Raw genomic sequence first — 57671 nt, 5'->3', positions numbered from 1 at the left:
GGCTAACCATCACATACCTGTTGAAATAAACCTGATTAGTAATTTAAAAATTCTGAATATATCCGGCCACAATCATCCCCTTAATTATTATCTTACTCATAATGTACCAGTCGTTTTATCCACTGATGACGAAGGGGTGCTAAGAACGGACTTAACTCAACAATATGTAGAGGCAGCCAAAGAACATGGTCTTAATTATCAGCAATTAAAACAAATTAATAGAAACACATTAACTTATTCCTTCTTACCTGGAAAAAGTATATGGGCTAATGCCGATAAAGCCGAATTGGTTCCTGATTGTCATGATCTTGGAAGCAAAAGCTGTCAAAAATTTATTGCGCACAACGAAAAAGCAAAGTTGCAATGGAATCTGGAACAACAATTAATCGCCTTTGAGAAGAATTACTAAATTAATTTGCAAAAAAAATGAGTCCATATTAGGAGAAATGCGCAATAACATTTCATTATGAACTAATATGGGCCTCACAATCCAAGGTTCTATTGATCTAAAAATAACATCAACGCCTTTTGTACATGCATCCTGTTCTCACTCTGTGTAAAAATGATAGAGGATGCGCTATCGGGTAAAGTGGTAGAAACTTCTTTTCCCCTTTCCATAGGCATGCAATGCATAAATACCGAACCAGGTTTTGCGTAAGACATTAATGTTTCATTAACCTGAAACCCTTTAAAAGCCTTGCCCGCTTCAGGATTGTCAAATCCCATACTAGTCCAGACATCAGTATAAACGGCATCTGCTTGCTTCACTGCCTCCTCCGGTTTATCAAAACAATAAATCATTTGATTCCCTATTCTGCTTTGGGCTTGCTTTACAATAGCCTCATCAGGTTGATTTGATTTAGGGCAACAATAATGAATAGTGACACCTAACTGAGGCGCCAAAAGCATCAAACTATGTAAAACATTATTGCCATCCCCTATGTAAGCCAGGGTTAATCCTTTCAAAGCACCAAATTGTTCCTCAAGACTTAATAAGTCAGCAAGAATTTGACAAGGGTGATGTAATGCGGAGAGGCCATTAATAAGAGGAATTTTTGAGTATTCCGCCATTTCTTGTAAAATCTTATCGTCATGTGTTCTAACCATTACAAAATCAGCGTAGCCATTTAAAACTCGAACCATATCAGCTGGAGTCTCCTGTTTTCTTGAGTTACTGAGGCTTTCGACAACGATCCCTCCCATACTCTGAATTGCTAAAGCAAAACTCAAACGGGTTCTAAAGGAAGGTTTTTCAAAAATCATCACCAAACTTTTATTGGCAAGTGCCTGGTTATATAATTTTGGTGTTTGTTTTATTGCTCTGGCCTGGCTTAAAATCAATTGAATTTCTTCCCTTGACAATTCTGTGCCAGTAAGAAAATGCCTTGCCTTGTATTCAGCGGCAGGAAATGGAGTGTCTATATCCTTATGAGCAACAAAATCAACAGCCTCACTGCCCGTCTCCAGGCCAAAAATAGCTTGTTGCAAATTAATGACAAAAGTATTAGTCTTCACTTCATTAATTGGATAGGAATTGCTTTGAGATTGAATTTTGTCAAGGTTGTCCTCTTCAATTTCAATAGAACTTGCATTAGTCGAGGTGGAAATAGACATTCTTAGCCTCCTTTTAATAATTCGGTCAGTGAACATTGTTTTTCTATTGCTTCTGCAATCCATAACCCAACTTGATGGTGTGCATCACGAAAAGGAATACCCTTCATCACTAATGACTCCAGAATGGCAGTCGCATCAAGATAACCACTTTGAGCTTTGGCCCTCATTAACGGGGTATTAAAAGTCAAACTTTGCAAAAAAGGAGTTATGATTTGGAGGCAACCAATTATCGTATTAATCGTATCAAACAATCCCTCTTTATCCTCCTGCATGTCTTTGTTGTAAGCCAGAGGCAACCCTTTCATTACCGTTAAAATCGCCATTAAATGACCATAAACTCGTCCTGATTTACCACGAATCAATTCAGGAACATCAGGATTTTTCTTGTTAGGCATCAGTGAAGAGCCAGTAGCAAACGCATCATCCAATGTAATAAAATCAAACTCCTGGGTAGACCATAGAATCAAATCTTCACATAATCTGGAGAGATGCATCATGATCATTGCGGCAACACTGCATAACTCAATGACAAAATCTCTGTCACTGACCGCATCAAGAGTGTTAGAAATGATCCCAGTAAATCCCAAGGATTCAGCCACCCATTCTCTATCAAGAGGTAAGGTACTCCCAGCCAATGCCCCGGCACCCAAGGGAGAATAATTCATGCGTTTAAACCAATCTTCCAGTCTGCTCTTATCCCGGCTAAACATGGATTGATACGCGTTAAAATAAGTCCCTAATGTGACAGGTTGGGCTTGCTGTAAATGAGTATATCCTGGCATTAAATCTTGTTGATGTTTACTGGTGAGATCATCAAGACAATCGATAAGCCCCGTTAAAAGTGCATTAATTAGATAGCCTTTATCTCTGGTATATAAACGAAGATCCAAAGCCACTTGATCATTGCGACTGCGGCCAGTATGTAATTTTTTACCCAACTCTCCTAATTTTTGAGTCAGCAGTTGTTCAATAAACATATGTATGTCTTCTTCATCACGTTCATTAAATGAATATTGACCTTGCTTTATCTCACTTCTGATTTCTTCAAGTGCAGAAAAAATCGCCTGGCTTTCGGCTTCTGTTAAAATCTGTTGTTTAGCTAATTGCTTCACATGAACCTGACTGCCATTAATGTCTTGGTCAAAAAGCACATGATCAAAAGCCAATGAAGCGTTAAACTGATTCACGCGGCTATCCAAAGATTTTTTAAATCGTCCTCCCCATGTTTTATTAGTCATAATTCCCTCCCTGATGCACCTGGCTATAGATTTTAGCGGATAAAGAAAAGAGGTTAATGAATCCTTCAGCGTCCTTTTGGTTGTATACATTATCCTCTTCAAAAGTAGCCAATTCTGGATGATGCAAGCTATAAGGAGAATGCATACCTGCAGGGATAATATTCCCTTTGAATAACTTTAACTTAACACGACCCGTCACATGCTGTTGCGTCACATCAATGAATGCATCCAAAGCCTGCTTGGTTTGTGAAAACCATCTTCCTTCATAAACCAAATTGGCATAAGTTTGCTGTAAAGATTGCTTCAAATGTAACGTTGAACGAGTGAGACATAAACTCTCCAGCAGTTTATGCGCCTTATAAAGCACTGCAGCAGCAGGTGCTTCATAAATCCCTCGAATTTTCATCCCAACTAATCGATTTTCAACAATGTCTGCCACTCCAATACCATGCTGGCCTGCTTTTTGATTTAATGTATTTAAGAGATCCACTGGAGAAAGTTCTTGTCCGTTTAGGGCGACAGGAACTCCTTTTTTGAAATCAAGAATAATCATTTCCTCTTCATCAGGGGCCTGCGATACAGGACTGGTCATTAATAACACATCATCAGGCATCTCCTGCGACGGATCTTCAAGCACGCCCCCCTCATGAGAAATATACCAAATATTGTGATCTCGCGAATAAGGCGATTTGGGAGTCACAGGTACCTCAATACCATGTGCTTTAGCGTACATAATCGCTTCCTGTCTTGATTTAATATCCCAAGTTCTCCAGGGAGCAATAATCTCAAGCTGAGGTGCAAGAGCTTTAATCGAATATTCAAAACGCACTTGATCATTTCCTTTGCCGGTGGCTCCATGGGCAACGGCATTCACTTGCTCTGTCAAAGCAATTTCAACAAGCTTTTGAGCAATTAGTGGTCTTGAAATGGTGCCCAAAATGTATTGATCTTCATATAAAGCGCCCGATTTTACCAAAGGCCAAAGATATTGAATGGCAAACTCATTCTTCACATCGACTACATACGCTTTGGAAGCGCCGCTTTTGAGCGCTTTATTTTTTATGGCAGTGAGATCTTCCTGTTGCCCTAAATCACAAATCACAGCGATTACTTCAGCATGCTCATAGTGCTCTTTAAGCCAAGGAATCATGATGGAAGTATCCAAACCACCTGAATAAGCCAATGCGATTTTTTTAATAATTTTTTTCATAGTATTTCCCCCTGGTAAAACTGCTGTAGATATAAAATAGGGTCAGACACCTCTTGGGTTTTAAAGTCTGCAATTAATTTCCCTTGCTTTACGACCAGCAAGCGCTCTGCAATATTGGATAAAAAAAACAAATCATGAGAGGCGATAAGCATAGTGATTTTTAGAGTCTTCACTGTATTTAACAAAGCAATGACATCATTGGTAGTCGCCATATCAAGGCCAGAAGTCGGTTCATCACAAAGCAATAAATCCGGTTTCATCATTAAGCTTCTGGCCAAGGCCACGCGTTGTTTTTGTCCACCAGACAATCCTTGTGGGTAAGAATGAGCTTTATCTGACAAACCTAACATAGCAAGTAAAGCCCATGCGCTTACCATATGATCTGCGGTTTTATCATGGAGACTCGGGGCATAAATTAAGTTATTGAGTACTGTCATGTGCGGAAATAGTTGAAAATCCTGAAACATAAATCCACTTTTTCCTTCGCAGTGGATAGAGCCTGAATCGATTGACTCCAATTGTTGTATGCATCTCAATAAAGTTGTTTTTCCACTGCCAGAAGGCCCTACCAAACCGACAATACTGTTTGCTTGAATATTTAAATTAATTTCATTAAGTACTTGGGTATTGCCGATTTTTTTAGATGCGTTAATGACTTGCAACATAATGCCCCCTTTTTTCAATTTTTTTACCTAGTGACTCAAGGAGTAAGACCAAACTGTAATAATAGAAACCCGTGATACATAAAGGCATAAAGTAAGTAAATTGTTGTGCTGCCAATGTTTGAGCCTGACGCATTAAATCCATGCCTCCTATAGTGGAAATCAATGCCGTTTCTTTTAACAAAGCGATCATTTCATTGATCATTGCGGGAAAAATATTTCTTATTACTTGAGGTAAAATAATATCCTTCCATAAATAAAAGGTAGGAATTTGCAGAGTAAGGGCTGCTTCAAATTGCCCTTTGGGTAAACTCTCAATACCGGATCTTAAAATTTCAGCGAAATAAGCGGAACTATTCAAACCAAAAGCAACAATTCCAGCCACTAAAATACTTGGTCGCATACCTAATAAAACAGGGACCGCGAAATAAATAAAACTTAATTGCAAAATGAGTGGTGTGCCCCTCAATATTGATATGAATCGGTTTATAAAAAAGCAAGCTACTCCTTGATGTCTGCAAATCGACAAGAGAGTTCCAAGTAATACGCCAATCAACAGACCTCCTGTTAATAATTGCATAGTTAGAATTATTCCCTTGCCAATGAAAAACAGATTTTGCACCATCTCTGTCATATTGACCCCTTTATCCAAATGGATTCTAGTTTTTGAATTTCGCCCTTCGCTTTAAGATTTTCCAATGCGGAATTGATTTCATTTGTTAGAGGAGAACCTTTTTTTAAAACCAATCCATAACCTTCATTAGCTTTCGCTAGGATGGAATAAGACAGTCCTGGATATTTCTTGCTATAAACCCCTCCTTGTGCTCCATCCATAAGGACAACATCAACATGACCAGCGATTAAGGCTTCTATCGCCTGATTGTTATTATCCAAAGCCGTAATTTCAGCTTGGGGAAAATGTTGATGAAGCCAAATTTCCATAACACTTCCCAGTTGGACGGCTATTTTTTTTCCTGTTAATTGCGAGATCTCTTTCACTGGCTGTGAAGTATCAAAAACTGCTGCCATCCCTTCAAAATAATAAGGTTTGGTAAAATCAAAGTTTTTCTTACGTTCCTCTGTAATAGTAATTGTGGCAATAGCAAGGTCATCCTGGCCTGAATTCACTGCAGGCAAAACTGCGCTAAACTGCATGTTGTCAAAAACGGCTTCTTTACCCAACTCTTTGGCGATCAATTTAGCCAAATCAATATCAAATCCTTTTATTTCTCCATTTTCAATATATTCAAAAGGTGGATATTCTGCTGAAGTGGAAAAACGCAATACATTTTGTTTTTTTTGCTCACCACAACTAGATATAAGTATAAAAGAACTAATTAACAACAGAAGACAAATCTTTTTCATGAATATGTATCCGATATTTATTCGTTTTTTGAATATACATGATCGGGGTTTGTACTGTCAAGAAAAAATGGATATAATTTCAATTTCAGTAATATATATTCAACCAAATTAATAGCAGGGAGAAAGCAATTGACTCATGATGCCTTATTGGATGATTTGATTTTATCGATAGTACAAACCGAAAGTATTGCGGAACAAAGTGATTTACAACACAGTTTAAAAAAAAGAGGATATGACATTCCTCAAGCAACGCTTTCTCGTCGCCTAAAAAAAATGAAAATAGCAAAAGTATCCGGTTATTACAAAATCATTGATTACAATCAGCCTGGCTTACCTCTGGTTCTAAATATCCAGATTTCTGATTTTGGGCTAATCATTCTACAAACTCATCCCGGTAACGCAAACAGTCTTGCTTATTATATAGACCGTAAATACGTTTCCTTCAGCATAAAAGAGTCTTCTCACTCAGGAATTTTAGGAACTATTGCTGGAGACGACACCGTCCTGCTTATTATTAAAAGTAAGTCTGATCAACAAAAAGTCCATGATATTTTAATGAAAGAATTCCCGTATTTATTTGCTTCGTAGCTACAATTTTAATTTTGACAAAACTTATGAAAGACCCAGGGTTGAGGCAAAAAATATGTTTTAACAAAGAGTTTCATTTCCATATACAAGTCTTGTGTGAAGAAACAGCAATTTGCTAGGCTTGCTAGTGTAGTAACAGTGATAAATATCAACCTAACTATAATTTACTATAAATGGTTGCATCAAATTGTTAACGGGATCGTACTGATGGCGACCTGTATAATTCAAATTTTTTCCATAAACATGCAGTGAAATTGCTACATCACCTGATTCATTAATTACACTGTGAATATCATTGGGCAAAAAACCAATTACTCCGCCAGCAGGACGTATAATAGCTGTTTTGTCTCTTATGATCTTGGCATACCCTGGCCTTGAACCATCATCCACTCTTTTCCAAAAATAATTCTTTTCAACACCTGTTATACTACCCACAACCCCCCAAGTCTGATGATCATGCGGAATAATTTCTCGTCCAGACTGCCAGGCAACTATATTAACTGCCAAAGTATGGTCTTTTTCTTCATGAATTAACCAGGAGCTAAACCCAACATCTGGATTAACACAATAAAATTTTTCATCCAGCCATTCTTTATCAACAATCCAACGGGCTAAAATTTCTGATACGCGAGCAATATTAGTGTCATCATCTTGCTGTTGAATATTAAGCGCTTTGAGTTCGATTATAAAAGGAATTAATCCTGAGGGAGTTATAAATTCCATAATTCACCATTTTATTGAGTACACATTCAGATGATTTATCTTTTATGTACATTAACTTTAGCATGAAATGCAATTTAGCGATGAAAGAATTGCCCGCTACCTCAAGGAAATACCTGACTAAAACACAGAACAACAACACTCAAAAGGTGAAAAGTGTCATATCAAGAAATCCAGCATGACACTCACAATGATTAGAAAATTCTATCTTTACATCAAAGAAAAGGATCTCGCAAAGTAATTGTTGAATCCCTTTCAGGACCTGTTGACAGCATATCAATAGGAATCCCTAATATCTCTTCTATTCGCTTTAGATAAGCCCTGGCATTGGCTGGCAAGTCACTCATCACAGTCACATCAGCGGTAGATTCCTGCCAACCAGGAAGCTCTTCATAGACTGGTAGCAAATCATTGAAATCATCAGCTGCCAAAGGAGGTCGAGATAATAAATTGCCATCCCTGTCTTTATAAGCCACAGCAATCCTTAATACCTCTAAACCATCGAGCACATCTAATTTGGTAACGCAGAGTCCAGAAATGCTATTTAGCTCAATCGAGCGTTTTAATAAAACGGCGTCAAACCACCCACAACGTCTGGGTCTACCAGTTACTGCACCGAATTCCTGACCTCGTTCCGCAATGCGTTTTCCAACGTCATCAAGTAACTCAGTGGGGAATGGGCCACCGCCAACTCGAGTGGTATAAGCTTTGGTGATGCCTAACACATAATCAATATACCGAGGACCAAATCCCGCACCATTAATTACTGATCCCACACAGGTATTTGAAGAAGTCACATAGGGGTAAGTTCCGTGATCAATATCTAAATAAACACCCTGCGCCCCTTCAAATAAAATGTTTTCACCTTGTTTTCTATGTTCATGCAAACAGGCAGAAACATCGCAAACCATTGGTCTTAATTCTTCAACCCATTGCAATGATTCATCCAATAGGGATTCCAAATCAACAGCTGGTTGTTTGAAATATTGTGTTAATACAAAGTTATGATAATCCAATAATTCTGTTAATTTATTAGCAAATCGCTCTCTATGAAATAAATCACCAACTCTTAGAGCACGCCGAGCCACTTTATCCTCATAAGCAGGACCTATACCACGACCTGTTGTTCCAATTGCAGACTTGCCCATATGTGTCTCACGAGCCTTATCCAAAGCAATGTGGTAAGGAAGAATCAGGGGGCAAGCCAGGCTAATGCGTAAGCGCTCTCTCACATTGACGCCATTACCCTCGAGCTCCTTAATTTCATTAAGTAATGCCTGAGGTGATAAGACGACGCCATTTGCAATATAACAGGTTACGTTAGGGCGAAGCATCCCGGATGGAATTAAACGAAGGACTGTTTTTACTCCATTGATTTTTAATGTATGGCCTGCGTTATGGCCCCCTTGATAACGGACAACCACTTGAGCATCTTGTGTCAGCAAATCAACAATTTTGCCTTTGCCTTCATCTCCCCATTGTGTACCCAAAACAACAACATTCTTACCCATGATTTACTCTTTGTTTGCATACCTATAAAAATTAAAAATGCAGTTGCATTTTACGAGAAACCCAACTGCATTTATATTAGATGGATGATGCCAATAAATATCGAATCTGATTACAGCAAAATTTCACATTATAATTACTTTTTAGCCGCTGTACCATCATTTTTTGGCATAGCTTGTTTGAAATAATCAAAAAATGAACTGCTTTGATCCAATACTAAAATATCTTTTTTGCTATGAAAACTGGCTTCATAGGCTAACAAGCTTTTGTATAATGCAAAAAAATCAGGATTTTGACTGTAAGCTTTGGAATAAATAGCCGCTGCTTCCGCTTCACCAACTGCTCTGATTCGCTGAGCATTACTTTTAGTTTTAGCTAATAAAACCGTGACATCAGCATCTGCTTTCGCCTGGATCTGTTCTGCGGCAGCTTGTCCATCAGCTCTATGCCTGTTTGCAATTTTTTGCATATCCGCTCTCATGCGTTGATAGATGGCATTACTGGTATTTGAAGGCAGTTCGATACCTTTAATACGAACATCAACCACTTTAATGCCTAATTCGCCAGCTTGTTTCTCAGCAGCATTACGCAGTATTTCCATAACATCATCACGCCCGCCTGAAACAGCATCAGATATAGTACGCTTACCAAACTGGGCTCTGAGTAAGGTATTTAACTGCTGTTCCAACAACGTTTCAGCTTTAAATTCATTTCCACCTGTTGATTTAAAATATTGAGCCAAATCCGAAATTCGCCATTTTACATAATAGTCAACCATGACATCCTTTTTCTCTTTGGTCACAATGCGGGTCGATTTGATATCCATGGTTTGGATACGTGTATCGAAAATTCGCACACTTTCGATAAAAGGGGTTTTAAAGTGGAGGCCTGGATTTAACACTTTCACTGCGTCAGTTTGAGGGTCTTTTACCAAACGCCCTAATCGCAAAATAATACCCTGCTGTCCTTGTGTCACAGTAAAAACACTGGTAAACAAAAGCACTAGTACTAAAAAGATTAAGACACCCAATGTCGTTTTAAATGCATTCATTCTCAATCTCTCCCTTGACTATAAGTTGGTCTTGTGAGATCTCTTCCAGAAAGAATCAAGTTGTCCTCCTCATTACTGACATTCGTACCGTTTTTTATGGTCTTTAGATTTTCAGATTGCGGAACGTATTGATTTCCAAGTAATTTATCTAAAGGTAGATACAATAAGTTTCCTGCTTTACTGTCAACAATAATAGTACTGCTCTTATTCATGACTTTTTGCATAGTTTCAAGATACATCCGTTTAGCCGTAACTTGAGGAGCTGCATTGTATTGGGGAAGTAAGGCTAAAAATTCTGCTACTTCTCCCTGCGCCCTTAAAACGACTTGCTTCGAATAAGCTTCAGCTTCCTGTTGAATACGACTCGCTTTACCTTCTGCAATAGGCACTACTTTGGCTGCATAAGCATAAGCCTGCTCCTTGAAACGTTTTTCATCTTCTTGAGCCTTAATGGCGTCATCAAAAGCATCCTGAACACTTTCTGGAGCTCTGGCAGGTTGGGGTGACACATTAACAATTAAAATTCCGGTCTTATAGCTTTCCAAAGTTTTCGTCAGAGTTTCCTGTACTCTGCCTCCCCAAACTTCTCGACCTTCAGTTATTATCTGATCCAGGGTTGTAGTGCCTACAACCTGCCTTAAAGCACTGGAAGTTGCCTGTTGTAAGCTTTCCTCTGGATTTGCGACATTAAATAAATATTCGCTTAAATCATTAATACGATACTGGACAGCCAAAGAGACCGATACTAAATTTTCATCACTGGTAAGCATTTGAGCAGAGTAAGAGTAATCCAACACCCTATCCACATTCATAACGATCTTTGATGAGATAAAACGAGGAATCCAATGAGGGCCAGGACCAACTGTTTCTGCGTATTTACCAAAACGGAGTATCACAGCTTGCTCTGCAGGATCCACAATAAAAATACCAGAAAGAGCCCAAAGAATAAAAGCTATTAATAAAACGGTCACAGCAAGCAAACCGCCACTGGAACCGCCTGACGAATTATTGTTTGATTTGCCTGTGCCTCCAAAAAATGTCTTCTTCAATTTTTCCTGAATACGTTTAAGAGCTTCATCCAAATCCGGAGGTTGATTTTTACCCGACCATGGATCTTTGCCCTTCTCTGGCTCATTCCACCCCATGTACTACTCCTAGCAATTTCAAATGAATTTAGGATTTTATGGGGTATATGAAGTTTAAGCAAGTAGATACTTCAGGACTTCTATATTGAAATTAAGCAACAAACCATCTGGTCTTGGCAATTATCTGGAAATACTCATGATGTTTTTTAAACCCTCGCAGGTCACCAGGATGCCTGTCGAAGGTTCAAGATAAAATATTGACATGAATTATTTTAGGACAACTCTAGGAGAACTCTGTTGAGACTCAATATCCTCATGTACTCTCGGTATCGGGTTAAACATTTCATTCAACACAATCCTGGTACGGCTGGTTGGATGATTTTTCGAATATCGAAGCACTGTATCCCAATCACAATTTCCTTCAGCGATCATCCAGCGCATAGTACTCCAACGATTAGTAATCATTTGACTATCATAAGCTTGGGTGTATCGTCTGACAAATTCGGCATAGAGTTTCAGTGGGTTCCTCTCTGAACGTAGATTTTCCGTAGCAGTAGTGGATAATGATGAAACATTTTCGCTGGCAAAAGAAGGATCACTGTATTTTCTCGTTACCAATTCTTCAACAATAAGAGCCGCTTCACTGGGAACACCAAATAAATGACGAATAGAACTCCCCCATGAATGATCAGCATAAACTATATTATGCAAAGCACTTTCTCTTAGATGGCAACGCTCTACAAAAGCATCGACCAACTGGGGCTTATCTGCCAAATAGGTACTGACCGCTTTTAAGAAAGCAACCCTGTTGCTGCTTAACAAAGTTCGCATTTTTTCATTACGAGGCGGTTCAGCACCACGGCATATTAGCATGGCAATCCCACGCAGAGCGTCTGCTTTATCATTCTCATTGCTCATGCGTTCACACAACTCCTCTACTGCTGTATGGCCAGTTTGCTTGTCTTCGAATAAATGATTGTTTTCGGATTCAAGAGACAAACTTTGAGTTGGTAACTCCAGTAAAGCTGCCAGTGCATTTATTTTCCCCAAACGAGCAGCTAAAATGACTGGAGTGTCTCTCATGCTACCCAGGGGATTTGTCAATTGCGCCCCCATGCTGGCTAATAGGGTGATGCCCTCCGCATAATCTAAAACAACAGCCTGGTGAATAGGCTGGAAAGGAACATAAGCAGAGGATCTTAAGGTTGTCGCGTGTACAATGGGATTCCTGGCTAAAATGGCAATTAATAGTTCCTTGCGTTTAGCATCTAATGCTAAAGACAACAAAGTGCGGCCATAACCATCCCGCTTATCCACATCAAAAAAATATCGTTTTACGTGATTAAAAGACTCTTCGATTTTTTTCCTTACTTTAGACAAAATACTCAAAACATCCGTTTTTTCACTCTCATTGGGTGTGAAATTATTTTCATCCACTCCCAACAGATGGAGTGCCAAAGAAATTTTCCCAGCAATAATTGCCTGGTGCAAGGGCTCACCAACATTTACATCTTTAGCCTTGTGAAGGATAAAATCTATTTTGGCAAGCAAATCCTTATTTGTATCGTCTACACCGACCTTAGGCTCAGAATATTGTTCGACCAAATAATTTAAAACAGTCATTTGAGAACCATTCGGCAACCAAAATAATTTTTCTAAATAATTTTTATCTTCTTCCAACTTCTTTTGAATAAATTCTTTAAATTGCTCTAATTCCATCTGTAGAATCTTATTCATTTCACTTACAAAATCCATAATAATACTTCCTTATTTATAAACCATTTATAGGACACCAATATTACACAATGGACAATGGAAGATCAAAATATTGTTAACTCTTTTTAATCTTGTCAACCACTTCCTGATTCAAATTCTCAGCAATCAATTTCAACAATTTCACCGTGTTATCGTAATCTCTTTTATCAAATATCCCAGCATGTTGATGTGCATATCGAATAGGGATACCTATGTTGACAACAGGAACGCCCATGCCTGATGCTTGAACCTTGGAACCGTCTTCGCCATATCCTGGCTCCACCTCAAGTTGTAGAGGGATATTATTTTTATTAGCGAGTTCCATTATCCAGTTAATCAATTCCTGATGGGGAATCATTGATCTGTCATAAACAAACAAGGATGGTCCTTTCCCCAAACCAATTCGACCTTTTCTATCCGCCAACAGCATTGGATAATCGTCAGCGATTCCCACTTCAACATTAATTGCAATATCTGGATGAGTCGCTTTGTATACTGTACTGGCACCCCGCATGCCAACTTCCTCTTGCACTGTGGCAGCAACATATAATTGATTGGGTTGTTGTTTCACTGCCCCCAGAACGTCACTAATGACAGCTAACCCTAAGCGATCATCCAAAGCCTTGCCTAAAAATCTGTTCTTGCTTAATTGGCTAAACTCACTTACTGGTGTGACTTCAAGGCCAGGTTGGATTGCAAATTCTTTCTGAGCTTGTTCTTTATTTTCTGCGCCAACATCTAAAAACAGGGCATTGATATCAGGGGACCCTAACATTTTTTTATCACCTAATAAATGCGGGGAATCCATACCTGAATAAGCTAATACAGGTCCTTTAGGTGTTGAAACTGCCCAGCGTTGAGCGTAGATAACCGAGTTTGCAATCCCACCCAAAGGGATAACTTTCAAAAAACCATCTGGTGTTATGGATTCCACCATAAACCCTGTTTCATCAAGATGTGCCATGAATAGTAATTTCGGTCCTTTCTGATTATATTTACGCTGACCGATCAAATTACCCATGCCATCGACTTTTAGCTCCGTCATGTAGGGCTGCCACTGTTTTTGCAGCAAATGGCGAACATTTTTTTCGTACCCGGAGGCACCAGGTACTTCAGTCAATTGGGCTAAAAACGACATTTCTGCTGCTGAGGCTAAAAAGGAAAAAATCAATCCGCTAATAAGAATTGCATGCTTAATCATAGGTAACTTCCTTATTTTTTTATAAAAACCAGATCCCATACCCCATGGCCTAGACGCTCACCACGCTGCTCAAATTTTGTTAACGGCCTTGAGTCCGGGCGAGGTGAGTATCCGCCCTCTTTCTGTTGGTTAAACAAGGCCGATTCTGAAGATAAAACATTTAAAATATGTTCTGCATAATCTTCCCAGTCAGTAGCACAGTGAATAAATCCTGATGGCCTGATTTTTTTTGCTAACATTTGAATAAATTCGGATTGAATCAGTCGTCGCTTATGATGACGTTTTTTATGCCACGGATCGGGGAAAAAAATTTGAACCCCGGCAAGAGAATTTTCTTGTATTTTGGTTTGTAAAACTTCCACTGCATCATGCATTACCACCCGCACATTAGTCACCTGGTGCTCATGCAAATCCGCTACCAGACTACCAACGCCTGCTTTATGTACTTCTATGCCCAGGTAATTACATTGGGGGTTATTTATTGCCATGGTAAACAATGAGGTACCCATACCAAAACCAATCTCTACAATAGTATCCGCATCATGTCGACCAAATGCCTTCGCAAAATTCCACGGAGAGGGACTGTCAAATTTTAATTCATAGTCTTCAAGCCAAAGATCTAATCCTTGTTGCTGTCTGTTACTGATTCGCCCAGCGCGCAACACGTAACTTTTAATCTTACGTTGCATTACAATAACTCAATATAAAATTTCAGGATTATACTGATTTTGATTAAATATTCTACTTTTACCAGATACCTCTTTGGACAACAGCCCTGAAAAATCAGTTTTTAATGAAAACAAAGTAAAAATATTGCAATATTTGGGTTTTTTTGTTATAAAACCGCTCTTGTATTTCATATCTGGTTATTTTTTACAACGAAAGCCCGCCAAAATAAGCACTATTGTAGTGCATTGGTAAGGGCTGTTAAAATTTTTTTTATCTTGGAGTAACACAATGTCTAGAGTATGTCAGGTAACTGGCAAGCGACCCATGGTTGGTCATAAAGTGTCGCACGCTAATAACAAAACCAAAAGACGCTTCCTGCCTAACATTCAGAATCATAAATTCTGGGTTGAAGAAGAAAATCGGTTTGTCAACTTGAGATTAAGTACCAAGGGTATGAGAATTATTGACAAGTTAGGTATAAAAGCAGTTCTGGATAAAATCAGAGCTAAAGGCGAAAAGATATAACAAGGGGATAAGCCATGGCAGCTGTTACAATAAAAGTGAAAATGGAATCCACAGCAGGAACTGGATACTATAAAACCACTACCAAAAATCCACGTAACCATCCTGAAAAGATGGAATTAATGATGTACGACCCTAAAGTACGTAAGCACGTACTTTTCAAAGAGAAAAAAGTAAAATAAATTGAGAGGCCCCTGTCTTTGGGGCTTACCCCCTCTCATTATCCACTTTAAAAACCAATTTGTTATATTTCAAAACAAGCTCCTCATTTTATTAAAAAACCGGGTAATTCCGCTACTTTTAAATTCAAATTAACGCCCGTAAACACTGGATAATCCTTGTGGATCGTTTAAACTGATAGATAAAGACAGTAAAACAAAGAGGATTTGAATGAAACCGACATTGCAGATTGGTATTGGTCAACATCTCACGTTAACCCCACAACTGCAACAAGCCATAAGACTGCTGCAATTATCTACCTTTGATTTACAACAAGAAATTCAACTTGTTGTTGAATCAAATCCTTTGCTTGAAGCTACTCCTGTTGAAGAAAAGGAAGACCTCCAGATAAATACCAATCAGAACCAAGATGAATATTCAGATTTTCAATGGTCACAACTGTATAACAACTTAAACAAGCGCAATAATTTTGATGATAATGATTATAATTTTGACAACCTGCACTGCACTACCACCAATTTACAAGACCATCTTAACTGGCAACTTGACCTGACGCCTATGAGCGATATTGATCGAGTCATTGCTACAACAATCATTGATGCGATTAACGATGATGGCTTTTTGACTATACCTGTTGCTGAAATTCACGCCAGCTTAAATAGCGAGGATTTTCCTCTGGATATAGAAGAAATAGAAGCAGTGAGACACCGGCTGCAGTTATTTGACCCTGTAGGATGTGCGTCTGTTAATTTAGCAGAAACACTGGTTATTCAGCTGGAACAATTACCACTGGAACCCAAGCTTTTGGCTACTGCCAAGAAAATCATTCTTGAAGACATTGAGTTGCTAGGGCAACATAACTATAGACAACTCATGAAAAATCATCAAATAAGCGAAAAAATAATCCATGAAATATTACAAGTCATTCATAAATTAAATCCAAAACCAGGAAGTTTGATCCATCAAGAGAATACTGAATATGTGATTCCCGACTTAACTGTTAAAAAGATAGATAATCAATGGAAAGTTTTTTTGAATCAAAATATTCTTCCCAAGTTGAGTATCAATAGCCAATATGCCGCCTTAATCCAACGCGCAAACAATAGTCTGGATAATCAATTCTTAAAGCATAATTTACAAGAAGCACGTTGGTTTTTAAAAAGTATTCAAAGCCGTCAGGAAACCCTTCTAAAAGTGGCAACCTGTATCATGGAATACCAACATGGATTTCTGGAATTTGGTGAAGAAGCCATGAAACCATTAATATTGAATGATATAGCTTCTGCCTTGGATATGCATGAATCAACGGTATCAAGAGTGACAACTCAAAAGTTTATTAACACTCCTCGCGGTGTTTTTGAGTTAAAGTACTTCTTCTCCAGCCATGTCAATACTGATAGCGGAGGAGAATGCTCCTCCACCGCAATCCGAGCGGTAATTAAAAAATTAATTTCAGCAGAGAATAGAAAAAAACCATTGAGTGATAGTAAAATTGCCCAACTAATAGGAGAGCAAGGCATTAAAGTAGCAAGACGTACTGTCGCCAAATATCGCGAAGCAATGGGGATTCCCCCATCCAATGAAAGAAAGGTTATTAGTAGTTAATTAATCGGTCAACGAAAGGAGGTTTTATGCAAATCAACATTACTGGACATGGTATGGATGTCACTCCTGCACTAAGAGCATTCACTGAAGAAAAATTTGATAAACTTGAGCGTCATTTTGATCACATCAGAGCAATTAATGTAGTATTTGATGTCGAAAAGGTAAGGCAAATAGCAGAAGCTACTGTATTAGTTACTAAAGGTGAGTTACATGCCAGTTCAGAATCAGAAGACATGTATGCTGCTATTGATACTTTAGTAGACAAACTAAATCGACAATTGATTAAGCATAAAGAAAAACTTTTAGCACAAAGAGACAGGGATTAAATCTAATTTTAAATCCAGACTTTTTTTACTTTAATTTAGTATCTGCGCTTTCTCAGCGGCTTATGCAAACTGACATAAAACAAATAAAAGTTTTTTGGATAATACCATAGCACTGAGAAAGCAGGAGTGATTACTAAAATCACTTATTTAATCACTGTACCTGATACCGGAGTCATGATACATTGTACGTGCTATGATCAAAACCAAAATTAAGATAATCAACAGACTCGGTTTACATGCTCGTGCCTCAGCGAAATTTGTCTCAACAGCAGCAAAATTTCAAAGCCATATTGATGTAACCAAAGACACTCAGACCGTTAATGGCAAAAGCATTATGGGTGTGATGATGCTTGCCGCTAACAAAGGTAGTGAGTTGACACTGGAAATTGACGGTCCAGATGAAGAGCGTATGAATGAAGCCTTGGTCGAATTAATTAATAATCGATTTGGAGAAAGTGAATAAGAATACTAATCAATGCAGTTTACCTCCGCTCCATATCTTTTTGCGACACACAGAGGTTCTTGTTCTCCATGAATGTTCCTCGCAGTTCTTGTAACATCTTTTATTATGATCAACCTGTGATTCAATAAACTAACTTAAGATCTCAAAACCTTACTTGATACCAAGTCTAAAGAAATCCCATATTGACAGGTTTTGATAACAAATTTCCATAATAATTCATTGAGAAATACACAATCCATGTTATTTGTTCATATTTCTTCTTTGTTTCCTCATTTTATGCAATGAAATCACTGTAAGCATAGGGCCTGATAAAGCATAAATACCTGAACTTGCAAAAAGCACTATTGCAGGATTTGCAGCAATTGCAACAAACAAAAGAATCATCACTAAAACATATAAAAATGGAACCTTACCCTTATAATCTACTTCCTTAAAACTGTAATAGCGTAAATTACTCACCATCAATACGGAAACAATCAAAGCCAGGACAGCTGTAAATAAAGATACAATCAAATTTGCCCATTCATTTTGAAAACAGATCCAGGCAAAAGAAGCCATTACTGCCGCGCCTGGTGGGCATGGGAGTCCCTGAAAATAACGCTTATCCGATTTTCCAATCTGAGTATTAAATCGAGCTAAACGCAAAGCAACAGCCGCTGTATAAATGAATGCGACTAACCAGCCAAACTTTCCTAATTGATTCAGGGTTAAATTATATAACAGTAAGGATGGTGCTACACCAAAGGTAACCATATCAGATAAACTATCGTATTGAGCACCAAATTCAGTTTGTGTATTGGTTAGCCTGGCGATCCGTCCATCAAGACTATCAGCAATCATTCCTATAAACATAGCGACAATAGCAGCCTCATATTGCCCCTTTGTGGAAGCAACTATTGAATAAAATGCTGCAAATAAACTGACAGTCGTTAATAAATTTGGTAACAAATAAATCCCAGAATGATGTTCTTTATTCATTCGCAATCATACCTCATTCATTTTTAAATCAAGAACATGCTATCATAAGTGGAGCTAAATCTACTATGGAAACTTGTCCTTAGTCACAAAGACAGCATGCAATTGTGACTAATAATTAGCAATGACTGCAGCGGAACACAGATTTATTGCAATAAAATAGTTAATTTTCCCTGCACGCCCAGCATGATGATGATATAATTATCATACTGTATTTAATATGCATAGAGTTATGTCTAATCGAAAAAATAAAACCATCGTTATTGAAGGTGTTACTCCGCAAGGCAAAACGTTTCGTCCAAGCGACTGGGCTGAGCGTATGAGTGGTTCTTTGGCTGTTTTCAAAAATAGTAGAATTTATTACTCCCCCCTTTTGCAACCCAGCGTTAACAGCGAAGGTTATAAATGCGTTTTACTTGATCCCAAACTCAAGGAATCTAGTCCACAAGTCTATCAAGCAATTATTGATTTTGCTAAAGCAAACAACTTGAAAATCTGTGGTGAAGAAGACTTATAACAACCCAATCAGAAAAACTAGAATCCTGCTGCGGCTTTTACTGATAAAGTTGCCTTAACAAAATAATCTAAAGCGGAATTAATCATAGCAATCGTATTATCAAAATTCATTGCAAGAACGCCTGCAATAAGAAATATCAATCCTTTTAGACCGTGCTGGGTGCCCGGTTGACTGGAATGAGCGACAAGTACACATCCACGTATAAACCACAGAACACCCGCCGTGCGAATTAAAAATCCCATTGAACTGTAGATATTCGCGGGATTATAGTTGGAATAAGTTAAGACATTGCCTACACCAAACGCGGTGTTCGCCATAAGATCCATCCCTGAAGGCAAGTAGATTAAAAGAGCTCCAACTAATAAATACATCATTGGAGTAAACATTTTTTCTTGTGAAGAGGATTGGGCCCGATGATCTCCGATTTTTTTTAACTTGCCAATTGCTGTTATAAAAAATAAAACACCCAATATATAAGCACCTCCTGTGATAAGTTTTTGCACAGGATAAAGAGATTGGCTAATATTACCTAATATAGTGATTAAATCTATCGTATTCATATGTTAATTATATGCGCTTAGCTCTTGCAATGCATAATTTTTCCCCTATATTAATCATTTTAGAATAAAAGTTGATATTCCTTATGCAAATAAATACGTTTCCCATCACTCTGGAGGAATCCTTCATGATTTCTCCCAAGGTAAAACACTTTATATTCAACTGTGAATTATCCCCCCCTTTTGAATATTTACCTGGACAATTTATCACCATTCATTTTGAACATGATGGAAAAAACTTAAAGCGTAGTTATAGTATTGCCAATGAACCCCAACAGGACAATCGAATTGAATTTGCTGCCGGGTATTTTGAAGGAGGACCAGGTACAGAACTACTCTACAATTTAAAAGCTGGCGATGTGATCAATATTAATGGACCTTTCGGGCGTTTGATTTTTAGAGATGAAATTCCAGGAAGATACATATTGGTAGCGACCAGTACTGGTATCACTCCTTATAGAGCCATGCTTAATGAGCTTGGTCAAAGAATAGAGAAACATCCTGATTTGCAGGTAGTCATCCTTCAAGGAGTGCAACGCAGTGAAGAGATTCTCTATCCTGATGATTTTCGATCCTTTGCAAAAAAATATCCACAAGCAAGTTTTCGTCCCTATTTAAGCCGTGTGCAAACACAAGACTTGAAAGACAATGAATACAGTGGTTATGTACAACATGCGTTTCCAGAGCTTGATTTAAATCCCGCTCACGATATGGTTTATTTATGTGGAAATCCAGGTATGATCGACGAAGCATTTAACTACTTAAAAGAGCATGGTTTTTCTATGCAACAGATTGTTCGTGAAAAATACATTTCACGCTGAAATGCTGCATCAAAAAAATTATTAATTTGGTGTTATTATTTCGGCAAACAACTCGGATTTGCCAAAGTGTGACTGACCATTATTTAAATTAAACAGGTGCCAAACCGCTTCGCAAGGTCAACACCCAATCAATGAGGAGATAAATACGTTATGAGTTATGAAGAATTATCAAATACCATGGAGCAAATGCTGCATGAAGGAAAAGGTATTTTAGCTGCAGATGAGAGCAACAGTACAATTGGCAAGCGCTTTGCGTCAATCAATACAGAAAATACAGAACAAAATCGTAGAGATTATCGTCTATTACTAGCGACCACTCCCGATTTAGAACAGTATATCAACGGCGTCATTTTATTTGAGGAAACATTTACTCAAACTGATGATCATGGAACACCAATTCCTGAACTTTTTGCGAATAAAGGCATTATTCCTGGAATTAAAGTAGACAAAGGACTTGTTGATTTAGCCAATACAGAACATGAAAAAGTTACGCAGGGGTTAGACGGTTTAACCGAGCGCCTGCTTCATTTTAAGAAATTAGGTGCAAAATTTGCAAAATGGAGAAATGTTTATTCCATTTCCGAATACACTCCTAGCCTAACTGCAATCAAAACAGGGGCTGAGAATTTGGGTCGTTACGCCGCAGCATGTCAATCAGTCGGCATCGTGCCGATTGTTGAGCCTGAAGTATTAATGGATGGCAACCATAGCATAGAACATTGTGCTGAAGTCTGTGAAATGGTTCTCCATGAACTGTTTCATACCTTGTTTATCCATCAAGTGGAGTTAGAGCACATTATACTTAAACCCAGTATGGTGACCTGTGGTAAAGAGGTTACCCAGTTTAGCGATCCCGAAGAAGTGGCTGACTACACCATCAGTGTATTTCGTAATAATGTTCCAGCGTCAGTGCCTACCATTAACTTTCTCTCTGGTGGTCAAACGCCCCAACAGGCTACTGCTAATCTGAATGCAATCAATCAAATTGGCCACCAACCCTGGTTATTAAGTTTTTCATTTGGAAGAGCATTACAAGAGGATTGCTTAAAGGAATGGTCTGGAAATAAAGCCAATATCGCCAAAGCGCAAGAGGCTTTAATTAAGAGAGCCCGCTTAAACAGTATGGCTTGTTTGGGTGAATACCAAAACAGCATGGAGTAAAATTGCAATAGCGACAGAATCTTCTCTCGACCAGGAAGACTGTCGCTTTAATTTTAATCATAAGTAATAGGTCAGTGCCCTCATGTTAGAATATTCTCTAATGGCTTTATTTTAGCTTACGTTGTATAAATACAATTCTAAAAAAGCACAGCATAGATGACTATATGAGGATTTTGAAGGATTATTTTCTTCAAGATGAACCAAATACGAACGTTCCAGGCAGGGGGCTGCTCTCTTACAATCATAATAATTCAAAGCGTGCGTACAAAGGTAAATGATCAGATAACATCCGCCAAGGTTTGCCCTGTAAACAAGCAACCTCCTGAACTTTCATTCCGCGAAAATACACCCTGTCGACACACAAAGCAGGTCTTATTGCAGGAAATGAACGGGCATGTTGTCCTTCAAGCGCGACAAAAGCTTCTTCAATCCCTAAATTTTCAGCAAGAATTTTAGAAATAACATGTCGCCAATCATTAAAATCTCCTGCCATGATCAAAGGCTCATTTTGAGGAACAACATCTCTGATACGCTGTATCAATGCCTTACATTGTTCAGTACGCTCCGCCTTAAATAGACCTAAATGAACACATAAAAGATGGATGATATTATTATCCAATTTTAATTGGGTATGCAGTATGCCTCTTGATGCTCTGTTCATGTTTGAAAGATTGATACTTTCGAAACTCTCGAATGGGTATTTGCTTAAAATAGCATTTCCGTGATGGCCAGATTGATATACTGCATTCTTTGCATAAACGTAATGTGGCCATATATTCTCAGCAATGTACTCACATTGAGGGGAATCAGGCCAACTGACAATTCTTTTTTCGCGTTTTCTATGTTTACCTTGTACTTCTTGTAAAAAAACAAAGTCCGGATTTAATCCAGTGATAGCATCACGCATTTCTGGAAGCAAAAACCTTACTGCACCTACTCCAAAACCTTTATGAATATTATATGTTATCAGCGATACGCTGCGCACCTCAGGTTGCATAGATACTCTATCTCTCATTTAGGTTTCTATAATCAGTATAATGGTAATAGGATTAATGTATTGCATTGCAATATAATTATAACCCACATTTTGAAAAGAATTAGTCTTTAAACTGATGAGCTCGGACTCAGGATTATTTTTATTTATCATAATATTGGCCCTTCTCCACAAAACCCGTAAAGCCATCTTATTTTGTAATCTTTTATGGATTGTTACAAGTCAACGCAATAATCGACTTACTTTATTGATCTTTGATTTTTTCAATTACTATCAGGACTTGCGAAGAAACCCCAAGATCAAGGAAAAAATGTTTTTAATGGAGGAGTTCATACAAACTAAATGACCGAGTTAAAAATATTTTTTAACGAAGATATTGTTTTTTTGCAAATCCTGACTATTTTAAAAACTGAATTTACATACCGGCATATAAAGTAATAAGCTATAACCATTACCTACAAACCAAAGAAAATGGATGAAAACGAAGATTTTAAATATCCCAGGACTCTCTATAGCATGCAAAGTATGGGGGAATTCTGATAACCCACCCATTGTTGCCTTGCACGGTTGGTTAGATAATGCTAATAGTTTTGATGATATCGCCAAACAGTTACAGGATGATTACTATTTTATAGCAGTAGATCTGCCTGGACACGGCCATTCTTCACACTTACCCCCAGGATGCATTTATCATTTTACTGATGGAATATTCACGGTTGTTGAAATCATTAATGCCTTGGGATTAAATAAGCTCCACTTGCTTGGACACTCTATGGGAGCCTGCCTAGGCAGTCTTGTAGCAGGGGTTGCACCGGATCGGTTTCTTTCATTAAGCTTAATCGAAGGGTTAGGCCCTTTTTCTCACCCGGCAGAAACGGCATGTCAACAACTGACAAAATACTTGGATTATCTATCACAAAAACAATCAAAAAAAGCAAAAGGCTATAATAAGTTTGAACATGCTGCTCTTGCCCGTTCTGTTAAAGGATATGTCTCTCTGGATATTGCCAAGTCACTTTGCGAACGCGGAATTCAACAAGAAAATGGTCTATATTATTGGAGACACGATCGCAGGCTATTAGCCCCATCTCCATTACAAATGACTGAAACGCAAGTTCTTTCGTGTCTGACAGAAATAAAAGCGCAAACTTACCTTATTTGGGCGAGTAAAGGATTTTCGTTTGATTCAGACAAGATGAAAGCAAGGATTCAAGCTGTAAAAAATATTAAAGTTGAGAGGTTAGATGGTGGGCACCATATTCATATGGAAAAGCCAGAAGTCATAAGTCAACTTCTGGCTAAATTTTATCAGTCAATACAATGAATTAATCAACATAACAAGATTGATAATTTATAGTTACTTCACTCAATGATTTCTTAACATCATCCAGATTATAGCCTAAATCTTTGGCAGCACTCAGCATACCACAGCCACCCTCATCAAATGTTGAATAAGGTGTCCAGTAATCCATATTGGCTTTCACCATGACATCAAAAGCCATACGCAGGTTCCAGTTAGGTTGATTGGCTAATATGTAGAATAAATGGTTATACACTCCACTGGAGTAGTGAACATCTAAGCCACCATAATAATCATCAGCTACATCAATAGACATACCATCACGGCTTGGTTTGTCCATATAACGCAATGCCTCATAACCGCTGTCTTCTTTCATTATTTCCGGGCCAATTTGCCAGCTGTTTTTTCCAACTGAATAATATTCAGCAGCCTGGGCAGCCATATCTGAAAACGATTCATTCATACCACCAGACTGACCGAAATACTCAAGTCCAGAATGTTGTTCAGTGAACCCATGACTGACTTCATGACCACCTACACCTAGAGAAACCAAAGGATACATCATGGTGTCACCATCACCAAAGGTCATTTGTTTGCCGTCCCAGTAGGCATTTTCATAGCCTTGACCATAATGCACTCGCATAACTAATTGCATTGGCGATCCATCTGATTTGGTTAAGGCTTCCACACCATACCAATCATGGTACATGTGTTTAATGACATAACCAGCATACAATGCATCATTGGTAGGAGAAGCGGCTCCATTATCTCTATCATAACCATCAGCCGAATATCCGGTATAATAAGTTTTAGTAGATTGAGTATCGGGAGTCTCTTTACAAGTAAATTGCATAGGTTTGTTATTTGAATAGTACTTATGTCCCATGTCTACTACTTTAACATCGGTATTTTCCATAAAGCACATTTCAACACTGGAATCACGTGTGATTTCTAATAAGGGCAAGTCCTTGCCAAATTGATATTCACCAATTTTACGATTTCCACCGAATCCCATCCCTTTTGCTTGAACTTTCTCTGTTTTTACATCATCCCATTGGACAAAAGGCTTATTGGTTTCTGCATCAATAATTGCTGTTAGCCGCTCAGGAATTCTATCATCATGGATAACTAAAACGCTGACTTTGTAAGCCCAATGAGCTTGATGTTTTTCATCAATATAAATCATTGGGGTTACTTGATCTTCACTAACTTGTTTATTCGCGTATTTATCTTTAAATTGTTGTAATGCCAAAGAGGCATTTTTCACAAATGAAGGTTTAGGCTGACCTAATTCTGCTTGCAACCCATCATAAATCACGCCGTTCATTTTCACATCAGATTTCGCTGTCACTAGACTAGGAGTGGCATTCTTACTGTGCAGGATGGCATAACCACCAAAAACTGGAAACCCAGCGTACTGTTGCTGCATACGAACATGTGTCACTTTATTCCCATCAGTATGCTGTCTTATAAACTGCAAACTATTCGTTGAAACTACAGCACCTTTCATAACACCAGGCAAAGCCAACTGAAATTTTTGTGTGACTTCAGAAAAAGACGACTTTTTTAAAGGGATTGGATCGGCTGCCTTTACAGGTGAGGCAATCCCTAATGCTATAGCTACAGCTAAAGGTGACAAATAATAATTTGGGTGCATTGATTCTAACTCCTTAAACTAAATTCTCATACAGCAACTCTTCCTGGAGTGCCCAGGTTTGTTATATTCCCCTATAATTTTTCAGTTAATTTTTTAGCGTTAACTAATACTCAACTGCAAAATTAAGGATGATCCAAATTAGGATAATACTTAAGATAATAAAAAAGTATTTTCCTTTTTTAATTCAACCATTTGGATAGTATCCTAATATTTCTAGGCATATAACCAACTACCATTTTCAAAATGCAAGAACTCTTTTCCAAACTTTTCCAAACTAGCACAAATTTATTATTTTTGAAAATACTAATTTTGCTCCAATGCAAAACTTGAGTTTATCCGACATTTTGAAAAAGCCACAGACTGATGGACTTGGGCTTTACTATAATAATTTCCAAAAAAAATTGACCTAAGTGGCGTAATTTTAATCTAATTAAATAATAAAGCAATTGTTTTTAAACCCAAAAAGTCATTAATTGCTCTTGTTGTTTAAAAACAAGACTATTAAATGACGTTTGAACTAGGTAAAAGTGAACAGTGAAAAATAATGCGCTGGACTACCTTTTAACTCACTGCCATTCTGATTAATACTTGTTCTGGAGTCACCTTATCCCCTTTTTGACACAATACCTCTGTAACCACTCCATTCACAGGTGCTTTTATTTCTGTCTCCATTTTCATCGCTTCAATAACCAGCACAACCTGCCCGGCCTTTACTTCATCCCCGGCAGAAACATGAACTGCAATAATAGAACCGGGGATGGCTACAGTAATATCCCCTGGTCCTATTTTGTTATTAACTGAGTAATGCTCTACTTTGTCATGGAGTTCGGAGCGTTGCACAACGACTTCTTCAGGAACACCATCAACCCACAAGAAACAGGATTGATGACCATGCTCAGCCATTCCATAACCTGCTACTTTTACATGATAACTTTCACCATGAAGAATAATGTCAAACTCAGACATGGCAGAATTATCTGGTTCACTTGATTGAGCCAATAAAGGCTCCGGGATTAATTGATTATTTTTACGCTGTTCTAAAAATTGACGTCCAATCTCAGGAAACATCGCATAAAGAAGAACGTCTTCGTCACTTAGAGCCAAATCACTTATTTCATTTTGCAATTGCTCTAATTCATTAGGTAATAAATCAGCAGGCCTTACTTCAATCACTTCTGTTCGCCCAATCGCTTTTTTCCTTAAAGTAGGACTAATTTTGCCAGGGGGAGTACCATATTTCCCCTGACAGTAGAGTTTCACTTCATTGGTTATTGTTTTATACCGTTCTCCCGTTAGAACATTAATAACAGCTTGGGTTCCAACAACTTGAGATGTTGGCGTAACCAAAGGTGGATAACCTAAGTCCTTACGGACACGAGGGATTTCCTTGTGAACCGCATCCATCTTGTCTAGCGCACTCTGTTCCTTTAACTGATTATATAGATTTGAGATCATGCCACCTGGCACCTGGTACAATTGAACACGAGGGTCAATATTCTGTGCCTCGCTCTCAAATTGAGAATACTTCTTACGAACCGATTTAAAATAATCATCTATTTCTAATAAAATATTTAAATCCAATTCCGTGTCAAACTTTGTGTTTGTCAATGCAGCGACCAAAGCTTCTGTAGGCGGATGAGATGCCCCGCCTGAAAAGGATGAAATCGCTGTATCAATGTGATTACAACCGGCTAGAACAGCTTCATAATGGCATATACTTGCCAAGCCAGAAGTAGAATGACTATGTAAATGAACAGGTAATCCAGTGGCTTGTTTCAAACCGGTATATAATTTGACAGTCACCGCAGGGGTTAGCAAGCCCGCCATATCTTTGATAGCGATACTATCACATCCCATTGCGGCCAATTTTTTCCCTAGTTCCAAAAAGTTGTCCAATGTGTGAACCGGGCTGGTCGTGTAACAAATCGCTCCCTGAGCGTGCTTTTTATGTGATTTAATAACGTCTATGGCGACTTTAAGGTTTCGCGCATCGTTTAAGGCATCAAACACACGAAATACATCCACTCCATTATTTACGGCCAGTTTAACAAATGCTTGGACTACATCATCTGCATAATTCCTATAACCCAACAAGTTTTGACCTCTTAATAACATGGAGAGTTGGGTGTTAGGTAACGCCTGGCGAAGTTGACGTAATCTGGACCAGGGATCTTCCTTTAAAAATCGCAAACAGGCATCGAAAGTGGCTCCTCCCCAGACTTCCATAGCCCAAAATCCAACCTCATCCATTTTATTACAGATTGGCAACATATCTTCAGTACGCATTCTTGTCGCGATTAAACATTGATGAGCATCACGCAAGGTGACATCGGTTATAAACGTTTTAGACACAAGCTCTTCCTGGCTCAAGAAATAAATAACAATAGCATAATCCTAAAATCAGGACACCCTTGAAGCAGAGCCTATTGCTTTTCACTAAATATAAAATTTCTTGCTAAACTTGCCGAGATCTTGCCGATATCCTCGCAGATATATGGACATGTTCATAAAGTTCAGGCAAAATCTGCAAATCTCAAACTATACTGATATGTAATGAAAAAAATTCTAGTATTACATGGCCCGAATTTAAACCTTTTAGGTTCCCGAGAACCATCCTTTTACGGCCATACTTCGTTAACTCAAATCAATGGTGATTTAATCCAGGAAGCTGGCAATGCAGGAATTCAACTTAGCTGCTTTCAAAGCAATGCTGAAGCAGAGTTAATTCAAGCCGTCCATCAGGCTGGAATTGATAAAATCAATTACATTATCATAAATCCTGCAGCATTTACTCATACAAGCATTGCACTTAGAGATGCTTTAAGTGCTGTTGCTATCCCATTTATTGAGGTTCATTTAAGTAACATTTTTTCCCGTGAAACTTTTCGCCACCATTCCTATTTCTCAGATATTGCCGTTGGTGTCATTAGCGGCTTGGGGGCGCAAGGGTATTCACTGGCCTTACAAGCAATTATCAAAGAATTAAAGTAGAGAGAAAGAACAAATGGATATCAGAAAAATCAGAAAACTCATCGAGCTCTTGGAAGAAACTGGGATTTCAGAGATTGAAATCAAAGAAGGAGAAGAGTCATTAAGACTAAGTCGGCATAGTAATATAGTAGCAGAAGCAGCTCCGCAAATTCATTATGTGGCTCCTCCCACTGCAAAGCAAACCGCCCCCATTCCTTCCTCCAATAATTCTGCCGCAGAACCTCATGTGGTTGAAAATAAACAAGTTACCTCAACCTCTTCGGGCCATAAAATTCGCTCACCAATGGTTGGTACGATGTACACAGCACCATCGCCAGACAGCCCACCTTTTGTAACAGTGGGACAATCTGTTAAAGCGGGAGATACTCTATGCATTATTGAAGCAATGAAAATGTTCAATGAAATTGAAGCCGATCGTGCTGGGAAAATTGTTGAAATCTTGGTAAAAAACGGGGATCCCGTTGAATATGACCAGGCCTTGTTTATTATAGAATAGAGAGGTCTGTTTATGCTCAGTAAAATAGTTATTGCTAATAGAGGCGAAATTGCGCTTCGTATATTGCGTGCTTGTAAAGAACTTGGCATTCAGACTGTTGCTGTTCACTCTGATGTAGACAAAGATTTATTGCACGTTCGCCTTGCTGATGAAACAGTATGCATAGGGCCTGCGCCTGCCCAAAAAAGCTATCTTAATATCCCCGCAATTATATCTGCGGCAGAAATTACGGATGCCGTAGCAATACATCCAGGTTATGGATTTTTATCAGAAAATGCCGATTTTGCAGATATTGTTGAGCAAAGTGGTTTTCGTTTTATTGGCCCACGTGGTGACTCCATCCGTCTTATGGGGGATAAAGTTTCCGCGATTGCTGCCATGAAAGCGGCAGGAGTACCCTGTGTTCCCGGTTCAGACGGTCCTTTAGGAGATGACGACAACAAAAATCTGGAGTTGGCGCGAAAAATTGGTTATCCAATCATTATCAAAGCAGCCGGCGGTGGTGGTGGACGTGGCATGAGAGTCGTGCATAGCGAATCGAATTTACTTAGTGCTATTGCGTTAACCCGAAGCGAAGCAAAAGCCGCTTTCAATAACCCGATAGTTTACATGGAAAAATTTCTGGAAAATCCTCGCCATGTTGAATTCCAAGTCCTTGGTGATGGGAAAGGGCATGCTATTCATTTAGGCGAGCGTGATTGTTCGATGCAAAGACGACATCAAAAAGTCGTAGAAGAAGCCCCGGCTCCAGGAATCACTCCTGAATTAAGAGAAGAAATTGGCGCGTCAGTGATTAAAGCTTGCAAAGAGTTACAATACCGAGGTGCTGGAACCTTTGAATTTTTATTTCAAGATGGTTGTTTTTATTTCATCGAAATGAATACGCGTATTCAGGTTGAGCATCCAGTAACTGAAATGATCACTGGTATTGATTTAATTAAGGAACAAATCAAAATTGCCAGCGATATTCCTCTGACATTAACCCAAAAAGATATTAAATTACGTGGCCATGCTATTGAATGCCGAATCAATGCAGAAGATCCGAGGAATTTTATGCCTTCCCCTGGAACCATAAAATTACTTCACCAACCAGGAGGTCCAGGCATTCGTTTTGATTCCCACATCTACAGCAGCTATGTTGTTCCGCCTAATTACGATTCCATGATAGGAAAATTGATAAGTTATGGGGCAACAAGAGCAGAAGCCATTGCCAGAATGCGTAATGCTCTTGATGAAATCATTATTGATGGCATTAAGACCAATATTGAATTACACCAACGTATTCTTCATGACAAATCTTTTATAGAAGGTGGCACAAACATTCACTATCTAGAAAAAATGCTCAAGGATTCATAGCGTGTGGTTTCAACTGAAAATAGAACATTGTCCTAATGACAAGATTGAAGAAATAACCGAGGAACTCGAAGAATGCGGCGCCTTGTCCATCACACTCACGGACAAAAATGACAACCCCGTTCTTGAACCAGAGCCAGGGACAACGCCTTTATGGCCTGAAGTAATCATTCATGCCCTATTTGCCCAAGCAGAAGAGGCGCAATACGCAAGAGAACAATTAGTTGCTAAAAGACCATCTCTGCATTGCAGTTTGGAACTGCTCGCTGATAAAAATTGGGAAAGAGCCTGGATGGATGATTTTCGACCTCAACGTTTTGGTAACCGCTTATGGGTCTGCCCTACTTGGCTCCCTCCCCCGGAACCTGATGCGGTTAATTTAATATTAGATCCTGGGTTAGCATTTGGTACAGGCACACATGCGACAACCTCCCTATGCCTAACTTGGCTGGAGCAGGCTGATTTAAAAAATAAATCAATAATAGATTATGGTTGTGGTTCAGGAATACTCTCACTCGCGGCTATCAAGTTAGGAGCTAAACATGTCTATGCTGTTGACATAGATAATCAAGCCTTACAAGCCACTCAAAGTAATGCACATGCCAACCATATCACTGAGAGCCAACTCTCTATCAGCTCTCCGGAAGCATTGCAAAATCCTGTGCATTTAATTATCGCAAATATTTTGTTGGCCCCATTAATCAGTTTAAAGGAACGTTTTCATCAATTGCTCCCATCAGGCGCGCATTTGGTAACTTCAGGGATCCTGGAAGAACAAGCCCCTTTACTAATTGAAGCTTATGATTCCGCATTCACTCATACTTCAACCGAATATTATGAGGGATGGGCATTGCTGGTTTTTACCAGCAAATAATAACGATATCACTAAGAGATATGTAAATGGCGAAAAAACAAATTTACTCTTCTTTCAAGCCACGTCGAGCACTGCTGAGTGTTTCTGATAAAAGAGGAATAAGAGAACTCGGTCAGGCCTTACATGGCCGTGGAGTGGAATTGATAGCCACAGGTAACACAGCTGCCATATTAAGAGAACATCGACTACCAGTTACCGATGTCAGTGATTGCACTGGGTTTCCCGAAATAATGGATGGAAGAGTCAAAACCCTTCATCCAGCTATTCATGCCGGTTTATTAGCCCGTGGAGAACAAGACGGCCCCGTTTTAAAACAGCATGGGATAAAACCTATTGATTTACTTATTGTCAATTTATATCCCTTTGAACAAGTAATTAACCACCCGGACTGTGATTTTAATAAGGCCATTGAAAACATTGACATTGGTGGACCAACGATGGTAAGGGCAGCAGCTAAAAATCATGCCCATACTTATGTCATCGTTGATCCTAATGATTACCCAAAATTGATTCATTATTTACAAGATGAGAAGGCTCCTTCGCATTGGAGTTTTACATTAGCTAAAAAAGCATTTGCCCATACTGCAGCCTACGATGCCGCAATTGCAAATTATTTGACCACTTTGGGTAATGATTATGTGCCAACTGGATTTCCCGATGTACTAACCTGCCAATTTAATAAAATTACCGAGCTTCGTTACGGTGAAAATCCTCATCAACAAGCTATTTTTTATGCTGATAAAAATTCACATCCAGGTTCTCTGGGTACAGCAACCCTATTACAGGGAAAACAGTTATCCTATAATAATATCCTTGATGCCGATGCTGCTCTCGATTGTGTTAAGTCATTTTCCAATGAAAAATCGGTTTGCGTCATTGTAAAGCATACCAACCCTTGTGGCATTGCGCTATCTGACACGTCACTTGATGCTTATCTAAAAGCCTTTCAAAGTGATCCCATATCTGCTTACGGAGGGATTATTGCTTTCAATGGGACTCTGGATAGCGATACCGCCAAAGCAATACTTGAAAAGCAATTTGTTGAAGTGATTATTGCACCTGATGTCAATGAAGAAGCAAAAAAAATTCTGGCAACCAAAGAGAATATTCGTGTTCTTCTAACCGGCTTTTGGCAACAAGGTACCCATTTTAGATTAAATATGAAAAAAGTCGATGGTGGTCTATTAGTACAAGAACATGATTCTCTTTCTCTGGAATCTTGTGAGCTGCAAACCGTGACCCAGATAAAACCCACTGATCACCAACTACAAAATTTAATGTTCGCCTGGTTAGCAGCCAAGCATGTCAAATCCAATGCCATTGTATACGCTAAAGATTTGGCCACTATAGGAATTGGAGGAGGGCAAACCAGTCGAGTAATGAGCGCTCGTATTGGTTTGTGGCAAGCAGAGCAAATGGGGTTTGATCCCAATGGCTCAGTTATGGCATCAGACGCATTTATCCCTTTCCCTGATACTGTTGAAATAGCTGCGAAGGCTGGTATATCAGCAATTATTCAGCCAGGCGGTTCTATCAGAGACGAACAAATCATATCTTGCGCCGACCAACATAAAATAGCGATGATTTTTACAGGAATACGCCATTTTAAACATTAATGCAATCTCTGCTTGACTAACTTGAACAAAGAGCCGTATATAACGTATCATCTTCTTTTTAATTGAAGCTTTTTGATTAGAGTAAATGGATCTTTTCTTGTAGGATTTATGGATTTGATGTTAGAACAAGGACAAGTATTTCTAGAAGCAGGTTTTACCTATAGAATAAATGAGAATTTTAGAAATACTTACTAATCAACTGGCAATCACGCAAAAGACAAAAATGATACTAAAGGTCTAATGCGTAAATAAATCTCATGGAGTAATATCATGACAACTGAGCAATACCCGTCCTCACTTGTCAATCGTCTTGCACTCACAGAGCCTGCGCTGGTTCCAAGTGGATATTATCGCTCTAAATTATTTATTGCCCCATTTTCTACAAATATTTTAGTGGCAGCAGCAGGTCCATTACTGTCTTTATTGGAAAGACTTTGTTTAAGCCCTTCTTTACCTCCAGTAGAAGATATAAGAGAAAATATACAGCATGAATTACGTGCCTTTCATAGCAAATTAGACGCCTCTAAATATCCGTTGGATATTATTAGCATTGCTCAATACCTATTATCAGCAACCATTGATGAAATATTAGGTAAAAGTTATCTAAGGGTCTATAACCTGACGACAGAATTCAAATCATTCACTCCTCTGTCAAGTGATGGGGCACAACCTCAACAGCGTTTTTTTGAGATACTGAACTACATTAAAGAGAGACCCAACCAATTTCTCGATTTAATTGAATTAACCTATTTTTGCCTGATTGCCGGCTTTGAAGGTGAATACCATCTGAAAGCAGACGGACGACAATCTCTTGATAATACTATTGAAGATTTATATCAAATCATTCAAAAATACCGTTTTAATAAACCACATCGCTTGTTTAATGAGAATCCTCTTCCCAAAACTATTAAAAAAAATTATAAAACAACATGGATAACAACTATTGTTGCTGTAGGTATTGTAATTCTGGCTTTCGTTACTAGCCATGTTTTATTAGAAAACAAAGCGAAAACCGTTTTATTTGGACATACCCAACTTGCTATGCTGGAAAACTAATGGACAATTCATTACGCGCATTATGTGATGCTATAAAAAAAATTCTCTCTCAACTAAAACCACAAGTTAATCAATTATCTTTTATTGTCATCACCGGAAAAAATGCCCAAGGCAAATCGGCACTGTTAAAACAAAGTAATATGGAAGAAATGCCTGTGTTCAGCGAAGAGCATGCCAAACTGTATTTTAATCAAAAAGGAATCATAGTAGAACTTGGTGAAAATTGGCTTACTAATAGCAAAACATTATTGCTTACAACACTTAAACAATTAAACAAATGCAATCGTCATCTCAAAATTACAGGACTGATTTTATGCGTGGATGTCAATGATTTATTGATCGCTGAACCAGCACAATTTACTGAACAAAAAAAATCCCATTTGCAACTTCTTCAACGGTTAGGCGTTAATCTGGGATATCAGGCAGAATTAGCTTTAATATTCACCAAGATGGATACCCTGGCTGGTTTTTCTGAATTTTATCAAATGGATCATGTCAATGATCTATCCAAACCACTTGGTTTTTCTCTCGATTGTGTAAACCAACCAAGTAAAAAAATTGAAACGTATTCCCTTCAATTCAATCAATTAATTGAAGCTTTGGGACAGCAAGTTATCAATAAAATGCACCCGGTACGCTCCACTATCAAACGTAGTTTGATCCGTGAGTTTCCTATGCAATTAGCCAGTTTGAGAGCCCCCATTCAATCATTAATTCAGGGAATTTCGCCAAAATTATTCCATGTTCACTCCATTTTTTTCACGAGTGCTCAGCAAGGCGGAGTTAGTATAGACAGACTCAACAAGAAAATTCAGCATGAATACGCCTTGGTTGTTCAGGATACTTTCCCACAAGCAACCAATTTCAGATCCTATTTTGTAGAAGGCGCTCTGAAAACAATCCAGGAGCAATGTACTCAGTTACCACAGGTAACAAAATTTTCTCAAAGGCCATTTATTGCTGTTGCAGTAAGTTTGGCAGGGCTTAGTTTATTAACTCTAAGTTATAATCACTACAAAACATCTCATATCCTTGATGAAGCCAGCAAAGAATTGCTTGCTTATGAAGCTCTGAATAATCAGGGGACTAGCGGTGCACAGGCGTTGTATCATTTATCGCAAGCCGCAAATAAAATGAATAACATTACATCGAACTCCATATCGCTCCCAACTGTGCACCAATTAAAATTAAATCTTCAAAACAATACTCAAAATCGTTTACAAGGTGAGTTTCTTCCTTCTTTAGCCAATGAGTTAGAACAAGTCATTACAAATCCTGGCAACACACCTATCACTCGTTATAAAGCTTTAAAAATTTATTTAATGTTAGGACAAGTAAAATATTTTTCAGCGCAACCCATCCTGGATTGGTTTCAACAACAATGGCAAGGACATGCATCAGGAACTACTCAAAAACAATTGGCTCTTTTAAAACAAACCCTTGATAACCCTCCTCAAAATATACCCATCAAATCACAAATAATCAGTGATGCGAGGAATTATCTTAATGCGCTTCCAACAAGTTATTTATATTACTCCATTGCCAAAGAATATTTCCCTCAGGAAAAACAAAAAATAGTAATCGAAGGGTTTACTTTACCCACCGATGAAGTGCCAACCTATTTTACTAAAACCGGATTTACAAAAATCATTAACGAATTACCTAAAATTACAAGTACTCTTCAATCAGAAAACTGGGTACTTGCGAGACAGGATTTGTCTCAATTACACAATATGCTTATTCAGGCTTATTGCTTTGATTACGTCACCTGGTGGCAAACATTCATGAAGAAATCCCAACCATTACGTTATCAGGATTATCAGCAAGGTCGTCAATTAACAAAACTAATACAACAATCCAATTCGTTTTATAAGTTCGCAAATCTTATTCAGCAAGAAACAAAACCGGATTTAACTGAAGGCATATCCACCTTTAACCAATTCATTGGCAATCAATTTACTGATTTAAATTTAACAACTTTATCCAGCATAAAGGAATTGGATTTTAGAATTTCTGAATTAGAACGATTTATTGCAACTTTATCTGTTGTAAACGATGGAGGTAAAACGGCATTTACCATTACACGCTCGCGCTTTATCAATGAAAATTCCTCTGACCCTGTCAGTTTGCTTTATAGCCAGGCACGACAATTACCTGAACCATTAAGTTCATGGACAAGGCAAATAGCTGGTGATGCCTGGGTTATACTGATTAGAGATAGTCGTCAATACATTAATAATCAATGGCAAAAAACCGTTTATAGAGAGTTCCAAAATTCTATTGCACAGCGTTATCCTTTTGATTCTTCACAAACTGCAGAAATAGATATTGCAGATTTTAATCGCTTTTTCTCAACTCATGGCCTATTGAACACTTACTCTGAACAATACATTAAACCATTTCTTGATACTTCATCTCCAGAATGGAAGCCCAAAGCCGTCAATGATTTTATCTTACCTATTTCAAATGAAGTGATTGATGAATTAATCCGCGCCAATATCATTACTAATATGTTTTTTCCTGATCACAGTGATGAAAGTAAAATTGATTTTAGCTTGCAAAAGATCTCTCTGGATCCCGTAGTTTCTAATCTAGTCCTTGAAATTGGCGGGACCAAATTAATGGACAACCAAACCAGTGATTCATTAATTCGTTTCACTTGGCCCCAAAACAACGCTAAACTGACTCTTGATTCTATTGAAGGGAATCATTACGAGCTCACAGAATATGGAACCTGGGCAATATTTAAATTACTTGAAAAAGTTAATGTTCTTGTGGATGAGCAAGATAGTTCCAGCCTCCAAATACTTTTTGAGGTGAACAGCAACTCCGGCCGGTATTTATTAAAAACAAACAACCAAATTAACCCTTTTACTCCAGGAATTCTAAATGGGTTTAATTTGAACGATCATATTGCATAATTATGAAGCAAAATACCAAACACAGTATTATTGCTGGATTATATGGAAATGCTTTGGAGTGGTATGATTTTTTACTCTATGCCAGTTTTGCCCCTGTTTTTGCTGAAATCTTTTTCCCTTCAAAAATCCATTTTGTTTCACTTATAGCAACATTTAGCTTGTTTGCTATAGGGTTCATTATGCGCCCAATTGGTGGGCTTTTGCTTGGGCACTATGCTGATCATGTTGGAAGGCGGAAAGCATTAATACTGTCTATGTCAGTAATGACCATTTCTACCGCATTAATTGCGGTATTACCTGATTTTAATTCTTGGGGAATTATCGCCCCCATTTTATTTTCTGTTTTAAGACTTATTCAGGGGCTTGCAGTAGGAGGTGAACTTCCTGGTTCGACCACCTACTTGATTGAGCATATGTTTCAAAATAGGCGAGGACTTGCTGGAAGCCTGGTGTTAAGTAGCGCTTTTTTAGGTATTTTTATAGGAGCGCTTACAGCATCAATATTCAGCACATTATTTACAGGTGATTCTCTATTAAATTGGGGATGGCGGTATGCGTATCTGCTAGGGGGGATTTTAGGAATTTTGGGCATTTATTTGCGTATTAAAAGCGTTGAATCACCCACATTTCTTAAGGATAAGCATACTACCGAACTTCCTGCAAAAGTGGTATTCACGCGATTTAAACAGCAATTGTTTTTATCTGTAATAATTACTAGTATTCTTGCCATGGCTAATTATGTACTTATCGCCTATGTCACAACCTTTTTAGTCAAATCTGAGTATTTTCTCTTAAAAGATGCATTATTAATCAATTTAATTGCGCTTGCTCTTTTGACAGTTTTAATACCACTGATGGGATTTCTTTCTGATGTAGTAGGACGTAAGCCTATTTTTTTAATAGGTTTATTTTCTCTTTGCATACTAATCTTCCCATTTTTTTGGCTCTTATTAAGTGGCAGTTGGTGGAAAGCATTATGCTGCGAATTATTACTGGCGATAGTTTTAGCCCCAATTAATGCGACAGTACCCACTATTATTGCAGAAATGTTTCCAACCAGTGTACGAGCAAGTGGAATTTCCATATCCTATAACATTGGCCAGGCTTTGTTTGGCGGGACCATGCCTTTGGTAGCTTTTACATTGATTGAATTAAGTAACAATAAAATGGCTCCAGCCTGGTACTTATTCCTGTGGACTCTTATCGTAATACCAATAACTATTTCTATTCGTGAAAGTTATCAAAAAGAACTTATTTAAGACATTAGATTGATATCAATCGCTATCTCTCTCAATTGAATAAGCAAGAATACAATTTGATCGAAATCTATTAAGCAGAAAATATCCAAGCATTATTACCCGGAAAATAAGAGCATAGGGACATACTAATAAAAACCTTACCCGCTTCAACCCACTTTTGCAGGCAAGCTTTTCACGTTGGGATCTTTTGAATAAGCATCAAGAATATCATTCACCAATTGGTTAATCATCCCCTCTCTCTCTTCGTCTTCAATTAATCCAACTTTTTGCTTCATACTTGCCAGGCGAGCCTCCAATTCCTTAGTTACCGTACCATTCGGGAACAGTGCGGCTAAAAGTCGTCGAGCTTCACTTGGTCCCAGATGCCTATACAAAAGATTCCTTACTGTCGCATCTTCTGCAGTAGTACTAAATGCCCATAATTCTACCGGCCCCAATGTTAAGGTCAATAATTGTACGTTAATTCCTGTTTTAGTAGCAAATTGAGCAAGGAAAGTAGCCCCACCTTGTCTGGGACCATGAACTCGAGTACGTAAAGCGATCTTGGCTGTTTCAGAAAGTCCAAAAATTTGACTGGTTTTCTCGACGGCCTGAGATGGCCCTGCGTCCATAACATAAATAGCGGTAGCAAAATCAATCATTACCGGATCAAAGTCATCCACTGCTTGTGATAATAAGGAAATTTGCACTTTCCATTTTCGGCCTTCACGCATGTCAATAATAACTTGCTCACGGACAGCAGACGATTTTGCCGTGCGATGGAATTCATCATAAACAATACGCTTATGATCTTCTCGAATCTCCAATACTCTCTGTTTGTGATACTCTTTATATTGTTCTGGTACATTATTCAAACTTTCTTCTGTTAAATAATAGTGCCTTGCCAACACATATCTGGCTAACATATACATCACTGCTGTTTGTCTATCAGCCGCATCACCACCGCTTTTCGCTACCTCATCCAAATCAAGAGAGACTACCCTTGCGTCACCGATATCAAAGCTAGTGACACGTGATAAAATAGGATATTCACGAACAGCGGATGAAATCATTCTTGAAAAAGCATTAATTAGTGATTCGCCAGTTGGAGCAGTAATCTTTTCATACAAATCCTCAATTGATGGTGTTCTACAGATAGAAGCAGCGTCTGCTAATAATGGCATTGCATATCGTTGCGCCAACATCGCTTCATGGACAAAACCTGCTGAATAGAGTGCGTCAGTAACTTCCCACCAAGTGGACTTGGCATCTCGGACAAAACCTATTTCCTCCAGAATACTATCGATAAATTCCTCTATTCCTGGCGCATAAGGAGTCGGGTTAAATTCATCAGCCAGGCTTTTATATAATTCATCTACTACCATACCTGCCAAATCGGCCATTCCGTCATATGGCTTTGCAGCTCCTAATGGTGTAGTTAACAAGGTCATGAAATTAACCAGGAATGACCGCTCCAAAGCAGTTGGATAACGACAGCCCAATTGGGTATCAAACGGATTAATGGAATAATCTGGAGTCATCCTTAATCTATGATAAGCTACCAAGTGACGCTTGGATGCAGGGAGAGCCTCTTTTAGCAATGAAATCAAACCACTGCTTGAGGGACCTATGTCAATAATTGCTATGCGCGGCAAACGCATTAGACCACCAGAGAGACAAAGAGCTAAATTCAGCGCATTTGACAACACAGATTTACCAGAACCAGGACGAGCGTAAACCAGATCAATCCAGGTAGTTTGTTCCGTTGAGCCTGGTTGAAATGGCCACGGTTTACCATCTGGCGTTCTAAAAAGCAGAGCTCCTGTTTTCCAGGGAGATGCTGGCCTTGTAATAGGCAGCATTGAGATAACATCTGATAAAGGAGCTACCGATGCCACAGCTGAACTGTTCAAAGTAGTAGCTAGCATGCTTGACACAAAGCCTGCAAACGGGTCCCCACAAATCTCTGATACATCAGTAGAACCCCAACCTTCAATAGCCTTTACTAGCTCAGAACTTCTTCGTCTCAATAAGGGTATATTGCCTTCAGGGGCCCAGGTTGTTGCAACGACACGTAGCCTGACAATAGCCTCATCCGTATTGAGTTGTATATATTTCAACAGATTGACGGAGTCGCTAATTAAACGATTCTGTGCAGAGCTAAAGCTTAATATAGCAGCCAATAGCCCCTTCAATTTAATTGTGCTTAATCCTTCGCTTTCCAGCAAAAAAGAAATTTTCCATGGTACATGTGAAGGAAGAATACGAGAAAATAAACTAATAAACGGCCTTACGTCCTTGGGGAACAAATCAATATAGGTCGAAGCATAAATTTTATCCCCTACTCGGACAGTGCGTAAATCAATAATCTCTGCATCTCTTGGTAAAACCTGCTTGGATAACGGCGGCCATAATAAATCAGAAGGGTCTCCCTCAAAATTATTGAGTTCGCGAACAGAGATTTTGTCTCCAGGTAAAGTTGCTCGCCAGTCATCTGCAGTATAATCAGGATCCCCTGTCATACGAATGGCATGTACAGCATCATGTACCTCAAGCAACTTAGCTATCACATTAAGGGCATCCAGATCATTAAGAATTGCGCGCACATAAGCATCATGCGTATCTCTTATTTCCGGAACAGCCGCAAAAATCGTTTGTGAGTTTTTAAAAGGGGGAGCCTTTGTGTCCTTGATCATCTTCATTTTTGCTTTGTTTGCAGCTTTTAACTGATCGCTCGCCAAATTAAATGGTCTCGTATACAAAACAAAATAAACGCGTTCCTCTGCACAATATTGTGATAAATAATTGACCCGCTCTTCAAACAAATCTCTTAAATTAAGTTCAAGACGGTTTGCTGTTGCTTCCGCAGGGTCATAAATATCCTTGATCATTTTTACTATGTTTTGCTTATCATGACTAAAATAAACTTGTAGTGCATGACCAGGCCGACCCATAGCGGCTTGAAATGAGTTAGCTAAGCCTTCAACCAGCCGTTCAAATTCTTCAGGGCCTGCCAATCCGGTAATCCCTTCAATTTTTAATATCGACAGCAATGAACCATCATGATTAACTAATACAGTAGGGCTATCTGCTGTCTCCAAATCAATATAGGACTCTGTAGTTTGCTTTAAGGAAGTACTTAACCAGGCAAAGAAAGTATCGACGCCTTCAAAAAACGATTCTGACCAATTTGCCATCCTTTGTCCTCAATTATTAATAGTACTTTTACTGTTTAATCTGCAATTTCTTCTAAAGCACTGGCAGCCCATTTCTCTATCTGTTTCCTGAATTTTGCTCTGGAAGGTAATAGCCTTATATTTTTAAAAAGTTTCTCTCTTATTTCTTCACTATTCACACCAGAATCAATCATTAATTGTCCAAATATTGCGGGGTCACTTGTACCCTCACCAAATTTTTCTTCGACAATTTGCGAACGAAACTTAAAACTTCTATATATATTCTGTGCACTGGATTTATATCCAGTATCATTGGTAATAGCACAAAAAAGAACGTGGCATAAGCTATTCAGTTCAGCCTGAGTTAATTCTGGCAGGTAGATCAAAGTACCTCCACCATAACCACCAACTCCTACTGATTCAACAAAAAAGCATTGCGCACAGAAACAGCAAGCTGTAACTAAATTTGACAACCTATTGTTTGTATAGTCGCCATCCAGATTCACGATGTCTTGGTATAAACGCGCTTGGAACCCGCAGAATTGGCAAGTATACCTATCTCGCTGAAAGATTTTTTGCTCATAGGATTTAAATCGCTCATCAATTTTTCTGGCTGAATATAAACGCCAGGAACCTGGTGAGGCAATTAGTTTTAGCTCACATCGTTGCTGATTATCCGCCATATTTTTGGTTCACATTTAGTCAATTTTCAAAAAATTATGTGTTGTATCTTTAACTGCTGCTGCAGTCAGCTTAAGAATACTTGACCATATTAATAGAGACAATCATTTAAACTTACTATTTAACACAATAAAAAGTCTATAAATTAAATTGGGTAAAGCGGTATTATCTTTACCCAAATAATATAAATAATCTCTCTGATTAATTAGTCTTATATATTGTTCCAGTAGGTCCAGCTGTTTTACCACCACTACCACCGAACATGGTTACGCCTGCTACTCCCAAAATAGAAGGAAGGAACAATAATGCAGCAGCAATAAATATCAAGGCAATTGGTGTTCCAATTGGAATTTGAGTAGGATTATCCTTATGCTGCTTAAATTTCATAATCGCACCAATAGAAAAACCCAAGCCAGCCAAATAAGAACCCGCTGTAATCAATTTAGTAAGACTGGTAAATGAACCCGTAATTTGTGATGCCATTTTACCTAGCGATACACCTGCCGCAGCATCCTGACATATTAGGGTCAATAAAGCCAAACAAACTGCACTTACAAGCCAGTGTTTATAACCTGATTTATGGATAACCTTAATGTTCACAATTCTCTCCTATTTTTGAATTATTTAAGTACCATATAAAGTATTGTTAATCATATCAATCGTACCAACAATATTTATTGCCAATATCCCGCCAAATACATGAATCAAACCTTTACCTGTACCTCCTGGAGGTTGCCCCTGCGACGCGGAACGCGCAATTAATACCCACCCTCTTACAAATGCAATTAAACCAATAACCCGGATAATCATCACCAAAGGTCTGCCTACAAGACTGCCACTACCAAATAATGCAGTTATAGTATCACTTCCACTACTCACACCTCCTGAATAGGACAGGGGACTACTATAACCAAATGTTGTTTGCAGTACGGATGAAACCAGTGATGGGAAATAGATAAGCAATGCGCCTACCAATAAATATATCACCGGTTCTTTGATGCTCGTATTGCTCGACATCATCGTTCTGGCTTCTCCATAAACCTTTAAGCTATAAATTGCCTTAAATATAAAAGCACACCCAATCAAATAAGCGCCTCCAGTAATCAGCCTTTGAACAGGCTCCAACTGATTAGCAACATTAGCTAATATGTTAGCTTGACTCACTATCCAGCATGATACTGTGCCGCCAGTACAAGTCGGATCAGCCATATACGCCTCAACTATCTTCTTGACTAAACTTAATCACTTGTCCAGAACTTGTTAAAATACGACCTTGCAAAGAATCAATTAATTTAACTATTCCATATCCAGGAATTTTTGATCCCTCTCTAACTGTAAGTGTAGAACCATTTGAGCCAATTAGCCAAGCCCGACCTGGAATTACTGCTTGTATATAATAAATAACTCTTGCTGCAACTGCTGGTCGAGATATTTTTACAACTTTCTTAGGCGTTGTGCGTACCATTAAGACATTAATAACTTCTGATTGTCTTGCTATTTGGTTTGACATATTACCAATAATTTGATTCAGATTTACAATTTGAGCGTTTAAATTTTTAATATTATTGTTGACTGCATTGATTTGTTCACTAAGTGCATTGACCTCAGAACGAAGACTCTGTTGTGACATTTCTATTGCTGAAACTTTTTTCTTTAGATCCGAGTCATCCTCAACAACAGTCGTAGGTTGAACTTGTTGTATGGGAGTTGTTGGTATTGTTTGGACAGGTTGGGGCGTTGCTACCTGAGTCACTGGGGGAATTGCCGGTTGTGAGGTTACTTGTTTGGATTTATCTGAGAAAAACATCCAACCAATAATTTTATACATAACCATTATAAAAATAACCACCCCAATAGCAATGAGAGCGTTTCGTTTAATATCTTTTTTCCTTGTTAATCCTTCTTTTCCCGATTGATACGAAGCTTGTGAATCGAGATCCGATTCACCCGCCTGATCCATATCGTATGAATCAAGTTCTGCAAATTTATATTCATCATTATTTTGATCGTGCTCTGCCATCATTATCCGCCATCAAATTAAATTGTTGTAACATCCTGGGTAAATAAAATACCCAAACCTGTACCAGAATAAACTTCCACAGTTGTTGGTGTATTAAACAATTGTTGCGCCTGTTGACTCCATGCCTTTCCAACGGTAGCCAATCCTATAACCGCATTTTCCAACGTTGAGCGACCAACGCCATTGGCTACAGTAATATTATTGCCACCACCAGTACCACCAATGGTGATTGTTGTGTTTGCTGACTGGAAGGCATTTCCAAATCCTTGTAAGAAGGATGAAGCAAATAAAGAACCATATCGCATTAAATAGTGATGATTGGTTCTACTGGATAAGGCTGTTCTTGCTGTATTTGGATCAATTGCATAAGCCGAGATCGATATAGTCTTTTCTGCTCCTGGAACTGACATGGTATTAAAGGTAATCACCATCTTGTCCGCATTAGACGGTAAGTTGAAGCTTCCTATTAATTTTGAGCCTTTTAGCTTGCCAGTAACAATAGTTGCCAATATTGGGCCAGGTTCATCACTATTTACCGAGGTATCCAGAACGGCAAACATAATATCACCTGTTTTGATAATAGCCTGATTCTGAGCACCACTTGCGCCTTGCTCTACTGGCTGATTATTTGCACCTGTGCCGGTTCCTGGAACCGTGCTTTCACCACCAGATGTCTTTGTTTCTTCTGTACCTTCTGTATACACCTGGGTTTCAACTTGCTTCCAGTCTTGAACCAACTGAGTCGCTGCCGTGAGCATGTCAGAAGTTCTTTGTTGAATTTCTTGCTGATATTTTTGTTCAGCCAATTGCTCATTTTGCTTTTGCAAAATGGCTTGAAGTTGCTCAGCGCTAGAAGCCGCATCGCTGGTTGTGGCCCTTGGAGTTGCGCCAGGAATTGAGGGAATTCCTGTAATGCTTGAGTCGAGTTGTTGCAAATCAGGACCTTGTAATCCTGCAACAGCCGACTCTTGTGGAGAAAATCCAGCATTTCTCAGTTCAGCTGAGGTAAATCCGGCTTTTTTCAGTTCATCTGCGGAATAACCAGCATTCTTTAACTCCGAGGCACTAAAGCCCGCATTTTCAATTCTGAGGCGCTAAAACCGGCATCTTTCAATTCTTTCGCACTAAAACCGGCCGCTTTTAATTCAGCTGCGGTAAAACCAGCATCTTTCAATTCTTTTGCGTCAAATCCTGCTGCTTTTAATTCTGCGGCAGAAAAACCAGCATCTTTTAGATCTTTTGCAGAAAACCCAGCAGCCTTAAGCTGTGCAGCTGTGAATCCTGCTGCTTTTAATTCCGCAGCAGAAAAACCAGCGTCTTTTAGGTCTTTTGCGCTAAAACCAGCATCTTTTAATTCCTGAGCGGAGAATCCTGCATCACGTAATTCCTTTGCTGTAAAACCGGCATCCTTTAAGTCTTTCGCGCTAAAACCGGCCGCTTTTAACTCAGCTGCAGTAAACCCGGCATCTTTCAGCTCTTTTGCAGTATAGCCTGCTGCTTTCAATGCGGCCGCAGAACATCCTAATGTTTGCTTTATTGTCAAAGCACTGACACCAGCTGCCCTCGCTTTTTTTAATGACTCCACACTGCAATCTGCAACACGCCCATCTGCAATAATGGATGCAGGATTTAACCCTGCATCTTCCAACTGCTTTGGTGTAAATCCTGCTGCAAGCAGTTCTTGAGGTGTAAATCCTGCATCAAGCAAAGATTGTGCATCATACCCTGCATCTTTTAATGCTTGCGCACTGCACCCATTGAGTTCTTTAATACGTTTGGCAGATACACCCGCAGATAATAATTTTTTCAGTTTCTCAGGATCGCAGCCAGCAGCCTTTATGTCCGCATCACTCACAGGAGTGGCTGCGCTGATTTGAGCTGGAGTAAATCCTGCATTCGCCAAATCCGCATCAGTAAATCCGGCAGCTTTCAGGGCTTGTGCGCTACATCCTGCGTATTGTCTGATTAAGGCAGCACTAACCCCTGCTTCCCTTTCCTTTTTCAAAGTCTCCACATCACAACCGGCATTCTTAACATCTTGCGGAGTAATTCCAGGTGGAAGCTCTGCCTGAGCAGCCTTAATTTGAGCAGCAGAAAAGCCTGCTTTAGCAAGATCGGCCGGTGTAAATCCCGCATTTAACAAATCTCTTGCAGTAAATCCAGCATCTTTTAATTCTGCAGCAGAAAAGCCCGCTCGTTTTAAGTCCGCGGCACTGAAACCCGCATCTTTTAATTCTTTAGCAGTATAACCTGCTGCTTTCAACTGCTCAGCGGTACAGCCACTTATTTTTCTAATCGCAGACGCGCTAACCCCTGCCTGACGTAATTTGGCCAATGCAGCAGCTCCACATCCTGCTTTGCGCACATCATCCGCAGTTATACCATCTGGTAAGCCACTTGCTTTTGCAATTTCAGCATCAGAGAACCCTGCTCCTTTTAATTCCCCATCTGAAAAACCTCCATCTTTCATTTCTTGGGCTGTAAAGCCTGCATTGCGTAATTCACAAGCATCAAACCCACAATTTCTTAGTCGACCTGCACTATAACCGGCCTCCTTCAACTGCCTCGCATTATAACCAGCGGCTTTTAACTCTTTACATTCACAGACCTGCTCTAATTCTTGCAAACCGTAGCCACTATCTTTTAACTGCACACAACTACAAGCAGCTTTCAAATCAGTTAATTGAGCCCCCTGATTCACAACTTTTGTAATTACAGATTTGCTACAACCACCATCCTGTAACTGTTGTATCCATAAACTTCGCTGAGGGCCACCTAACTCTTCTTGTGCCAAAGCAGCAAAACCTACTCCACTTTGGGAGCCAATAACACCAACTCCTTCTCCCAATGCTTGAGTACGGATGATCGTTGGAATTGCACTCCCGCCTGTTTTTTCAGCAATTTCTGCTTGGGTTACATTTTGTTCTTCTTGTAATTTGGCATATTGAGCAGTTGGATCCAAAACTCCTGGAATAGATTGAATTCCTCCTGGCACAGTAGAAACTTCAGCTGCGGCAATAGAACCGGTAGTAGCACTTCTTATTTTTAAAAACCCTATTACTACCGCGATAATTAATAAAGCTGCTGTAAAAATGATAATCACTCGAGTCCGAGTATTGGAAAACAGTGATTTTAGATTTTCTTTTTTGCTCGCCATTTGCTTATAACCCTTCTACCTTGAGTTGCATGACTTTTCCATGCCAAGACACTAATAAAACCGGAGACTTTTGCATTTCGTAAGCATGCGTTCCATCTGCGCTAGTCATACTGGCTAACCAGCCCGGCGACAATATAGTGAGATTCGTTCTAACATACATTTTTTCATTAGATAACCAAGCTCGAGCATCTCCGCCACTAACCACCAGACGCCTACTACCGGGCGGAGGAACACCTTCTAACACATGAAGAAGTAAATCATTAGCTGATGGAGGAATACCTTCTTCAGTTGGCATACTTTTAGCGTTGGGGCCATAACCTTGAACTCGCAAATCCACTCGATAATCCACCGCTTTCTGTCCGGGTATAAGAGTAAGCATGACAGGAGTATTTAATCCTCTTAACCGTACTGCCAAATTACCATAGTTATATAGCTTCGTAGCTTGAATCATTAATGTATTACTGGTTTTATCCCATTGAATATTAAATGAAGAAGGATCTCCCAAATCATATGCAGCGATAGGCCAGGGAGCTCCTGTTGAATCCAGGAACACTAAAGAAGACACAAAACCTTGTGATAATCTTATTACTGGTGGTGTTGAGCCTGGAGACAAATTAACAAATTGTGATGTCGCTGTAGGTTTAGGTGGGGTGCCTGGCGTTGCAGCTTTTGCATACTCAGAAGTTTCGTAGATTTGTTTTAATCGGACTACTTGCTCAGGATTTAACGGATATAAATTACGTGTCATATCCTTAAAGGCCTTTTTATCAATAACTTCGGCATCATCTTGACTAATTATCTGACCCTCACCACCGGCATTTTGAGTTTGATTTGCGGCAGGAGTATTGGTTTGTCCAGCTTGATTAGACTGTTGTGTTGCATCAGAAGCGGCATTGTCACCTCCATCACCAGCTCCTAACTGTACATCAGGAGCAGGATTTTGTGATAATTTCTGCTGTAGCATACGCAGTTGCTGCAGCGCTTGCTGAGCATCATCTGACTGATCAGCCGCATAGCCACTGCATGACATACTGAACGTCAAACTAATCACCAAACAATATTTACATAATTGATAATATTTCTTCATCACTAGGATACCCCACCGCTGGCAGGTCCAACAACAAATTGTGAAATACCTATTCCTCTAGGTGAATTCAACGTTGAAACTCTGGTTATCAGCATCGTTACTACGTTATTTTGTTGTGTAAATTCACTGGCGCTTTGATAGGTCACTAATATTGGCATCTGCACTCTCCAGGAATACCTGCCATTGAGCACTCCTTTTTGCAAAATGATCGGGGCTCGAGTTGCTACCGCTGAAACAACCAATTTTTTCGCTTTAACCGCATCAAGGTTATTGGATTGCTCTAATGCACCTAAAAACTGATCCCAACCTTCCGCCGTAAAAAAGCCAGAAGAAGCCTGTAACTCATCGCGATAATTTACGAAATTATAGGTAAATGCTGCAATTGCTGCCTGATTGGCCCACTGCAGTACAGCTGAGTCTGATTGGTTTGGTTCATCCAAAGGGAATAAAGGGGTAATACGCCCATTAATACTTGTTGCAAAGTACTTTGGAGCGGGGGGATGAGTAATCATATAGACGACAAGTGACGCCAAGACCACATTTACCAGAATAGCAATCAATAACGCCAATATGACTTTGCGCTGGCTATCTTTATAAAACTTATTTCTTAAGGCAACTACAGTTAAGGCATCTTCAGCCATAATATCCTCTAAAATTATTGCGGTATAATCCTTTGTGAATCGTCATCTGGTGGATCCGGCGGGAGCAATGCCTCAGATGACATATTAGGAGTCGACATGGGCTTAAGCTGGATAGGAGGAGTTATGCCGCTGGTTGCATAAAAATCTCGCTCAGGTTCATGCATATGAACATAATAAATCAATCCAGATAACCCACAATTCAATCCAAGAGAAAGAATTAGCAGTGTTAAGCCGCGTCTGTAAATATGGACATTAAAATTCTTATTTCGTTTTATTAAAGCCCATGTTTCTCGACTCATTTTTACCTCAATTATGCCACAGCCCGCCTAAATGTGATCTCCACCCTGGCATTGGGTGACCTATCACCACCAAGAGTATAACTAGTTATAGGTTTATCACTACCTAACCCTTGTGTAAAGATGATTCTGCTATCAACCCCCTGAGACCATAGATATTCACTCACAACTCTTGATCTCGCCAACGTCAAAGCTCTCTCTCTTTTTACCGACACATATTTACTACTGTAACTGGTTACCGTTATTGCAATTTTGCGAAATTGTTTAAGAAACGTTGCGATCTCATTTAAAAGGCTATAGGAAGCCCAATGTAACCGAGGAGATTGATCAGCAAACAAAGCACTTGCAGGTATACTAATTAAATAATTTTGGCCTACTGATGCAACTTTAATCCCTTTTTTATTCAAATCGGTCATCATTTTTATTATTGTTGCATCACATGCGCCATCAACACGGCATGGTAATTTGGGTACTTCATTCTCAGAGATATAACCAGAACGATGACAAGCACTCAGAAATAATAAGAAAAATAATCCGGTTGTTTTAAACAATACATAGATGTAGTTAGTACGAAGTGATCTCACCTGTTATCCCCATCTTTGAAAATAGACTAATTGTGTTATCTATGTCTAACTATCTCAAACATTCCATTTGATAATAAAAACATACAAATCATTACGTTACAATGAATTTAATAAAATTACCATTTTTTTAAATAATTTATTTATTTAAGATGGGCTTGACTAATTAAGACAAATCAACATATGCCAAATTAGGCTGTGGATATATTGATAATTACCCTGTAAATGCAGAATACAAAAAGCGCTCCGTGAGAGAAATCAGGCAAATGATCAAATTGATAAATAAAATTCTAAAGAAATAATATCACTCCTCAGGTTATTAAACGTAGAGTACCTTAAAAAAGAACTTTGTTCATACCCAAGATTTACACCATTTCCAAAACAATTTTCGGTTGATCGTTATGTTAATTCCTCTGCAGCCTTTTTATTGGCTTTCTCACGTTCTGCGGAAATTTTAGCTGATAAATCTCTTATAATACCAGTAAGTTCTTGGGCATCAAGCACATCCCGTTCTTCAGGAGGATAACTGGTTGCTATTTGAAAATCTTTGATTAATTCATTAGCTACTGTCCCTGCGTATTTGTCTTTAGCCCCTGCCAAACGCTCAATCGTTATCATTTGATTTCTTGTTTCATTAATAGGTAATAATGGCTCAGAAAAAGCTTCTTTGTCAGCAACTAATATTGGAGGAGCGTCAGGGTCAATTCGTAGTTTGCTGAAAATAGTTAATGCCCCTTCAACTTCTTCCTCTACAATATCTTCCACAGGCTCTGGTTCATTTTGACCATGGAATGCAATTAAAGCAGCAACACCTCGTTCAATAGGCTCTACGATAGTCGATTCTTTTAATGCCTTGCTAATGAGAGTGATTTCTTCATTCTCAACTGTCTTATTGATACTCAAGTCACCACTTTCAAGAATGCTCTGGAAAGATGCCAATTGTTTCTGTAGCTTCACTAAATAATCATCTGGCGGTGGTTCTACTTTTAAAAACTGGTTAATTTTTAATTGCTTAACCGGTTTAGGATTGGCATAAAACATGCGGGCACGAACAATTTTAGATTTGAAAAATATATGCGCCTCACCTTCGGTTTGTTCTTTTAAATCCAGGAGATCTACCCGAGCTCTCTTTTCAAAAGAAGAGCTTTTAGTATCCATATAACTATTGGCTATACTGGTTTCTTTGGTTTGAAACGAATCCACTTTTGTAACATAAGCTTCACCCGCAGTTTTAGTGAAAAAATCCCAAGTTTCGGTGGGATCTTCCAGTTTCATACATATTTTAATGTTTGTATTTGCTCCGATGGAAGCTGCCTCTTCTTTAGATGCTTTTTGGAATGCAGGCAAATCTTGCCCAGCAAAAATAGCAGAAAACCCTAGCGAACGGGCTTGCGCAGGTACTACCGCAAAACCTTGCACTGCGTAATATCCATACTCATCAAGAATACACATATAAGGAGTCGGCGCATTCGTGGGTTTTCTTAGAATAACATCACGATAATCACCTTCTACTTCTTCACCTAAACCAGCCGCCATCATAGCTTTTAGTGACGAAACAATAATCTTGCCAAGGTTAGATAATTCATCCGGTGATTTTTCCAGAGCCGGTAATAAAACCACTAATATGCGTCTATTGAGTACCACATCTTTAAAATCGACTTCTGCTAAATTGGTACGAATAATGTGACCATAAGTATCTGCCAGAGAAGAGAAACTTCGTACAAGCTGCATGGTAATAAAACCATGTTGCTCCAAAACTTGTGATACCTGTTTCCCCTTTTTCTCCTTATTATACCCCGGCAAGGTATTTAAATAGTTTCTTAAAGGATCTGTTACCAGTTTTGGAATGGTTTCAATATTGACGCTTTCTTGATCATCTCTGGGAAAAACTTTATCAATTACAATAGATTCCAATCTTTGCAGATCAAAGTAATTTCGAATAGTATTCGCATCAAGGAGAATTGCGCCTTCATCACGCATATACACCAATAAACGCATTAATGCTTCTACGAAAGCTATGGCTCGACCCTTCCACATATCACCATCAGAGGATTGGCCTGAAGACCCCATCAGACTGACTACCAACTGGGTTAGCATGCTGGAAGAACCTTGGCAGAATGGATTTAGTGTATTGGAAAGTCTTTTTTCCTGTGGGCCAACAATATCACGGGCTCCGGTCATGAAGTTGATTAAGAGCAAATCATCTTCACGTCCCATACTCCTCACCATAGAAAACACTTTAGCATACAGGGAGTTATCTCCTTTACCATCGACATAAATAAACCCACTCCCCTGTACCAGGGCATTATATGACAGCGAAACCAAAGTTTCTGTTTTACCACTACCTGTTGAACCGAAAATTAACGCATGTGTACGCATATCATCGTTAGCAAACCAAAGTTCCTCACCAGTCTTTCTGTCATTACCAAAAAAGGTAATGCCTCGAGCTATATTCGGTTTATTAATACCCGGTTTCAGATCATTGTAATCCTTCGCGCGCGAAATTTGTGGCAATCGAAAAGGCAACTTTTGCTTTCGGGTATAACTATAAAGAAAAAATATGCTCCCCATAATCAGCAAAAATGTTGCTGCTTCAGAGAAATAATATGAAACGGCAGCCAAAGAGATAAGAACAATGGAAATATTTGTCGGATCTGCAAAAAAATCTGCCAACCGTTGCGTAAAGGTACGTGTATCCCTAAGTAAAAGGGTTGGATCTAATTCATGACGAGAATCAATACCCCGCATCATGGCTCTAACTCCTCCATTTGACGTGGTGATAATTTCACTTCTTTTACTGCAATTTCCAAAGCTCTAATCGCCTCATCTATCATTGGCACCAAAGAACGCCGTCCCATTTCCTTTTCAGCTTTCCAATGTGCGAAAGGACCTGCAACTTCAGAGTATGGAGTTTGCCTGCCTACGCAATTCAACATATACCATAAACGTCTATCCACAGGTTTGAGCCATAAAAACTCTGAACTGGGAACCACACCATCTTCTCGTGCTGCTTCAAGCAAAGAAGCAATCACTGTGAGCACATAAGCATGCTTGGCTACTACTTCCTGTACCAACTCTGTGTTTTGGTATTTTTTCATTACTGGTCTTGCAACAGAAAAATCTGGTTTCCCATCCACAAATGTTTTATCTAACACTTTAAGAATATTATTCGCTGCATCTCTGTCCCTATTCATTCGTGCCATAAATACAGCCGACAATGCGTAAGCCTGGGGAGAGCAGCGTTCAAAACCATCCCAATAAGGACCCAATTGCATGGTAAAGACTCGTTTGGCATCGCCACGGCGAATTCCCGCTGTCATCTCTTGGCCAGGCACAGGATTATCCAGTAAGGCGTCGTCCTTTCTCAATAAATTATATTTTCGCGCAAATTCCATGGGCGTTAAAGCCATGGCCCAAGGACCTTTATTAACGTCTTGACTGACCAGATCCTCTTTAATTATCGGCATGATAGCAGGCCAGTTAAATTGTTCCTGAGCGCGTAAGCTTTTCATATCATAGGTTTTGCGATATTTTAAAGTCACATTTGAGTTATAAAGAACAAAGGCTAACACTACCAGGATACAAATAACCGGGTAACGCATGTAATCACCGACCGCGCGCATCACAGTCACCATTTGATCCCAATTGACCGTGTTAGGATCAAGCGTTTGCATCAGATAGATTTGGTTGGCCAAGAGTTGATTATTTAAAAACAAATTAACTAATCTTGCTTGCCAGATATTGATAGTGAATACAAAACTGACAATGTACTGATGAGCCAGCGCCCAAATAAAATAAGCAGTAATAAATAACAGTATGACTATCCATACTGGCGCCATGGAATTATCTGAACCGGATTGCTGCTGTTGTTGTGCCATCTCTATATGCAATGATTAATAGATTCTATATATCAAGTATATACTGCTCGGAGATATTTTTGCGAGATTTTCGTGTACTATATCACAAATAAGAATGCAGGGATGATTTAATAAAGCGTCAAGACAGTTAGAGTAGAAATAAATTTCTAACACACTTGAAAGCATTGCAAGAAAAACGAAACGGCCTATCCATTTTTAATTAAACGACCATTAGAGTATCGATATACGCCACTCACATGGACAAAGCGGCTGATGTTTTCCAAACTGATAGATTTATCCTTAAGCGTTAATAACGGTTTACCTAATTTATCTACCGGAGCCTTATCAGCAGATAAATGCAAGATGTCTGATTGATTGATATAGATTGACACATAAGCTTCATTCTGTTTGTTTTCTTTTGTTTTTAATACCGCTTTTATGTCTTCTTCATCAGCATAAATAGGTCGTGAAATCATTTGTCGGGGCAAACTTCCCACTATTTTCTCCCAGGATTGAATATTATTTCCATCTGAGGAATATAATGAAACATAAATTTCCTGCTGACCACTCCGTAAGGCAATTCGATTTGCTAAATGAGACTCTGCTTTTAACTTAGCCTGGCTGGCAGCACCTATCCGCTTTAAAAAACGATCTCGAATTGCAATTAACTTTTTACCAATTACCCTTAAGAAATTGGATTTATCCCATGGGCCTTTTTCAATAGCGTCATTTAAGGCCTTTAAAATAGTTTCTTTTTGTTCATCCGAGAGTTGATCTTTCATAACTTCAATACTTATGGGAACCAAGAATTAGGGGAAATATAAGAAAGTATAACAGTTTTTGTAAAAATCACTGAAATGAAATTAATCTTTCAAGAAGATAATTTGAAACCACGTTCCTCATGACTTGGTTGCTCAGACGATTTTTCAGGTTCAGTAGCACCAAACATTCTTTCTGTCTTTGTGGTTAAACCCGGTTGATTTAAAGCGGCTCTCTCTACCTTTGTATTTAGCTCAGTTAACACTTCAACGGCATCGGTGTTATCCTTCCCTCCTGGATTAAAGCTAACAGCCTTTGCAACCGTTAGAATACAATCTTTTACTGGTGAAATAATTTCACTATAGACACTGCCAAGAGTAGCATCAGTTACATCAGTTTCACCTGTCTCTTTAACACGAGGTGGCGTATAAAAACCAAATGGATTTCGTGCACTGTCATCAGTATTATTACCCATTATTACCACTCCTGAGCTAAATCTCTTACTTTACATATATCAAAATATATCTTTCAATATATTCTGGTCCGATAAAACTTTCTATTTCTTTACAAACAACTAATCATACATTAACTCATCCAGGGGAGTATAATCACGGCTTGGCCCCCCTTGAATAAGCTCATTCATAACATCCGTCATACATAACAAACGTAATACATTCGGCGTCACTTCGTCAAAAACCACTCTAATACCTAATAACGCTCCTTCAGACTCGTCATAAGTGGCTCCCAATCCATAACCCAAACACAAGGAGCACAATTGATCCGCTCTCTTGGCAATGGCTGGTAGCAAACCCGTTTCTGAAAAAACCTCATCAAAACTTACAAATCTGTCATTCAGGTAAAATTTGGCATTCATGCTTGCTGCAATCTTTGCCATACACTTGCTGATATCTCGTTCCATTTATCTCCACCAAGGTCTAGCAGATCTAATTGAACCAGCTAAAAAACTTCTGAGCCAGCGTAAAAAAACCGGGACAGTGAAACCATAATGTTCAATTATCCCAAAAAAAATTGCAGAAACTAAGACCAAAACACCTGTCCATACTCTTATATGCATTAGAAATAAAAATATAGGGAATGCCGCCCTCGCATCAACCACAAAAAACCGAGCGCTTCTTGCCGAGTCACGCCAGTGGCTCGTCGCTGAAAATCCACCTGCCATTTTTAAACCTCAAAAAATCATCTTTTAAAAAAAGTATATACTTAAAAAACAGCTTGTGCACGTTGATACTCTATAGAAACATAAAAAATCAGGATTAATTTTTACGCAATTGAACATTGCAAACACGAAGGGGTTACTCACCAATAGAAATCCCAAGTGTTAGTAACCAGGATTTAATCCATCGGAGAATGTTTTTTATTAGATGATATCCCTAACATATTAGATAAAATATTTTGCATATCGGGTTTCGCTTCTGGTTCAGCTTGAAGTTTTAACTGTGGAACAGTATCTGCTTCAGTTTGTTCAGTTTCAGCAATTTTATGACTGCTTAGCTCTTTGTTCCCTTGCATTTTAGCTAACATTTTGTAAGTACTGTGGATATCCATCTGAAAATCCCCTTTTAACAACTCTTACTTAAGGTACCACATACAAATTAAGGAATTATTAAGAGTTTGAAAAAAATCAAAAAAATTCTACAAGTATCAACTATTCCCCTTTATAAAATTTAGTTTCTTAATATTAAGTTAAGTATTTTACAATACAATACCATCTTGAAAATTATTATCAAATTAAAAGTTGCTTGATTAATGACAAACTGCAAAATTGGTAGCACTTTGATATTAAAACCCATTCTGGGATATAGTTGTTTTAATTTTTTTACAAGTGCCTTTATTTTAATTTTGTTTTCTATCCCGTTAACATCAGGCACATGTTGGGCAAAAAAAAGTGTAAATCACAATGAGGTTGCAATGAAAGGAAAAAGAGAATTTTTAAAACATGAATACTCCCCTGGCCATTGGTCAATTGATTATACTCGGGCAGGCACCTCAATCGCCGTTATCACTGTCCGAAATAAATATCATTACTCAGTGATTCTAAATCCCACTGATTGCAGAGGTTATCGTATCATCATTCGATACCTGAATGAGGGCGATTCAAGTCTTTCATCTGCTTTTAACCGTCCTTACACTGTATCTGAACAACGAGGATTGAATGACGTTGCCAGTCTCATGACCCAGGTTTATGAAAAATTAGGACTTATTGTACAATTTTCTCAACTGGGCAATAACTCCCAGTCTTTTGATAAAGAGACAGGAGTAACACTGATTGGAAGTGAGGAAGAACCGAGCATGCTTCATTTACATATGTGGGGCAGGGGCGACCCAGACATGGAATATATTGCCGGTGTTCCTCTTAGAGGACCAGAGCCTGGTTTGATGTTTGATTTAATTGCAAAGAATAAAACTCACCCTATTAACCAACATGCCATAAAATGGAATGAAGATGAGCTCAAAGCCTGTCTCGCCATGTTCAAACTTAAACTCGCTGAATACGTTAATTCACAAGAGTTTACTGAAGAGTTCGGCGATACTCTAAAAGTGACCATTCATGATAAAAAAGATATTAGCGAAGCAAAGGAAAGTAGTTTTGGTTTTTTTCATAAAATGAAATCTGCATCAGATGAAGTGACAACTTTGGATAAAACCTTAGAAACAAGAGATGATAAAATAAATCCCTTCGGATAATTTGTCAGATAAATATAAATATCATCTTGTACTTGAACTTCAGTCAGGAGCAGTATCAAAATTTCTGGATAAAGTTATTTTCAACCATAGACTCTTGAGTATTCCTTTCCACACACTAGTAGCAGATAACCAGATAACGAGATATACCTGCAGATTTTTAATGTTGAGTTCAATTTATCAACAGCTCAATCGATGTCTATAAAAAATTGATAGCTGTTTTTAATAGTGGTTAACACACCCATCCAAAGTCGAATTTACAGGACTTACGAAAAACTCCAAGGTCGAGGCAAAAAATGTTTTTAATGAGGGAGTTTAGATAAACTAAATGACCGAATTAAAAACATTTTTTAACGATGAGATTGGGGTTTATCGTAAGTCCTGCGTATTCCGGAGGACTTGATCACTAATTCCGTTAGGCAT

54 protein-coding genes and 1 pseudogene (1 of these 55 running past the window's edge) are annotated in these 57671 nt (G+C 38.7%); 20 read left to right on the top strand and 35 right to left on the bottom strand.

The window, feature by feature from the left end; genetic code table 11:
• Positions 1-409, top strand: the 3' end of a protein-coding gene (locus CC34_RS0104675; RefSeq protein WP_027228858.1) for an adenosine deaminase family protein. Its footprint begins 1067 nt before the window's first position; only the last 409 of its 1476 coding nucleotides appear in the window; its start codon lies off the left edge, out of view; the stop codon is at positions 407-409.
• 89 nt (positions 410-498) lie between these two features.
• On the opposite strand, the gene argF is transcribed toward CC34_RS0104675, so the two are convergent.
• Genes argF through CC34_RS0104645 form a run of 6 tightly spaced genes read right to left on the bottom strand, consistent with a single transcriptional unit; the run spans position 499 to position 6089 of the window.
• Positions 499-1614, bottom strand: a complete 1116-nt coding sequence (gene argF / locus CC34_RS0104670) for an ornithine carbamoyltransferase (RefSeq protein WP_028378022.1) — start codon at positions 1612-1614, stop codon at positions 499-501.
• 2 nt (positions 1615-1616) lie between these two features.
• A complete protein-coding gene (gene argH, locus CC34_RS0104665; protein WP_028378021.1) occupies positions 1617-2852 on the bottom strand; it encodes an argininosuccinate lyase in 1236 nt (411 codons plus the stop codon).
• Positions 2845-4062 carry an argininosuccinate synthase gene (locus CC34_RS0104660; RefSeq protein WP_027228861.1) on the bottom strand — a complete coding sequence of 406 codons (1218 nt, stop codon included), beginning with the start codon at positions 4060-4062 and terminating at the stop codon, positions 2845-2847. The genes argH and CC34_RS0104660 overlap by 8 nt, the downstream gene beginning before the upstream one ends.
• The gene (locus CC34_RS0104655; protein ID WP_027228862.1) at positions 4059-4727 is read right to left on the bottom strand and encodes an ATP-binding cassette domain-containing protein; all 669 of its coding nucleotides are present in this window, start codon (positions 4725-4727) and stop codon (positions 4059-4061) included. The genes CC34_RS0104660 and CC34_RS0104655 overlap by 4 nt, the downstream gene beginning before the upstream one ends.
• A complete protein-coding gene (locus CC34_RS0104650) occupies positions 4711-5358 on the bottom strand; it encodes an amino acid ABC transporter permease (RefSeq protein WP_027228863.1) in 648 nt (215 codons plus the stop codon). Before CC34_RS0104650 ends, CC34_RS0104655 begins: the two co-directional genes overlap by 17 nt.
• Complete coding sequence (locus CC34_RS0104645) at positions 5355-6089, bottom strand: ABC transporter substrate-binding protein (RefSeq protein ID WP_027228864.1); 735 nt, start codon at positions 6087-6089, stop codon at positions 5355-5357. Before CC34_RS0104645 ends, CC34_RS0104650 begins: the two co-directional genes overlap by 4 nt.
• Before the next feature lie 129 nt (positions 6090-6218).
• On the opposite strand from CC34_RS0104645, the gene CC34_RS0104640 reads away from it, so the two are divergent.
• The gene (locus CC34_RS0104640; RefSeq protein WP_027228865.1) at positions 6219-6677 is read left to right on the top strand and encodes an arginine repressor; all 459 of its coding nucleotides are present in this window, start codon (positions 6219-6221) and stop codon (positions 6675-6677) included.
• Between the two features lie 153 nt (positions 6678-6830).
• On the opposite strand, the gene CC34_RS0104635 is transcribed toward CC34_RS0104640, so the two are convergent.
• The 7 genes from CC34_RS0104635 to trmB all read right to left on the bottom strand — a co-directional run bounded on the left by CC34_RS0104635 (position 6831) and on the right by trmB (position 14687).
• Positions 6831-7400 (bottom strand): cysteine dioxygenase family protein, encoded by a 570-nt coding sequence (locus tag CC34_RS0104635; protein ID WP_028378020.1) that lies wholly within the window; start codon positions 7398-7400, stop codon positions 6831-6833.
• Between the two features lie 212 nt (positions 7401-7612).
• The gene (locus CC34_RS0104630) at positions 7613-8908 is read right to left on the bottom strand and encodes an adenylosuccinate synthase (RefSeq protein ID WP_028378019.1); all 1296 of its coding nucleotides are present in this window, start codon (positions 8906-8908) and stop codon (positions 7613-7615) included.
• A 134-nt stretch (positions 8909-9042) separates the two neighbouring features.
• The gene (gene hflC, locus CC34_RS0104625) at positions 9043-9957 is read right to left on the bottom strand and encodes a protease modulator HflC (protein ID WP_027228868.1); all 915 of its coding nucleotides are present in this window, start codon (positions 9955-9957) and stop codon (positions 9043-9045) included.
• Positions 9958-9959: 2 nt separating this feature from the next.
• Complete coding sequence (gene hflK / locus CC34_RS0104620) at positions 9960-11102, bottom strand: FtsH protease activity modulator HflK (protein ID WP_028379199.1); 1143 nt, start codon at positions 11100-11102, stop codon at positions 9960-9962.
• A gap of 207 nt (positions 11103-11309) precedes the next feature.
• Entirely contained in the window at positions 11310-12797 is a 1488-nt protein-coding gene (ankC, locus tag CC34_RS0104615) for a Dot/Icm T4SS effector AnkC/LegA12 (RefSeq protein WP_027228870.1), read from the bottom strand.
• A 76-nt stretch (positions 12798-12873) separates the two neighbouring features.
• The gene (locus CC34_RS0104610; RefSeq protein WP_027228871.1) at positions 12874-13998 is read right to left on the bottom strand and encodes a M42 family metallopeptidase; all 1125 of its coding nucleotides are present in this window, start codon (positions 13996-13998) and stop codon (positions 12874-12876) included.
• Positions 13999-14009: 11 nt separating this feature from the next.
• Positions 14010-14687, bottom strand: a complete 678-nt coding sequence (trmB, locus tag CC34_RS0104605) for a tRNA (guanosine(46)-N7)-methyltransferase TrmB (RefSeq protein ID WP_028378017.1) — start codon at positions 14685-14687, stop codon at positions 14010-14012.
• A gap of 268 nt (positions 14688-14955) precedes the next feature.
• Between trmB and rpmB the strand changes: the two genes are divergently transcribed.
• The 5 genes from rpmB to CC34_RS0104575 all read left to right on the top strand — a co-directional run bounded on the left by rpmB (position 14956) and on the right by CC34_RS0104575 (position 17763).
• Positions 14956-15192, top strand: a complete 237-nt coding sequence (gene rpmB, locus CC34_RS0104595; protein ID WP_027223550.1) for a 50S ribosomal protein L28 — start codon at positions 14956-14958, stop codon at positions 15190-15192.
• 14 nt (positions 15193-15206) lie between these two features.
• A complete protein-coding gene (gene rpmG / locus CC34_RS0104590) occupies positions 15207-15371 on the top strand; it encodes a 50S ribosomal protein L33 (protein ID WP_003635328.1) in 165 nt (54 codons plus the stop codon).
• 208 nt (positions 15372-15579) lie between these two features.
• Positions 15580-16974, top strand: coding sequence for an RNA polymerase factor sigma-54 (locus CC34_RS0104585; protein WP_027228873.1), 1395 nt, complete (start codon positions 15580-15582; stop codon positions 16972-16974).
• 26 nt (positions 16975-17000) lie between these two features.
• On the top strand, positions 17001-17300 hold the full coding sequence (gene hpf / locus CC34_RS0104580; protein WP_027223548.1) for a ribosome hibernation promoting factor: 300 nt from the start codon (positions 17001-17003) through the stop codon (positions 17298-17300).
• Between the two features lie 193 nt (positions 17301-17493).
• Positions 17494-17763, top strand: coding sequence for an HPr family phosphocarrier protein (locus tag CC34_RS0104575; RefSeq protein ID WP_010946224.1), 270 nt, complete (start codon positions 17494-17496; stop codon positions 17761-17763).
• A 240-nt stretch (positions 17764-18003) separates the two neighbouring features.
• On the opposite strand, the gene pssA is transcribed toward CC34_RS0104575, so the two are convergent.
• The gene (gene pssA, locus CC34_RS0104570; RefSeq protein ID WP_027228874.1) at positions 18004-18741 is read right to left on the bottom strand and encodes a CDP-diacylglycerol--serine O-phosphatidyltransferase; all 738 of its coding nucleotides are present in this window, start codon (positions 18739-18741) and stop codon (positions 18004-18006) included.
• A 229-nt stretch (positions 18742-18970) separates the two neighbouring features.
• Here pssA and CC34_RS0104565 point away from each other — a divergent pair, with 229 nt between their 5' ends.
• Positions 18971-19255 carry a DUF3579 domain-containing protein gene (locus CC34_RS0104565; RefSeq protein WP_027223545.1) on the top strand — a complete coding sequence of 95 codons (285 nt, stop codon included), beginning with the start codon at positions 18971-18973 and terminating at the stop codon, positions 19253-19255.
• Between the two features lie 17 nt (positions 19256-19272).
• Here the strand turns inward: CC34_RS0104565 and dotV are convergent, their stop codons facing one another.
• Positions 19273-19815 (bottom strand): type IV secretion system protein DotV, encoded by a 543-nt coding sequence (gene dotV, locus CC34_RS0104560; RefSeq protein WP_027228875.1) that lies wholly within the window; start codon positions 19813-19815, stop codon positions 19273-19275.
• A gap of 83 nt (positions 19816-19898) precedes the next feature.
• Between dotV and CC34_RS0104555 the strand changes: the two genes are divergently transcribed.
• Positions 19899-20633: a ferredoxin--NADP reductase gene (locus tag CC34_RS0104555; RefSeq protein ID WP_028379198.1), complete on the top strand. Its 735-nt coding sequence runs from the start codon at positions 19899-19901 to the stop codon at positions 20631-20633.
• A gap of 150 nt (positions 20634-20783) precedes the next feature.
• A complete protein-coding gene (locus tag CC34_RS0104550; protein ID WP_027228877.1) occupies positions 20784-21794 on the top strand; it encodes a class I fructose-bisphosphate aldolase in 1011 nt (336 codons plus the stop codon).
• A gap of 241 nt (positions 21795-22035) precedes the next feature.
• Here the strand turns inward: CC34_RS0104550 and CC34_RS0104545 are convergent, their stop codons facing one another.
• Entirely contained in the window at positions 22036-22791 is a 756-nt protein-coding gene (locus tag CC34_RS0104545) for an endonuclease/exonuclease/phosphatase family protein (protein WP_027228878.1), read from the bottom strand.
• 472 nt (positions 22792-23263) lie between these two features.
• Here CC34_RS0104545 and CC34_RS0104535 point away from each other — a divergent pair, with 472 nt between their 5' ends.
• Complete coding sequence (locus CC34_RS0104535) at positions 23264-24112, top strand: alpha/beta fold hydrolase (protein ID WP_027228879.1); 849 nt, start codon at positions 23264-23266, stop codon at positions 24110-24112.
• 1 nt (position 24113) lies between these two features.
• Here CC34_RS0104535 and proA read toward each other — a convergent pair whose 3' ends face one another.
• Entirely contained in the window at positions 24114-25745 is a 1632-nt protein-coding gene (proA, locus tag CC34_RS0104530) for a zinc metalloprotease ProA (RefSeq protein ID WP_028379197.1), read from the bottom strand.
• A 561-nt stretch (positions 25746-26306) separates the two neighbouring features.
• Positions 26307-28097, bottom strand: a complete 1791-nt coding sequence (gene oadA, locus CC34_RS0104525) for a sodium-extruding oxaloacetate decarboxylase subunit alpha (RefSeq protein ID WP_027228881.1) — start codon at positions 28095-28097, stop codon at positions 26307-26309.
• A 201-nt stretch (positions 28098-28298) separates the two neighbouring features.
• On the opposite strand from oadA, the gene aroQ reads away from it, so the two are divergent.
• The 8 genes from aroQ to CC34_RS0104485 all read left to right on the top strand — a co-directional run bounded on the left by aroQ (position 28299) and on the right by CC34_RS0104485 (position 38311).
• Positions 28299-28736, top strand: coding sequence for a type II 3-dehydroquinate dehydratase (gene aroQ, locus CC34_RS0104520; protein ID WP_027228882.1), 438 nt, complete (start codon positions 28299-28301; stop codon positions 28734-28736).
• 13 nt (positions 28737-28749) lie between these two features.
• Complete coding sequence (accB, locus tag CC34_RS0104515; RefSeq protein WP_027228883.1) at positions 28750-29232, top strand: acetyl-CoA carboxylase biotin carboxyl carrier protein; 483 nt, start codon at positions 28750-28752, stop codon at positions 29230-29232.
• A 12-nt stretch (positions 29233-29244) separates the two neighbouring features.
• On the top strand, positions 29245-30588 hold the full coding sequence (gene accC / locus CC34_RS0104510) for an acetyl-CoA carboxylase biotin carboxylase subunit (protein WP_027223535.1): 1344 nt from the start codon (positions 29245-29247) through the stop codon (positions 30586-30588).
• A 1-nt stretch (position 30589) separates the two neighbouring features.
• The gene (gene prmA / locus CC34_RS0104505) at positions 30590-31459 is read left to right on the top strand and encodes a 50S ribosomal protein L11 methyltransferase (protein ID WP_027228884.1); all 870 of its coding nucleotides are present in this window, start codon (positions 30590-30592) and stop codon (positions 31457-31459) included.
• A gap of 26 nt (positions 31460-31485) precedes the next feature.
• Positions 31486-33075: a bifunctional phosphoribosylaminoimidazolecarboxamide formyltransferase/IMP cyclohydrolase gene (gene purH / locus CC34_RS0104500; protein WP_028378016.1), complete on the top strand. Its 1590-nt coding sequence runs from the start codon at positions 31486-31488 to the stop codon at positions 33073-33075.
• A 270-nt stretch (positions 33076-33345) separates the two neighbouring features.
• Complete coding sequence (icmH, locus tag CC34_RS0104495; RefSeq protein ID WP_027228886.1) at positions 33346-34131, top strand: type IVB secretion system protein IcmH/DotU; 786 nt, start codon at positions 33346-33348, stop codon at positions 34129-34131.
• Positions 34131-37052: a type IVB secretion system protein IcmF gene (gene icmF / locus CC34_RS0104490; RefSeq protein WP_027228887.1), complete on the top strand. Its 2922-nt coding sequence runs from the start codon at positions 34131-34133 to the stop codon at positions 37050-37052. Before icmH ends, icmF begins: the two co-directional genes overlap by 1 nt.
• A 2-nt stretch (positions 37053-37054) precedes the next feature.
• On the top strand, positions 37055-38311 hold the full coding sequence (locus CC34_RS0104485) for an MFS transporter (protein WP_027228888.1): 1257 nt from the start codon (positions 37055-37057) through the stop codon (positions 38309-38311).
• 146 nt (positions 38312-38457) lie between these two features.
• On the opposite strand, the gene icmB is transcribed toward CC34_RS0104485, so the two are convergent.
• From icmB to CC34_RS0104400, 17 genes and pseudogenes are all read right to left on the bottom strand, one after another.
• Entirely contained in the window at positions 38458-41487 is a 3030-nt protein-coding gene (gene icmB, locus CC34_RS0104480; protein ID WP_027228889.1) for a type IVB secretion system protein IcmB/DotO, read from the bottom strand.
• A gap of 35 nt (positions 41488-41522) precedes the next feature.
• Positions 41523-42149: a type IVB secretion system protein IcmJDotN gene (icmJ, locus tag CC34_RS0104475; RefSeq protein ID WP_011214708.1), complete on the bottom strand. Its 627-nt coding sequence runs from the start codon at positions 42147-42149 to the stop codon at positions 41523-41525.
• Between the two features lie 199 nt (positions 42150-42348).
• Positions 42349-42747, bottom strand: a complete 399-nt coding sequence (icmD, locus tag CC34_RS0104470; RefSeq protein ID WP_027223527.1) for a type IVB secretion system protein IcmD/DotP — start codon at positions 42745-42747, stop codon at positions 42349-42351.
• A gap of 24 nt (positions 42748-42771) precedes the next feature.
• Positions 42772-43356: a type IVB secretion system protein IcmC/DotE gene (gene icmC / locus CC34_RS0104465; RefSeq protein ID WP_027228890.1), complete on the bottom strand. Its 585-nt coding sequence runs from the start codon at positions 43354-43356 to the stop codon at positions 42772-42774.
• A gap of 7 nt (positions 43357-43363) precedes the next feature.
• Complete coding sequence (gene icmG / locus CC34_RS0104460) at positions 43364-44170, bottom strand: type IVB secretion system protein IcmG/DotF (protein WP_028378015.1); 807 nt, start codon at positions 44168-44170, stop codon at positions 43364-43366.
• A gap of 14 nt (positions 44171-44184) precedes the next feature.
• Positions 44185-47324: pseudogene (dotG, locus tag CC34_RS01000000116150) on the bottom strand (type IVB secretion system protein DotG/IcmE).
• 4 nt (positions 47325-47328) lie between these two features.
• Entirely contained in the window at positions 47329-48411 is a 1083-nt protein-coding gene (gene icmK / locus CC34_RS0104450) for a type IVB secretion system protein IcmK/DotH (protein WP_028378013.1), read from the bottom strand.
• Between the two features lie 2 nt (positions 48412-48413).
• Complete coding sequence (locus CC34_RS0104445; protein WP_027223522.1) at positions 48414-49052, bottom strand: type IVB secretion system apparatus protein IcmL/DotI; 639 nt, start codon at positions 49050-49052, stop codon at positions 48414-48416.
• Positions 49053-49066: 14 nt separating this feature from the next.
• On the bottom strand, positions 49067-49351 hold the full coding sequence (gene icmM, locus CC34_RS0104440; protein WP_027228894.1) for a type IVB secretion system protein IcmM/DotJ: 285 nt from the start codon (positions 49349-49351) through the stop codon (positions 49067-49069).
• 11 nt (positions 49352-49362) lie between these two features.
• Positions 49363-49932, bottom strand: a complete 570-nt coding sequence (gene icmN, locus CC34_RS0104435) for a type IVB secretion system protein IcmN/DotK (RefSeq protein ID WP_027228895.1) — start codon at positions 49930-49932, stop codon at positions 49363-49365.
• 396 nt (positions 49933-50328) lie between these two features.
• Positions 50329-52680: a type IVB secretion system protein IcmO/DotL gene (gene icmO / locus CC34_RS0104430; RefSeq protein ID WP_028378012.1), complete on the bottom strand. Its 2352-nt coding sequence runs from the start codon at positions 52678-52680 to the stop codon at positions 50329-50331.
• On the bottom strand, positions 52677-53807 hold the full coding sequence (gene icmP, locus CC34_RS0104425) for a type IVB secretion system coupling complex protein DotM/IcmP (protein ID WP_027228897.1): 1131 nt from the start codon (positions 53805-53807) through the stop codon (positions 52677-52679). The genes icmO and icmP overlap by 4 nt, the downstream gene beginning before the upstream one ends.
• A 185-nt stretch (positions 53808-53992) precedes the next feature.
• Complete coding sequence (icmQ, locus tag CC34_RS0104420; RefSeq protein WP_028379196.1) at positions 53993-54568, bottom strand: Dot/Icm secretion system protein IcmQ; 576 nt, start codon at positions 54566-54568, stop codon at positions 53993-53995.
• An 89-nt stretch (positions 54569-54657) separates the two neighbouring features.
• Positions 54658-55020, bottom strand: a complete 363-nt coding sequence (icmR, locus tag CC34_RS0104415; protein WP_027228899.1) for a type IVB secretion system protein IcmR — start codon at positions 55018-55020, stop codon at positions 54658-54660.
• 99 nt (positions 55021-55119) lie between these two features.
• The gene (gene icmS, locus CC34_RS0104410; protein WP_010946191.1) at positions 55120-55464 is read right to left on the bottom strand and encodes a type IVB secretion system protein IcmS; all 345 of its coding nucleotides are present in this window, start codon (positions 55462-55464) and stop codon (positions 55120-55122) included.
• The gene (icmT, locus tag CC34_RS0104405; RefSeq protein WP_027264794.1) at positions 55465-55725 is read right to left on the bottom strand and encodes a type IVB secretion system protein IcmT; all 261 of its coding nucleotides are present in this window, start codon (positions 55723-55725) and stop codon (positions 55465-55467) included.
• A 173-nt stretch (positions 55726-55898) separates the two neighbouring features.
• Complete coding sequence (locus CC34_RS0104400; protein WP_027223515.1) at positions 55899-56111, bottom strand: hypothetical protein; 213 nt, start codon at positions 56109-56111, stop codon at positions 55899-55901.
• Positions 56112-56474: 363 nt separating this feature from the next.
• On the opposite strand from CC34_RS0104400, the gene CC34_RS0104395 reads away from it, so the two are divergent.
• Complete coding sequence (locus CC34_RS0104395; protein WP_028379195.1) at positions 56475-57251, top strand: hypothetical protein; 777 nt, start codon at positions 56475-56477, stop codon at positions 57249-57251.
• Positions 57252-57671: the final 420 nt, after the last annotated feature.

The sequence above is a fragment of the Legionella pneumophila subsp. fraseri genome (assembly GCF_000586315.1).
In the GTDB taxonomy this organism is placed as follows: domain Bacteria; phylum Pseudomonadota; class Gammaproteobacteria; order Legionellales; family Legionellaceae; genus Legionella; species Legionella pneumophila_B.
This window is presented reverse-complemented; position numbering and strand designations above follow the sequence as displayed.

Excerpts from the sequence above, each read along its gene's own strand:
- CC34_RS0104485 (WP_027228888.1), top strand. The coding sequence starts at position 37,055 with ATGAAGCAAAATACCAAACACAGTATTATTGCTGGATTATATGGAAAT.
- icmG (WP_028378015.1), bottom strand. The coding sequence starts at position 44,170 with ATGATGGCAGAGCACGATCAAAATAATGATGAATATAAATTTGCAGAA.
- CC34_RS0104565 (WP_027223545.1), top strand. The coding sequence starts at position 18,971 with ATGTCTAATCGAAAAAATAAAACCATCGTTATTGAAGGTGTTACTCCG.
- trmB (WP_028378017.1), bottom strand. The coding sequence starts at position 14,687 with ATGCAACGTAAGATTAAAAGTTACGTGTTGCGCGCTGGGCGAATCAGT.
- CC34_RS0104655 (WP_027228862.1), bottom strand. The coding sequence starts at position 4,727 with ATGTTGCAAGTCATTAACGCATCTAAAAAAATCGGCAATACCCAAGTA.
- CC34_RS0104645 (WP_027228864.1), bottom strand. The coding sequence starts at position 6,089 with ATGAAAAAGATTTGTCTTCTGTTGTTAATTAGTTCTTTTATACTTATA.
- CC34_RS0104610 (WP_027228871.1), bottom strand. The coding sequence starts at position 13,998 with ATGATTAAGCATGCAATTCTTATTAGCGGATTGATTTTTTCCTTTTTA.
- hflK (WP_028379199.1), bottom strand. The coding sequence starts at position 11,102 with ATGGGGTGGAATGAGCCAGAGAAGGGCAAAGATCCATGGTCGGGTAAA.
- hflC (WP_027228868.1), bottom strand. The coding sequence starts at position 9,957 with ATGAATGCATTTAAAACGACATTGGGTGTCTTAATCTTTTTAGTACTA.
- accB (WP_027228883.1), top strand. The coding sequence starts at position 28,750 with ATGGATATCAGAAAAATCAGAAAACTCATCGAGCTCTTGGAAGAAACT.
- argF (WP_028378022.1), bottom strand. The coding sequence starts at position 1,614 with ATGTCTATTTCCACCTCGACTAATGCAAGTTCTATTGAAATTGAAGAG.
- CC34_RS0104400 (WP_027223515.1), bottom strand. The coding sequence starts at position 56,111 with ATGGATATCCACAGTACTTACAAAATGTTAGCTAAAATGCAAGGGAAC.
- icmT (WP_027264794.1), bottom strand. The coding sequence starts at position 55,725 with ATGGCAGGTGGATTTTCAGCGACGAGCCACTGGCGTGACTCGGCAAGA.
- dotV (WP_027228875.1), bottom strand. The coding sequence starts at position 19,815 with ATGAATACGATAGATTTAATCACTATATTAGGTAATATTAGCCAATCT.
- icmH (WP_027228886.1), top strand. The coding sequence starts at position 33,346 with ATGACAACTGAGCAATACCCGTCCTCACTTGTCAATCGTCTTGCACTC.
- icmR (WP_027228899.1), bottom strand. The coding sequence starts at position 55,020 with ATGGGTAATAATACTGATGACAGTGCACGAAATCCATTTGGTTTTTAT.
- CC34_RS0104535 (WP_027228879.1), top strand. The coding sequence starts at position 23,264 with ATGAAAACGAAGATTTTAAATATCCCAGGACTCTCTATAGCATGCAAA.
- CC34_RS0104585 (WP_027228873.1), top strand. The coding sequence starts at position 15,580 with ATGAAACCGACATTGCAGATTGGTATTGGTCAACATCTCACGTTAACC.
- CC34_RS0104630 (WP_028378019.1), bottom strand. The coding sequence starts at position 8,908 with ATGGGTAAGAATGTTGTTGTTTTGGGTACACAATGGGGAGATGAAGGC.
- ankC (WP_027228870.1), bottom strand. The coding sequence starts at position 12,797 with ATGGATTTTGTAAGTGAAATGAATAAGATTCTACAGATGGAATTAGAG.
- aroQ (WP_027228882.1), top strand. The coding sequence starts at position 28,299 with ATGAAAAAAATTCTAGTATTACATGGCCCGAATTTAAACCTTTTAGGT.
- rpmB (WP_027223550.1), top strand. The coding sequence starts at position 14,956 with ATGTCTAGAGTATGTCAGGTAACTGGCAAGCGACCCATGGTTGGTCAT.
- icmQ (WP_028379196.1), bottom strand. The coding sequence starts at position 54,568 with ATGAAAGATCAACTCTCGGATGAACAAAAAGAAACTATTTTAAAGGCC.
- CC34_RS0104650 (WP_027228863.1), bottom strand. The coding sequence starts at position 5,358 with ATGACAGAGATGGTGCAAAATCTGTTTTTCATTGGCAAGGGAATAATT.
- hpf (WP_027223548.1), top strand. The coding sequence starts at position 17,001 with ATGCAAATCAACATTACTGGACATGGTATGGATGTCACTCCTGCACTA.
- CC34_RS0104555 (WP_028379198.1), top strand. The coding sequence starts at position 19,899 with ATGCAAATAAATACGTTTCCCATCACTCTGGAGGAATCCTTCATGATT.
- icmM (WP_027228894.1), bottom strand. The coding sequence starts at position 49,351 with ATGAGTCGAGAAACATGGGCTTTAATAAAACGAAATAAGAATTTTAAT.
- icmO (WP_028378012.1), bottom strand. The coding sequence starts at position 52,680 with ATGATGCGGGGTATTGATTCTCGTCATGAATTAGATCCAACCCTTTTA.
- CC34_RS0104545 (WP_027228878.1), bottom strand. The coding sequence starts at position 22,791 with ATGCAACCTGAGGTGCGCAGCGTATCGCTGATAACATATAATATTCAT.
- CC34_RS0104445 (WP_027223522.1), bottom strand. The coding sequence starts at position 49,052 with ATGGCTGAAGATGCCTTAACTGTAGTTGCCTTAAGAAATAAGTTTTAT.
- icmB (WP_027228889.1), bottom strand. The coding sequence starts at position 41,487 with ATGGCAAATTGGTCAGAATCGTTTTTTGAAGGCGTCGATACTTTCTTT.
- accC (WP_027223535.1), top strand. The coding sequence starts at position 29,245 with ATGCTCAGTAAAATAGTTATTGCTAATAGAGGCGAAATTGCGCTTCGT.
- CC34_RS0104550 (WP_027228877.1), top strand. The coding sequence starts at position 20,784 with ATGAGTTATGAAGAATTATCAAATACCATGGAGCAAATGCTGCATGAA.
- CC34_RS0104575 (WP_010946224.1), top strand. The coding sequence starts at position 17,494 with ATGATCAAAACCAAAATTAAGATAATCAACAGACTCGGTTTACATGCT.
- proA (WP_028379197.1), bottom strand. The coding sequence starts at position 25,745 with ATGCACCCAAATTATTATTTGTCACCTTTAGCTGTAGCTATAGCATTA.
- CC34_RS0104660 (WP_027228861.1), bottom strand. The coding sequence starts at position 4,062 with ATGAAAAAAATTATTAAAAAAATCGCATTGGCTTATTCAGGTGGTTTG.
- argH (WP_028378021.1), bottom strand. The coding sequence starts at position 2,852 with ATGACTAATAAAACATGGGGAGGACGATTTAAAAAATCTTTGGATAGC.
- icmJ (WP_011214708.1), bottom strand. The coding sequence starts at position 42,149 with ATGGCGGATAATCAGCAACGATGTGAGCTAAAACTAATTGCCTCACCA.
- CC34_RS0104395 (WP_028379195.1), top strand. The coding sequence starts at position 56,475 with ATGAAAGGAAAAAGAGAATTTTTAAAACATGAATACTCCCCTGGCCAT.
- icmS (WP_010946191.1), bottom strand. The coding sequence starts at position 55,464 with ATGGAACGAGATATCAGCAAGTGTATGGCAAAGATTGCAGCAAGCATG.
- icmP (WP_027228897.1), bottom strand. The coding sequence starts at position 53,807 with ATGGCACAACAACAGCAGCAATCCGGTTCAGATAATTCCATGGCGCCA.
- pssA (WP_027228874.1), bottom strand. The coding sequence starts at position 18,741 with ATGAATAAAGAACATCATTCTGGGATTTATTTGTTACCAAATTTATTA.
- icmK (WP_028378013.1), bottom strand. The coding sequence starts at position 48,411 with ATGAAGAAATATTATCAATTATGTAAATATTGTTTGGTGATTAGTTTG.
- purH (WP_028378016.1), top strand. The coding sequence starts at position 31,486 with ATGGCGAAAAAACAAATTTACTCTTCTTTCAAGCCACGTCGAGCACTG.
- rpmG (WP_003635328.1), top strand. The coding sequence starts at position 15,207 with ATGGCAGCTGTTACAATAAAAGTGAAAATGGAATCCACAGCAGGAACT.
- CC34_RS0104635 (WP_028378020.1), bottom strand. The coding sequence starts at position 7,400 with ATGGAATTTATAACTCCCTCAGGATTAATTCCTTTTATAATCGAACTC.
- icmC (WP_027228890.1), bottom strand. The coding sequence starts at position 43,356 with ATGGCTGATCCGACTTGTACTGGCGGCACAGTATCATGCTGGATAGTG.
- icmF (WP_027228887.1), top strand. The coding sequence starts at position 34,131 with ATGGACAATTCATTACGCGCATTATGTGATGCTATAAAAAAAATTCTC.